Below are 57,671 nucleotides of genomic sequence, written 5' to 3' on the forward strand. Positions count from 1 at the left end.
CAGTTCTACAAGGAGTCCCGCTGTCCTGTCGATCTTGAACTTCACCCGCCTTGCCCCACCAGCAAAATCACTAACTACGCGGCATTGTCTCGGGGCTGGGTCGCGCAGGCGGACCTCTTGACACGTGCGGTTGGGCTTCGCCCAGGTCGGTCGGGAGAGAGAACACGCCAGCCACACCCATGCGCTAGGCGCGCCACACCCAAGCGATGCGCTAGCGCGCCCGGCCACACTCATGGCCCCTAACGCGCCGGGCACGCACTCATGCCCCTATCGCGCCGGACGCGCACTCCGCCCGCGCTCGACCCGCACTCCGCCCGCGCTCGGCTTGTGCTTGGCGCGCACCCAACCAACACCCCGCCACACCCCACCCACACTCCATCACCCCCGCCTACGTCCCACCTAAACATCCCGCCCACACTCCACCGCATTCCTCCTAGCATCCCGCCACCCCACCTACATCCCACCCGCACTCCATCACCCCCACCTACATCCCACCTAACATCCCGCCCACGCTCCACCGCATTCCGCACCGCATTCCGCACCGCATTCCGCACCGCATTCCGCACCGCATTCCGCCTACGCTCCACCGCACCCACCTGCATCCCGCCGCACCCCACCTCCGTCCCGCCTACACTCCACCGCGCCCCACCTACCCTCCGAGCCCGCCCGCACTTCGCTCCTTGGGCCCGCCCGCACTTCGCTCCTTCGGCCTGCCCGCCCCTCGGTCCGTCGGCCTGTGCTTGGCGGGTTGCTTTCCGCTCGGTGCCAGGTGTGGCGGGGCGGTGGGCTTTGGGGCTGGGGCTGGGTCAGGAGACTGTTGAGGATGTGATTGCCGGTTTTTCCGTTGTTCCCAGGTAGAAGATTCCGGGGATGGTTTCGAAGCCGTCGCTCTTGTTTCGGCGGAGGGTGGAGGAGTCTATTGTCATTGTGCCGGTTCGGTTGTTGCTGACGTAGAAGGCCGCTCCGCCGCCTTCGTTGGCGTGGTTGTCCTCGACGATCGAGCCGGCTATGCGCACTGTGTATTGGTCGCCGTCGGTGTAGATGGCTCCGCCGCTGCCGCCGCCGGGAGTGCCGGGGCGGGCTGGGTTGGCGCCGCGGCCGGTTGCGTTGTTGTGGGTTATCAGGCAGTTCAGGACCGTGAAGGAGACGTGGAGGCCGCTGAGGGCTCCGCCGTTGGCGCATGAGCCGCCGTCGAAGGTGCTGCTGACCACGAAGATGGGGCTCTTTGTGGCTTGGTTGACGCGGAGGGCGGCGCCGCCGAGGTCGGGGCCGTTGGGGTCGCAGTGGTTGCGGAGGAAACGGGAGTTCACGACCTTCACTCTGCCGCCGCGGACATACACTGCCCCGCCGCCGTCGTCGCCGGCCGAGTTGCCGTCGGCGAAGGTCAGGTTCTGCAGGGTGAGGGACGCCGATGGGCTGTTCATGGTGAGAATTCGGCGTTTCCCGCCGCCGCTGAGGGTCACCCGGCCGCCGCCGTCCAGGACGGTGTTCGCCTTCACCTTCGCGGTGTCCGTCAGGGTGACGGTCACTGGGTTTGGGCCACACGAAAAGGTGATCACGCCGCCTGCGGTGACCGCGGTCAGTACTGCCTGTGACGTGCAGCTGGTTGGTGTGCCGTCGCCGACGACGTGGGTTGGTTTCGATGTGTCCTCCGCGCGCGCCTCCGGTGGCACCGCCGCTTTCCCAGCTGGGTTACCCGCCGGTTGGATCGGAGGTGGTGGCGGCGCGCTCGGGGGTGCCGAGGCCGATACGGACGTGGAAGACGACGAGGTGGTGACCGCCGCGGACGATGGGGGCGTTGTCTCCACCGAAACCGAAACCGAGGTGGCCGGAGCGGGGACCACGACTCCGGCTGTGGTGGTGGCGCAGCCGGCAACCATGGCGAGGAGGGCCGCGGCCGGGAGCAGACGCATGCCGGAGACCTAACCAAACCCGCCTCCCCCCGACAAGAACCAGGCCAAGATCTAGACTCGTTGGGTGACCGCCGCCCTGGACGTCCTGAACCGAGTTTTCGGCTACGACGAGTTCCGCGGATTTCAAGGCGAAGTCGTCGACCACGTGGTGACCGGCGGCGACGCGCTGGTCCTGATGCCGACCGGCGGCGGGAAGTCGCTGTGCTACCAGATCCCGGCGCTCGTCCGGGACGGCGTCGGGATCATCATCTCGCCGCTCATCGCGCTGATGCAGGACCAGGTCGACAGCTTGAACAGTTTGGGGGTCCGGGCCGGATTCCTGAACTCCACCCAGGATTTCGAGGAACGGCGGCTGGTGGAGGCCTGCTACCAGGCCGGCGAGCTGGACCTGCTGTACCTCGCGCCGGAACGGCTGCGTGTCCCGGCCACGCTGGACCTGCTGGACCGCGGCCGGATATCGCTGTTCGCGATCGACGAGGCACACTGTGTCTCCCAGTGGGGACACGACTTCCGGCCCGACTACCTGGGCCTTTCCGACCTGCACGAGCGGTGGCCGGACGTGCCGCGGATCGCGTTGACCGCGACCGCCACCCAGACCACCCGCACCGAGATCGCGGCCCGCCTGAAACTCACTGACGCCAAGCAGTTCGTGGCGAGTTTCGACCGGCCGAACATCCAGTACCGGATCGTGGGCAAGGCCGACCCGAAACAGCAACTGCTTGAGCTGCTGCGGACCGAGCACAAAGGGGACGCGGGAATCGTCTACTGCCTGTCCCGCGCGTCCGTGGAGAAGACCGCGGAGTTCCTGTCCGCCAACGGGATTCCTGCCGTGCCGTACCATGCCGGGCTGGAGAACCGGGTCCGCGCCGAGAACCAGGCGCGGTTCCTGCGCGAGGACGGCCTGGTCGTGGTGGCGACCATCGCGTTCGGGATGGGCATCGACAAGCCGGACGTCCGGTTCGTCGCGCACCTGGACCTGCCGAAGTCGGTCGAGGGCTACTACCAGGAGACCGGCCGCGCCGGCCGGGACGGCCTGCCGTCCACCGCGTGGCTGGCATACGGGCTGCAAGACGTTGTGCAGCAACGGAAGTTGATCGACACCTCGGACGGCGACGACGCACACCGGCGGCGTCAGAGCCAGCACCTGGACGCGATGTTGGCGTTGTGCGAGACCGTGTCGTGCCGCCGGACGCAGCTGCTGGCGTACTTCGACGAGGACGCGGAACCCTGCGGCAACTGCGACACATGCCTGTCACCGCCGGAGTCGTGGGACGGCACGATCGCGGCCCAGAAGCTGCTGTCCGCGGTGTTCCGGCTGCAACGGGAACGGCGGCAGAAGTTCGGCGCCGGCCAGATCATCGACATTCTGCTGGGACGCAAGACCGCCAAGGTCATCCAGCACGACCACGACACGTTGAAGGTGTTCGGGATCGGCGAGGAGCTGACCGAGGCCGGCTGGCGCGGCGTAGTGCGGCAACTGCTGGCCCAGGGGCTCCTCGCGGTGGAAGGCGACTACGGCACGCTCGTGCTGACAGACGCGAGCTCGGCCGTGCTGCGCCGGGAACGTGAGGTCCCGATGCGCCGCGAAACCGCCCCTGCCAAAGCGGCCAAACCCAAGAAGACCGCCGCCGCGGCCGTCGACATGCCCGCCGAGGCCATGCCGCTGTTCGAACAGCTGCGCTCGTGGCGGGCCGCGGTGGCCAAGGAGCAGGGCGTGCCCGCGTACGTGATCTTCCACGACGCGACACTGCGGGAGATCGCCACGCGTGTCCCGGCGTCCCTGGCCGAGCTGGGCAAGATCAGCGGCGTCGGCGAGGCCAAGCTGGCCAAGTACGGCCAGGGCGTGCTCGACACGCTCGGTGCCGAGGAGGTTCCCGTCGAGCCGTGAGCCCCGGCTGACCTGTGCGATCATCGGCCGGTGTTCTTCGGGATCCTGGGCGAGGTGGAGGTGCGGCGGGACGACGGGACCCCGGTCGCGCTCGGTGGCCCGAAGGTCCGCGCCCTGCTGACCCTGCTGCTGGCCGACGCGCCGCACGTGGTCACCACGGACCGGCTGATCGACGGCGTCTACGGCGACGAACCACCCGAAGGCGCCGCGAACGCCCTGCAGTCCCAGGTGTCCCGGCTGCGCCGGAGCTTGGACGCGGACGTGGTCGAACGGACCCCGCTCGGCTACCGGCTGGCGATCGACCCCCAGGACATCGACAGCAACCGGTTCGCCACGCTCCTGGACGCCGGCCGGCCCGGCGAGGCGCTCGCGTTGTGGCGCGGCACGTTGCCCCCTGAGCTGGGCGAGGCGCAGATATCCCGGTTGGCGGAGCTGCGGCTACGGGCGCTGGAGGAGGACATCGAGGCGTCGCTGGGCCTGTCGAGCGTGCCGAGACTGCGGGAGCTGATCACGGAGTATCCGCTGCGGGAACGGTTCCGCGGACAGCTGATGCGCGCCCTGGCCGCCGGCGGCCGGCAAGCCGAGGCTCTAACAGTGTTCGAGGACGCCCGGCGGACACTCGCGGACGAACTGGGCGCGGACCCGTCGACCGAACTCGCCGACACGCACGTGGCGATCCTGCGGAGCGAACCGGTCGCCACCAACCCCGTGCCGGCGCAGCTCACCAGCTTCGTCGGCCGCGACGCGGACCTCGAACGGGTCGCCGCGCTCCTCACGCAGCACCGGCTGGTCACCCTGACCGGACCAGGTGGCACCGGAAAAACACGGCTGGCCGTTGAAGTCACCAAAGCCGAACCAGATGTCTGCCTCGCCGAGTTCGCCAACACCACCGACGTGCCCCAGGCCGTCCTGGACGCCTTCGGCCTGCGTGCACAGGCCCGCGCCACGCAACCGCCGGCGCCGCCCGCGGACCGGCTGGTCGCCGCCCTCGCCGACCGCCACCTCCTGCTCGTGTTCGACAACTGCGAGCACGTGATCGACGCGGCCGCACGGCTCGCCGGGCAGTTGCTCGCCCGGCTGCCGCTGCTGCGCATCCTCGCCACCAGCCGGGAACCCCTTGGTATCACCGGGGAAGCGCTCTATCCCGTACCACGGTTGCCGGACAGCCCGGCCGAACGGCTGTTCCTGGACCGAGCCACGGCGGTACGCGGCGCGGAGGCGTTCGATCCGGACCAGGTGCGGCACATCTGCGCGGCGCTGGACGGCCTGCCGTTGGCCATCGAGCTGGCCGCGGCCCGAGCCCGCTCGCTGAGCCTTGACGACATCGCGGCCCGCCTGGACGACCGGTTCGGCTTGCTGTCCAAGGGAAGTCGAACGGCCGACGCCCGGCACCGGACACTGCGGGCGGTGGTCGAGTGGAGCTGGGACCTGCTCGACGAGACCGAGCAAGCGCTTGCTGCGCGGCTGACGGTGTTCGCCGGCGGCGCCCTGATGGCGGACGTCGAGCAGGTCACCGGCCGGCCGGCGGACCTGCTCACCGAACTGGTCGACAAGTCCCTGGTGGAGGTGGTCGGCGGCCGGTACCGGATGCTGGAGACGATCCGCGCGTTCTGCGCGGAGAAACTGGGCGACGCGACCGAGCCCACCCGCCGCGCGCACGCCGAGCACTTCCTCGCGTTCGCGTCCGAGGCCACCGCGAATCTTCTTGGCGCGGACCAACTCCAGTGGCTGGACCGGACCGAGGCCGAGCACGACAACCTGCACAGCGCGTTGCGCTGGGCGGTGACCGCGGACTCGACGTTGGCGTTGCGGTTGGTCGGCGCGATGTCCACGTACTGGTGGATGCGCGGCCGTCGTCTCGAAGGCGCGCAGCTGTGCCTCGACCTGGCGTTGCGACTGGGCCCGCAGGCGCCCGACGGGCAGGCCGAGGAGTACGCGTTGTGCCTGGTGAACGCCATCTCCGCCGAGGGCCACGAGCCGCTGCGGGCGCACCTGAAGACCTTGCGGGACTGGGGCGAGAACCGGACCGCTCCCCCGTCGTACCCGTTCGTCACGATCGTGGTCGCCCCCACGGTCGGCCCGCCGACGGACGGCCGGGCCCCGGCGATCATCGGGTCGGACCCGTGGAGCCGGGCCCTCGAGCCGCTGGGCCGGTCGTTCCAGGAGGTCTTCGCGGGCGACGTGATGACCGGGCAGCAGAGCCTGACCGACGCGTTGGCCCGGTTCGAGGCGCTCGGCGAACGTTGGGGCGCGATGCAGAGCCTGACGGAGCTCGCGGTGATCGTGAGCTGGAAAGGCGAGCACGACCGGGCCATCGCCATGCTCGACAGGGCCATGCGCCTGGTCCGTGAACTCGGCTCCACCGAGGAACTCTGCGAGATGACCGTACGCAGGGCCGACTGCCGATTCCGAGCCGGCGACACGGCCGGCGCGCGGGGCGACTACGAGCGCGCGGAGGCCCTGGCCAACCGGCTGGCCACGCCCGGCCTGCTGGTGGGCGCCCATGTCGGGCTGGCCACGATCGCCCGGCGCGCGGGCGATCTCGCTGAGGCACGGCGCTTGTGCCGGCTCGCGTTGGAAGAGTGCGGCTCCGGCGGGTTCGGCCCGGACTGGGCCCGTTGGCAGGTACAGGTCGCCCTGGGCTGGCTCGCGTGCGCCGAGGGGAACCTCGAAGAGGCCACCGACTGGCTGAAACAGGCCCTCAACGGATCCGTCCGCCTGGGCAACAACGTCCAACGAGCCGCGGCGACCGCGGCCATGGCCAACGTCGCCCTGCTCGAAGGCGACCCGACACAGGCAGCACGTCTGCTCGGCACCGCGACCCGCCTGCGCGGTCTCGCGATAGCGGGCGACGCGGACGTGGCCGCGGTGTCCGCCGAGGCGACCCGGCTGATCGGCCCGGCCGCCTTCGGCGCCGCCTACCGCGCGGGCCTGAGCGACTGAGCACCCACGTGGATACTCGGGTGGCCGGAGCGCCGCCAGTTGTCCCGGCCACCCGAGTGCCTGCGGGCGGCGACCGTCACGACTTTGTTTAAGGTCTAAAATCAAGCATCGCGGCCCCGCTGTCAACCCCCGCCAGCCGTTACGGGGCGATCTTGAGGACCCAGGCGTACTGGCCGGCCGACTTGGCCGCTTCGGGGACCTGGATGGTGAGTTTGCCGTTCTGTTGGGTCCACTTCAGGTCGGGGCCCTGGTAGCCGAGCACGGTGACCCGGTCGCCCGGTCGGATCGGCACCGGCGCGTCCACCACGATCTGGTCGCCGGGACGCTCCAGGGACGTGATGTAGAACGCCTCGTTTGGCTTCACCGAGAACCGCAGTGCGCCCTGCCCGGCCATCCGGGACCAGTACGTCGTCCCGTAGACGGACTCGCCGTTGGCCTTCAGCCAGTCGCCGGTCTCGGTCAGCCGGGTCCGCATGATCTCGGGGATCGTGCCGTCCGCGCGCGGGCCGATGTCGAGCAGGAAGTTCCCGTTCTTGCTGGTGATGTCGACGAGGGTGTCGACCACCTGGTCGGCCGTCATGTACATGCTGTCTGGGGTGGCCTTGTTGTAGCCGTACGAACGTGGGTCGAGGCCTCGGCTGGCTTCCCATTTCTGCACGACCGTGTCCGGATACGTGGTGTACTCCGGAGTCGTGTAGTCGTGGGTGGGGATTCCGCAGCGGTCGTCGACCGTCACGTCCTTGGGGTTGGGCCGGTTCTTGGCGCGGTTGAAGTAGTCCGCCATGACCGTGCGGCTGTCGTTGGCGCCGCCGATGTCGCACCAGATCACGTCCGGGTCGTACTGGTTCACGATCTCGTGCATCTGCGGCGCCTGGTAGTCGTGCACGAAGTCACGGCCGGCCTGGTAGCCGGTGTACGGCTCGGCCGCGCCCGTGTACGGGTTCTTCGGCGCGTGCCCCATCCACGGGCTGTCCGGGTTGTACCACTCCGGCATCGAGAAGTAGAGGCCGTTGCGCAGGTCCGGGGTGTACTTGCGGGACGCGTCGAACAGCTCCTTCACCAGGTCGCGGTGTGGGCCGAGGTCCACCGAGTCCCGACCGGACACCTTGGAGTCGAACAACGCGAAGCCCTCGTGGTGTTTGGACGTGAGCACGTAGTACTTCGCGCCGGCCGCCTGGAAGAGCCGCACCCACGCCTTGGGGTCGAACTTGGCCGCGGTGAACTGCGGGATGAAGTCGTCGTACTTGAAGTCCTTGCCGTAGGTCTGCGCGTGGTAGCCGTACACGGCGTTGTTCGGGTCCTCCATCCAGCGCCAGTACCATTCGGCGTACTGCACGCCCGGCGGCGACCAGGCCGGCACGGAGTAGACACCCCAGTGGACGAAGATGCCGAACTTGGCGTCGTCGAACCAGTACGGCGACTCGTGGGTGCCCAGTGAGGCGTCCGTGGCCTGGTAGTCGACCACCCCGAGGGTGAACCGGACCGGCTGGCTGGCGCGCAGCCGTCTCCCTTGCGCCACAACCTGTCCGTTCACGATCGTGTCGACAGGGGCGCCGGCGCGGACGATCCCGATCCGGACCCGCGCCTCTTCGCCGGGCGCGAGCCGGCGGATGGCCGCGGGTTGTACTGTCCGGGCGCCGAACACGTCCGCGGACACCGACACCGCGTCCTGTTCGGTGATCCACGTGTCGCCCAGGTTCGTGACCGTCGCCTCGATGGCCTGCTGGTTGCCGGACAACAACTTCGTGGTCGACCGAGCGTTGCGAACGGACAGTGCCCTGCCCTTGGCCGCGGCCTGGACTGTCATCGCGAACACGTGCAGGCTGGTCTGCCCGGCCTGGGCGGGTTGGGTGACCGGCAGGGTGACCGAGACGGCCTCCCGGCCGGCGTCCAGCCAGATCTGGGCCGCGGCGATGGCGACCGGGTGCTGGTCGGTGCCGTTGTTCGGGGCGTACCGGTAGGACGCTGAGATGGGACCGGACGAGTTGTACCAGTCCGGCCCGGCGAGGGACGCGGTCGTCGTGCCGCCATCGGCGTAGTGGACGGTCGCGGTGCCGGACGCCATGCCGTAGCTGCCGGCCACGAGGAAGTGGCCCGCGTGGTACTTGCCGCGCGGGATGTCGAGGGTCTGGCCCATGGCGACGATGTTGTTCTTCACGCCCTTCGCCGCCGACGGGAAGGTGAACGGGACGCCGTCGACCGTGATCCCGCCGGTGGGCAGGGCTTCGGCGGGGTACGTGTAGCCGGAGCCGTCGAAGTTCCCGTCCCGGGCGGACGCCGAGTCGATACCGTTGTTGTCGAAGTACTGGGTCAGCGACACGGTCACCGGGGTCGGCGCGGCCGCGGTGACGAACGGTTCGTCGGCGAGCGCCGGCCCGGTCCCCGCGACGAGGGCGGACAAGGCTACGGCGGCGGTCAGACGTCTGGGTCGTGTCTGCACTGGCACGCTCCCTCAAGTACCGGAAGCCGCCGCAACCATCCGATGTTTCTGTCCAAAAACAGCGACAGAGTACCTCGGAGTGCCACGATGCGGCGGGCTACCCGTGATTCATCCGATGACTTTGATGCTGGGGGCAGACGGGCCAGCCGTCAAGACTCCAACCGTCGGCTTTTGGCAGTCAGCCCGATGTCCAGCAGGTCGCCGACGTAGGCCCGCAGCGCGTCCGGCGAGTCCGTGTTCAGCGTGCCCGGTGTGGTGATCAGCGACAGCACCAGGCGGCTGCACCACTCGATCACCACACGCGGGTTGACGTCCGGGAAGTCGCCGTCCGCGATGGCCTGCTTGACGTACGGCTCGACGAACGCGACACCCTGCTCGATGATCGGCCCGGCGTACACGGTCAGCCACGGCACGATCGACTCTGGACTCTCCCGCAGCCCCTTCTGCAGCAACGCGTGCCGGCGGGCGTATCCGACGACGAAGACGATCGTCTCGACGAAGTTGTCCCGCAACGAACCGCGCTGGTGCAGCACCGGCTTGGCCGCCGCGTGCATCCGCGCGATGTCGCGGTACAGCAGGGCTTGGACGATCGCGTCCTGGTCGCCGATGTGCTTGTAGACAGTCGGCCGGGAGACCCCGGCCCGCTGGGCGATCCGCGCGTGCAGCCGGGCGCCGACGCCGGCTTCGAGGATGCACTGTTCGGCGGCGGCCAGGATCCGGTCCCTGATGACCGTCGCGCCGCCCGTCATGCCGGGGAGTTTACAACGTGGGTGAAAACGTCAACGGATGCTGTTGACCACGCCCCGTATCCGGGTTTACGTTTCAGGTGACTCCGTAAAGGGGGGTGCCATGACGGACATCGAGCGGGAACTGACAGCCGAACGGCTGCTCAACGGCTCGGTCCGGCGCTCGTACGACTCGTCGGTGGACATCGACTGGGACGCGCCGCTGGTGCCGGGCAAGTACTTCCTGCCGCCGGAGATCTCCCCGCTGTACGGCACGCCCATGTGGAACGCCCTCACCCCGACGCAGCGGATCGAACTGTCCCGCCAGGAGCTGGCGAACCTGCTGAGCGTCGGCCACTGGTTCGAGAACATCCTCAACCAGGCGCTGCTGCGGATGATCTTCGCCGCCGACCCGACGTCGAAGTACACCCACTACGCGCTGACCGAGATCGGCGACGAGTGCCGGCACATGCTGATGTTCGGCCGGCTGATCGAGAAGATCGGCGCCCGGCCGTTCCGCCAGCACCCGGTGCAGCTGGCATTCACCAAGCTCGCCCCGCTGCGCATGCACGGCCTGCAGCTGTGGGTGTGGGCGCTGATCGGCGAGGAGATCTTCGACGTCTGGCAGCGCCGGATGATGGACGAGGACGGCCTGCAGCCGGTCGTCCGCCGGATGATGCGGATCCACGTGGTCGAGGAGGCCCGGCACATCCAGTGGGCACGCGACGGCGTCGCCCGTCGGATGCGGCACGCCTCGCGGCTGGAGCGGGAGCTCGTCGGGCGCGCGATCGGCATCGGCGGCCCGTTCATGCGCGACCAGCTCGTCCATCCGGGCATCTACCGGCGGGCGGGCCTGGACGGCGACGAGGCGTACCGGCAGGCGATGGCGAACCCGCACCACAAACGGGTCAAAGTGGAGGGTTTCGACCGGCTGCGCCGCTTCCTGGAGGACCAGGACGTGTTCCGCGGCAAGGCAAGGGAACGTTGGCGCGCGGCGGGATTCATCGAATGAGGTATGCCGCATGAGATACGACGTGGTCGTGATCGGCGCGGGCTTCGCCGGCCTGTGCATGGCGGTGAAACTCAAAGAGGCGGGGCTGCACGACTTCGTGGTGCTGGAGAAGGCCGGCCGGGTCGGCGGGACCTGGCGCGACAACACGTATCCCGGCGCCGGCTGTGACGTGATGTCGCTGATGTACTCGTTCTCGTTCGCGCCCAACCGGTCGTGGACGCGGCTGTACGCGGGCCAGCGGGAGATCCTGGACTACGTCGACCGGATCGTCGCCGACAACGAGCTGGCGCCGTACATCCGGTTGAACACCGAGGCGGTCGGCTTCACGTTCGACGAGGCGACCGACCACTGGACCATCCGGACCGGCTCGGGCGAGGAGATCACCGCTCGGATGGTGGTCGTCGGGCAGGGTCCGTTGCACCACCCGAAGATCCCGGACATCCCCGGGCTGGCCGAGTTCACCGGCCCGATGTTCCACTCGGCCCGCTGGGACCACTCGTTCGACGTGACGGGCAAACGGATCGCGGTGATCGGCAGCGGCGCCAGCGCGATCCAGTTCGTTCCGAAGATCGCCGGTTCCGCCGGCAACGTCACGGTGTTCCAACGAAGTCCACAGTGGATCATCCCGAAGCCGGACCGTCGGCTGTCCACCTTGGAGCGTGGCCTGTTCCGGTTCGTGCCTGGCGTGCAACGGGCCTACCGGTACGGCGTCTACTGGTTCCTGGAGTCCACCACACCGGGCTTCCTCAACCCGCGGTACATGAAGGCGCTCCAGGCGCTCGCCCGTGGCCACCTCACCCGCCAGGTGCGCGACCCGTCGCTGCGCGCGAAGCTCACGCCGGACTATGTCGTCGGCTGCAAGCGGGTCCTGGTGTCCAGCGACTACTACCCCACGCTGGCCAGGGCCAATGTGGACCTGGTGACCTCGCCGATCACGGCCGTCTCGGCAGATGCCGTGGTCACCGCGGACGGCACCCGCCACGAGGTCGACGCGATCGTCTTCGCGACCGGCTTCCACGTCACCGACATCGTGTCCAAGATGGACATCACCGGGCCGGGTGGGCTGACCCTGCGGGCGGCATGGCGGGACGGGATGACGGCGTACCTCGGCGTGGCCGTCGCCGGCTTCCCGAACCTCTTCATGTTGATGGGGCCCAATTCCGGCGGCGGCAACCAGTCCATCATCTTCATGATCGAGGCCCAGGTCCGGTACGTGATGCGCTGCCTGCGGCTGATGGGCCGGTCGGACGCCGGCCGGATCGCGGTGAAACCACACGTCCAGGACCGCTTCAACCGCTGGGTGCACCGCCGCCTGCGCGGGTCGGTGTGGAACGCGGGCGGCTGCACGAGCTGGTACCTGGACGAGACCGGTGTGAACCGGGCGGCGTGGCCGGGATCCAGCGCGTCCTACTGGTGGCGGACGCGCGCGCCCAAGGAACACCACTACGTGCTGACCCCGTTGGCGGGCGAACTCGACGAGACCCACCGCGGCCCGGCGTTCCTCGGCACCGACGGCTCGGAGATCGCGGTGGACGTCCACCTCACCGGCCACATGCAACCCATCGACGGCAGCTACCAGTGGTACGGCCGGATCGCTGTGAACCCGGCGGTCACCGCGCTGCACCAGGCCGGCCGCAACGACGTGACCGTCCGTCTGCCCGGCGGCGTGGCCACCCGCGCCCGACTGACCGAAGTGGACCCCTGGGGGAACGTCCGGGTCACCGGGACCGGTCGGCCGCCGTTCCCCGAGCAGTGATCCAGGCGCTGATGGCGGTGATCGTGCGGGCTTGGAGGTCGGCCGGCGCGGCGGACGCCTCGATCGAGTGCCGGGCGATCGCGGCCAGCTCGGTGTCGTCGAGACCGATGGCGTCCCGGGCGATCACGTACTGGTCCGTGACGCCCGCGCCGAACAGCAGCGGGTCGTCGGAGCCGAGCGTGACCGGGACACCGGCGTCGAGCAGCTCCCTGAGCGGCAGTTCGTGGAAGTCAAGGACGCCCAGGGGCGGGTAGGACGTGGGGCAGACCTCCAACGCCACACCGCGGTCGGCGAGGAACGCCACGGTTTCCTTGTCGCGCATGGCCGTGATCCCATGACCGATGCGGTTCGCGCCGAGCTTCTCCACGCATTCCCTGACGTGCCAAGGGCCTTCGTAGAAGCCACCGTGCGGCACTCGCAGCTTGTCCGCCGCGATCCTGGCCGCGTCAACGAAATCGTCGACCTTGCCGCGGCGTTCGTCGTTGGACAGCCCGAAACCCACGACATCCGCGTAGTTATTGGCCAGCAAGGCGAGTTGCGACGCGTGCTCGCCCGAGCGGGCCCAACTGGAGGCGATGATCAGGCCGCAGGGCGCTGCTCGCATCCCGTCCAGCGCGGCTTCGACGACCGGTTCGAACCCGCCCAGCAGGGGCGCGTACGACGTCGGGTCGAGCTGGATCTCCAGCCACGCGCAGCCGTCGGCGACGTTGTCCTCGATCGCTTCGGTGACAACCCTTCGCAAGTCCTCGGTGGTTCTGATGGCTTCTCGCGCGGCGTCGTACCGGGTCTGGAACTCCTCCCACGCGCGCGCTCCCGGCGGGATCGGCGACGGCACGGTCAACCCGTACCGGTCAGCCAGTTCGGCCAACGTGCCCGGCCGCATCGCACCCGTGAGGTGGAGGTGCAGATTCGCTTTGGGCAGTGTCCGGAGATCGCTCATGGGCGAAACCTATCGGCCGCGCTCCCCAGACACTCAGCGTGATCGCTCCCCGCTCAGGAATCACCCGTTTGTGACGGGCTATTTGCCCCACGCAAAGGATAGGTTCAGAGGCGTAGCGATAGGTAGCGCTCAGGAAAGAGGTGTAGTTCGTGTCCCAACGGTCCAAACGCGCCCGGCGGCTGGCCACCCTGCTGTCCACCGCCAGCCGGGTGCACGTGGAACTCCGCTATCGCCGCGAAACCGGTGCCTACCAAGTGATCTGGACGGCCGGTCCGACCCCGGCGGCGATGTACGACCTCGCCGCCCGGCACGCGACCGAAGCACACCCCCTGGACGTCGACGACCTCGCGTGGGAAAGGCGGGCATCATGACTCTGACCGGCGACAAGGCCCCTGTGCCAGCAGTTCCGCGGAACGCGTGGGCGGTGAGCGTCGAAGACCCACCGGTCCTGCACACCGTGCCGTTCCCCGACCGCACCGACCGGACCGCCCGCCTCGCCCTGTGCGGCACCCAGGCCGTTCCCGTCCGAATCGTCGACGGGCTCGTGGATCTCTGCGCCGACTGCCGTGAACATCTGCGAATCATGCACGAACGCGCACGCAAAGAACTGTCACACGCGTCGTAGCTGGGCAGATCGCGTTGTCATCCAACAATCAATTTTGCTGTCCACCGAACAGCATCCCGCAAATATACGGGAACGATTGTTGTTGCCCGATTACCCCTTCCGATCACCAACACTTCTTGGATACGCTAATTCGTGTCAAATATGACACAACAACAGGGGTGACAACAGGATGCCGCTGCGACCCGATGAGGGTTACTCTGAGCCGCCACAGCCCGCGTCACCGACTCCACCGCCACCACCCGTTCGGTCGATCCCACTCGGCACCACACCGGGCCTCACGGAGATCCATCCGGAACAGGTGGAAGCAGCGGCCAAACTCTTCGAAGACTCGGCAGACGCCGTGAACGACCTTATCCGCGGCGGTCGGGAACATCTCCGCATGCAGCCGATGGCCGACGACGACGTCAGTAAGCGAGCCGCCCGGTCGTTCACCGACGCCGGAGTGGAAGGACCCGAGTCGCACGTAGCCGCGTTGACGGGTTATCAGAAGTGGCTGCTCCTGATCGCCTTCAATATCCGGGCCAGCGCCGCACAATACTGGCGCACCGACAACGACACAGCCCGCACAGCCCACGTGAGCGGATTGGGCGGGCTCGCACGTGACTGACCGGCGTCTCGGAGAGGCTGTTGGTGTGGTCGCTTTGGTCCTACTCGGAGTCGCGGCGTGCGATGTGAGTACCCCCGGCATCGCCCAGACGGGATCATCGGTATCCCAGTCCACATCGCCCACACCGACCCAAAGCACGACTCACCAACCGTCACCAAGGCCCCGACCGGTGAGAATGGACGGTTTGAATCCCTGCGAGCTGTTGTCTCAGCAACAACTGCGACAGTTCGCGATCGACTCACCTGCTCGACCTGGGCGAAGCACCGCGTACAAGGCACCGACCTGTGACTATTCCTCCCACGCGACCATGACCGGTGTGCGCGTGACACCTGTTCCCGCCATGGGAATCGATCTGTTCGCACCCGGCCGGACCCAGGGGGACGTCGAACCGCGAACTGTTCAGGGTTTTCCAGCCTTCCAGGACCACATCAACGGTTCCCCGGTCGGAAACGACTTCTGCAACGTGACTGTCGATGTGGCCGACGGTCAGGTGCTGGACGTGGGTTTCTTCGAAGTGAGCATCGAGCGACCGTTGGGTTCGGAAGTAGTGTGCCAGAAGGCCAATGACGTGGCCAACGCGGCCATGACGACATTGTTGTCGCGGTAAGGGGAGTATGCGCGATGAGTTGGCTCAGCGACGCCATCGGCGGGCTCAACTGGATGGCTCTGTCGCATCAGCGGATGTACCACGATATCCACAGTGGACCCGGTGTGGACGGCGGGATGAGCACGATCGAGCACTACGACGGCGCCGACAGCGCCCTCCAGGGTGTTCAGGCTCGGATCGCCAAGGGCATCCAGGACCTGTCCGCCAACTGGTCCGGGGCGGCGGCGGACAGTGCGGCGGCGCTCACCAAAGCGTCCGCTGACTGGGCGAACACCGCGGCGGTCGCTACGATCACGGCAAGGGCGCAGAGTCTGCACCAGGCGAACGCCTACCTCGACGCGCGGAACAAGATGCCCGAGCCGGTCAAAGTGCCCGACATCGTCCCCGACGGCGGGTTCCCCTCGCTGAAACTGCTCAGCGATGTCGCACAAGCACAGCAACGGGCCGACGCGGCGCATCAGGAAGCCGCGCGCGTCATGGCCGCCTATGACTCGTCCACCGCCGAACACGTCAACGCCATGCCGCAGTATCCGCCCGTGGCCACCATGGTCGTTTCGGAGGTCCTGCCGCCTGTCCCGCCGTCACCAGGCGGAGGTGGCGTCGGCGGTGTGCCTGGTGGGCCTGGTGGCGGCGGTTCGGTGTCGGGCGGATCCAGACCTGAAGCACACCCGAGACAAGAAGGAAACGGCCCAGGGCCGGCCCAGGGCGGGGTGCCAGTCGCGCCAAGCGGGCCGGGAGGCAGCGTCTTACCGAACGAGCACACCTCGCTCAACGACTTCCAGCGCATCGACGGACCCGGCGACGACGGCCCTGGACCGAACTACGGCGGGCCCAGGGCCGGCCGTGGCTGGTCCAGCGATGTCGAAGTACCTGGAACTGGACGAGGCGCCGGCGGCCTCAACGAGGAACCCGGCGGACCGGGCCAGGGCCTGCGGCAAGGACCCGGCGGACCGGGGCAGGGGCCAGGTGGACCGGGACGGGGTCTGGGCCAGGGACCGGGGCGGGGCATGGGGCAGGGGCCCGGTGAACCCGGGCGAGGCCTGCGGGAAGGGCCTGGTGGATCGGCGCAGGGACCCGGGCGAGGACCCGGCAGTGTGGGCGACATCGAATCCGTGCGTAGCGCGGGAGCGCGTGGTGCGGCGGGTGCCCGGGGCGCTGGTGGGGTGCCTGGGATGGCGCCGGGTGCGGGTAGGTCGGGCCAGGCGGAGGATGTGGAGCACCAACGCAAGTACGTCGTTCTCGACGACGAGATCCCGGGGGACGACAGCCCGCCGACCACGCCGCCGGTCATCGGCGAGCCGCCGTACTGAAGGTGGCCACGGTACGACTGTCCGCTTCGGCGTTTCGCGTGCTGACCGATCACCTGCGGGTCGCCGTCCCGGCGGTGATTCGGTTGCCGCCCGCGGGTTTTCGCCCGGAGGACCGGCGGGCCGAGCTGGACGACGCGATGACGGAGCTGCGTGGTCTGGTGGACGCGCGCGGTGACGTCGACGGGATCCTCGCGGGCCGGCTGCGGATACTCGACCAGGCGAAGTGGATCATCGATGTCGTCGCCCACGTCGACGGGCCGGCGAACGCCGTCCTCGCGGCCACCGACCGGCGCGCGGTCCAGGTCATCCAAAGTGGACAGTTGGTGACCGTGCGGCCGGCTCGGCCGACCGCGCTCGGCGACCAGGTGGTGCGGCTTCTCCCGGCTGTTTCGGCGGGGTACGGCCGTTCGGTCTCACTGCCGACCGAGGCTCTGCGGAAAGCCGCCGCTGAAGCCGGAACGGATCCCCGCAAGCTGGAAACGGCCCTGCAGCGGCACGGAATCGGCCGGGACAACGCGCACCTGATCGTGGTGATGAACCAGGATCCGCTGCACACCGCGCAGTTCGGTGTGACACTCACCGACGACAACGGCCGGCGGCACCGCGGCGAACACGTCATCGGGTGGTGGTGCAACGACTCCGGCGGCTACCTGATCGAGGAACACACGAGTACGTCAGGCGAGCCATGGACGACCATCTCCCCCACCGACGCCGCGCGGCTGGCGCGGCAGATCGACAGGTTGGTGAGCCGTCCCAGGCCCGCGAACGAGCCTGGGACGGCCTGACGGGTCACGTCACGCGACCGGCACCTGGCCTTCCGCGCAGGACGAGGGCGACAGCTCCGATGGCCAGCAGGAGCGCCACACCGGCGACTCCCACCGCCCACCAGACCAGCGGTGTCGTCGCACTGGGCGTCGGTACCGCCGCGGCGGCCCTGCTGGTCGCCGCGAGCGTCAGTACCGGGGCTGGGTGCTCCGGTTCCTCGGCCGTGGGCAGGTCGATCCAGCGGGACACCTCACCGTTGTCGTACGTCTGCACTGCCTTGAACACCAGTGTGTCCGTGTCGGGCAGCGGACCGGCGGAGATCCGGAACTCGTCGTACTCACCCGGTTTGATGCCCACCCCGGGGCCTGCCGTCCACTCGATCTCATTGATCGTCTGCGACGACGCGACCCCGTGACCGGCGTGTTGCGCGACCGGCTGGATCGGCGCGGTCGTGACCGTGTAGGTCCACCCGGCATGGGGCAGCACCCTTACGGACTCGACCAGGTGGTCGGCTGGAAAGGCCACCTTGAGTTTGACGGTGCTCGCGGTGGTGCTTTCCGTCGGAACCCGGAACGCGATCTCCGCGGAGGCACCCTGCACTGCCTCGTCGGAGTGCACGGTGACGTGCGCCGCGGCGGGCGGAGCACCTACCGCGAGCACCGCGACACCGGTCACCACCAGAAAAGCGATGCGGCGCATGGCGTCTCACCTTCCTTTACTGGATCGCGGCCAGTGCCGTCGTTCCGCCCGGGAGCACTCGGAGAACGCCCCACAGGCCGGCTTCGGTGAACGGCTGCCGGGCGTCGCCGTACAGGTAGTCGCCGCAGTACGGGCCGGCGCCACCGACGAGCTCGACATCCAGGGACTCAGCCGCGGTCAGCGACTTCGACGTCAACAGCTGGGACCGTTTGTCCGTCGTGCCGTTCCACAGGTTCGGGTCCTGCGGGAACATGTGCCCGCTGACGGTGAACGTGTGGAACTGGTCGGACGCGCCGATCCCGACCCGGAACACCACCGGGTCGCCCGCGAACGTCTCGAGCACGGGAGTGGCCGGCTCGCCGTACTTCGCTGAGCTGAACGCCTTGCCGTAGTCCGGGGACGTCCCGGACAGCCTGGTGGTCAGCGGTGCGCTGGTGTAGTTGATCTGGTTGTACCCGAGCGTCGCCACGGGTGGGTCACCGGGGAACTGGCTGTTCACCCCGGTACCCGCGACCACGTCCTGGTACGGGAAGATGCTCCGGGCGTACTGCTGGTCGGTCGTGCCCATGGTGAGCGCGAACTCCCGGAAGTTGCCCGACGACGCGCGGATGATCGCCTGGGTGGACGTGTTGGTCGCGGTCAACGGCCTACCGTCGAGGCTGTTGAACCAACTCGACCCGTTCGGCTCGACGACCACCAGGCCGTAGGCGCCATGGCGCATCGACGCCATGCTGCCCAGGTTCTGGAAGATCGCCGTGCCCAGGTTCTTGTCCGCGGTGAAGCGATACTGGATCGTCTGCCCGGCGGCCACCGTGGTGTCCGGGTTGAGGCCGACCGCACCGCCGCCTTGGGTCTGCGGGTTGTAAGGCAGCTTCCCGAGGTCGAACCCGGCTCTGGCACCGCCGTACTTCGACCCCGCCGCGATCTGGTTGCGGACCGTGACGCGCAGACAGTCGCCCTGGTTCGCCCGCAGTACCAACGGTTCCACGGCCTTGGCGCCGGACTTGATGGCGGACACGTCCGATGTGAGGGCGTAGACGATGCCGTCCTGGTCCGCGTTCGGAGCCGTGGGCAGCGCCTTGTTGAACACCGTCACGTCGTAGTCACGCGTCGGTGCGTTCACCGCGCAGGGACTGCCCGAATTGGACACCACGCCGGCCTGGCTGGCCGGTGGCGGGGTGCCGGAGTTCGGTCGGACGATCGGGAATCCCGTGCCGCTGGCCGGGGACGTGCGGTCGGGCAACGGCTTCAGGTCCGACTGCAGCCTGTCGTGCACCCGGAAGATGCCCCACGCCCCGGACTCGAAGGCGAAGTTGCGGGTGCTGTAGTACAGGTAGTCGCCGGGGAAGTGGCCCGGTCCGCCCGCGCCGCCGTCCAGAACGTAGTCGAACCGTTCGGAGATGCCGGTGGTGCTGGCGTCCATCAGCTCGGCGTCCGCGTTGAACCGTTCCTTGGCGAACCTGTGCCCTTGGAGGCGCAGGCCCTCGACGCGGTCGTTGACACCGATCGTCCGGATCACAACGGGGTCACCGGCGTACGCGCGCAACAACGGCGTGCCCGGATCACCGTACTTGGCCGACGAGAACACGTACGGGTCCACTGTGGTCACAGTGGCCGCGGCCGTGTTGTTGCCGTTCGGGTCCTGTGCGCTGCTTGTCGCGTTGCGACACAGGGTTCCGTTGAACTCCTGTCTCTGGTCGGTGGCCGAACTTCGTTCGCCGAGCGGTGCCGCTCTGAGGTTGATCGCGCCCTCTTCGCACTCCTGGCCGGCGTTGCGGTCCAGACGCCCGAGAGCCGGGTTGGCCAGCTCGGGCCGCCCTCGTCGACCGTTCCCGAGGAACACCATGTACTCGCGGAAGTCGCTGCTGACATTGGCGCCCACCGGCGAGGTGGTGTAGATGTCGGCCATCGTTCCACTTTGGATGAGCGCGCCGGTCTTCGGGTCGTGGTACGTCGACCCCTTCGGCTCGATGATGTGCGCGGCGAACAGGCCGTGACCCCAGGACTGGATGCCCTGGACGTGGTCGTGCCAGAACACCGTGCCACTGTCCACATCGGAGTACCAGCGGTACTGGACGTACTCGACCGACACCGGCTCGCTGGCGGCGTGCGACTGGCCGAGTGCGCTGTCCAGGGTCAGCGTGGTACCCGAGATCGCGGTGATCTTGCGGATCTCGATGTTCGCCCGCCCGGCACCCACCGCGACCGAGATGCCCGGACGCAGCCCCGCGGCACTCGACACGGTGATCTTGTTGCCGCTCACCGAACTGAGCGTGCTCGGCGTGCGCTGGTTGGCGTAGACCGACGTCTCGTAGTTGAACCCGGTGATGACGCCGTCCGAGCCTTGCGGGTCGAACTGCACGAAGTGCGTGTGCATGTTGACCTTCTGCTGGACGGCCGGGTTCAGCTCGCTGGAGAACGTGATGGCCACACAGTCACCGACGTTCGACCGGATCACCAGCGGGTCGGCGGCCTTCTGGCCGGACAGCACGGCGTTCTTGTCCTGGTTGAGGACGTAGATCTCGCCGTTCTGGTCGGTCTCCCGCTGGGTTTCCCTGATCGGCGTGCTGATCGCGGTGATGTTGTACGTCTTCACCGGCGCGTTCGCCGGGCACAGCCCGTCCGGTCTGGTGGGCGACGCCGTGTTGCCCAGATAGGGCGCGCCGGAGTGGCCGTTCGGCGCGAACGGTGGCCGGGCACCCAGATGTGGTTGCAGCATCGGGTACGCGGGTCTGCCGTTCAGCGGGTTGAACTTGATCGGATTTCGCTGCCCCGGCGTCGGCGACGCGTAGTTCACCCATGCCGCGGTGTCGTCCGGTTCGTTCAGGTACAGCGGGGATGCCGCGGTACCTCCCTTGGTCCAGTCCAGCACAGTCGCGTCGGTCTTGTCGGCCGGCACGCCCGGTGGCGGGATCTCGCTCTCCACCAGGTCCTCGAGCGCGACCTGGGTGGATGGGTTGGTGAGATTGGCCTTGGCCACCACCGTCTTGCCCTCGACGGTCTTGCCGATCAGACCCTGGGAGGTCACGGCGGTCGGCGGGGCGGTCCGGCCCGGAATCACGGCCAGGTCGCTCTGCCTGGTGTCGAAGACCCGCCAGATGCCCCACATCCCGGCGATGTAGTGATGCGCGATGTGGCAGTGGTACAGGAAGTCCCCTGGAGCCTGCTGGCAACCGCCCGCGCTGCACTCGTGTTGCAGCGTGTAGGACTCCGACGGGCCGACCGTCTGCGAGTCCAGGTTGATCGACTGCGGGTTGACCGGCGGGTTCTTCTGCAGGCCGGTCCCGAAGTTGCCGGGAGCCGCGGCCGGGTTCATCGGCCACCGGTCGCCGCCGCCGTGCAGGTGGTGCACGTGCAACTGCTCCCACCCGGCGTGCACCAACCGTGTCTTGGTCGGCTCACCCAGGTACGACCTGGGAATCGGCGTGGCCGGGTCACCGTTCATGTAGGAGCCGTAGATCAGCGACTCGCTCGCCGGCAGGGTCGTGTCGTCCGCGCCTTGGGTCTGCACAAGCAGTTCCTGGCGACGGAAGAACGGCTCGCTGCGGTAGTTCAGGGCACGCGAGCCGGGTCGGTAGCTCTCGGTGTCCGTACCGCAGTTGTTGACGCCGCCTTCGTCCCGCATGGGCAACGGTGAGCCGAGGCCGTCCGGGTCGTCGAAACAGTTCGTGTCGCCGCCGTCCTCACGGGCCGGTCGCCGCACGGCGAACTGCTCGTCGCCGATCTCGTGGTACATGATCACGAACTCACGGAAGGTCACGCCGCTGCCCGGCTTGATGATCGCCGAGAAGCTGTTGAACTTCGAGTCGTTCGTCCGGTCCGCGCCGGTTTCGGGGTCCAGCCAGGTGGATCCGGACGGCTCGGCCACCAGCGTGCCGAACAGGCCGTGCGCGGTCAGCTGGTTGGAGTCGCCGCCACTGTGGAACACGTGCGCGCCCTCGCCCAGCAACGGGTCGAGGTAGTACTGGTAGGTGTGCGTGCCACCTGGCGGAACCATCACACCTGTCGGGTTGTTGCCGACCGCCTGCCCACCGGCGGCCGGGTCGTAGGTCACGCCTGCCATGTCGACCGACACGGACGGCACGCCCCCGGGTTGCGTGGAGATGGGAACGTCCCCGAAACCGGGGCCGCCATGCGGGGGGTCGGTCAACTTGTTCGCCAGGTTGACCACCACGCACTCACCGAGCCGGCCACGCAGGACGAGCGGCTGGATCGGGTCCTGGCGCAGGCCGCTGGACACCTTGGCACCGCTGCCGTCCGAGCCGGCCGCGGCGTTGGCCTTCAACGCCGCTTCCTGCGCGCGGATCTCGGCGACCTTGTCCGTCAACGCGTACATGAATCCGAACGGATCGTGGTCGCCGAACCGGTTGATCGTGATGTCGAGGTTGATGGCCTGCACGTTGTACGTGCGTTTCGGTGCCGTCGCACAGCCGCCCGTGGCGTCCGTCCCGCCGGTGTCCGCCGCTGCCTGCGGCAGGGCGTTGACCTGCATCGTGGCCAGCAGCGTGACAGCGACCAGGGTCAGCAGCCGGGCGAACAGGCCACGTGCGGGCTGCCCGGCCGCGGGGAGGGCGAAACTCATCACCAGCAAGGTCGTGACCAGCACGACCGGCTGCGCGACGAGCACGCTGCTGCCCGTGGGGAAAAGCAACTCGAGGGGAACGAGCAACAAGGTCAGTGCCAGCGAGACGATCGCGGCGGTCACCAGTTTCGACGTGACCCCAAGGATCTGTCTGGCACGCGCTGCCAGCCACACCGCTGCGGCGGCGGCTGGCACCGTCATGATGGCGTCCCTCGCCACTGGGACCAAGTCCGACAGGGCGGTGACGTGCCTGAACAGCGTCACTGTGATGGCCAGCAATACTGTGAGCACGACACCGCGTTCTAATCCCCATGAGACGCTGGACCGGTCGTTTTCAGACCAGTGCATGACGTCTGCTCCTTTCAGCCGTGGTTCGAATGCGGGGGTGCCACGCCTATCGCAAGACGAGCCGTCATGCCTTCGTGAGTCCATTCGAGCCACGATGGTGAATGGGGCGGAAGGTCGAAATAGAGCACACCGCTCACCGCACTGCCTGGCGCGAGCCTGGGGAGCTCGCCGAACGTGTCGGAATGAGGAGCGAGCGGCGGATCGCTCGACTCGGTTCGCAACTGGAATTCCTTGCCCGGCCTGAGCGGGCGGGTGTCACTCGTCGTGTTGACCACCGTGACGAGCACTTCGAGACGCTGCTCGCCGGCAGCAGGCATACCGGGCATCATCGCCGGCGGCATCTGGTAACCCGGTGCCGTGCTTGACATGTCGTGATCCATCATGACCCAGTCGGCCGAGCCGACCGACGCGGTGAGGCCACTCAGGGTAGCCGAGACACGGGTCTCGGCCGCCGGTTTGTCAATTGTGCCGGTGAAGTACGAGCGCACGCCGAAGAAGGCGACCGCGCTGGCCACCAAAAGCACAACTGTGATACCGACTTTTCGCAACATGCAGGGTGGTCTTTCAGGTATTATATCGACGGAATGAAAGTTTTTCACGGCTCGTTGGTTTCACGGAATGGCCGGAACCCCCTAGGAGGGGTAACTCCCCTAAGTAGGGCCATATGGACCTTTATCTCACGGCGTTCGCGCGCGCGATATCGACGCTGGGCAACGAGATCGCCCTGGTAGCGCTGATGTTGCGGTTGCACGACCACGGCGGCTGGGCGGTGGCGGCCCTGCTCGCCGCCGGCACCATGCCCATGGTGCTGCTCGCCCCACTCATCGGAACACTGGTGGACCGCTACGACAGCCGGACACTGATCGTGACAAGCAGTGTCGGTCAGGCAGTCACATGCGCGACCCTGGCCTTCGCGTCCCACCCAGCCACAGTCCTGGCCCTGGTGACGGTGAACGCGATCGGCTCAGCCATCACCGGCCCCACCTTCGGCGCCCTGATCCGGCACATGTCGGACAAAGTAGCCCGAGCCAACAGCCTGCAACAAAGCGCGAACACAGCAGCCGTCCTGTCCGGCCCAGCCCTCGGCGGCCTACTGGCGGGTGTGGACACCCAACTGCCGTTGCTTGTGGACGCGGCGACCTTCCTCGCCCTGGCCCTGACCGGCCTGACCATCAAAGCCCGCCGCCGCCCCCACCCCCAAAACCACTCAAGGGACAGCGTCTCAATCCTGTTCACCGACCGCCCCCTAGCCGCCAGCACGGGCCTGCAACTGCTGCTGATACTCGTCGGCGAAACCGTGAACGTGGCCGAAGTCTTCCTGGTCCGTGACACCTTCCAAGCCTCGGCAACGGCCTACGGCCTACTCTCCACAACCTTCGTGGCAGGAAGCCTCCTCGGCATGCTCCTCGCCGCCAAACTGGACACAACCAGCAGAATCCTGAGAACCCTCCCCCTGGCCTCGGTAGCCATGACAACGGCCATCGCGGCAGCAGGCCTGAGCCCCTCACTGGCGGGAGTCTTCGCCCTGTTCGTCCTCGCCGGAGCCGCAGCGGGAGTCATGGGCGTGACAGCCGCCACCCTGGTCATCCTCAGAACCCCAGACCACCTGATGGGCCGAGTACAGGCAATGCTGAACGGAATGACGAGAACAGCGGGCATAGCATCCCTGGGCCTAGGAGCACTTCTCACCGGCCTCTTCACCCCCAGCACAGTCTTCGTCCTAGCCGGCACAGCAGGCCTGGTAGCAACAGCAGCGACCATCCCCCTCTTCAAAACAGCCCGAGCCCACACCGAAACCGGTTGATGAGCGGGAAGCGCGCAGCGCACTATAGGGCCGGCAAAGTGTTCCCTCCCGTATGACAGCCAGCCAAATCACGGGTGTCAAGGGACCTGAAATCAGGGGCCAGCCCCGAGATCAACACGATCCCTTGACGCCCGTGATTTCCTTTGGCAGGTCATGCGGGAGGGAACACGCCCCAACCACCAACAAAACCCAACCCGGGCCCCCTCTTGGTGATCTGCCGCCCGGCGAGGGCAAACAGCGCGAAGCAGGAAGCAAACCCAGCGCGAAGAACCCATCCGGCAGCGCGAACCAGCCCCTCCAACGGAAAGCACCCATCCCGCAGCGCGAACCATCCCCTCCAGCGGAAAGCACCCATCCCGCAGCGCGAACCATCCCCTCCAGCGGAAAGCACCCAAGGCAACCAGGCGAAAGCCCAAGTCAAGTCCGCCGGGCCCACACCAACCGGCTCCATTCCCGAGCCGGCCCTGGTTGTCCACCTCCCACCGGAGCGGAGTCGATCATCTCGAACCCGGCCAACTCCAGAATCAAGTCCAGTTCCCGAGGCAGGAAGAACCGCAGTGAGTGGGTCTCCGCATCCTCCTCCACCAACCGGTCCCCCGAGATGAGCCACAACTTCACGCCCATCTCATAGATCTGCTCCTCTGTGTGCACACGCCCCGTTGTCGCCCGCAGCAGGGTCTGCGGCCCGTCGGTCATAGCGGTGAACCCACCCATGGGCCCGTTCGACAGCACCGCGCTGCCGTCCAATATGTCCACCACGAGCAGTCCGCCCGGCCGCAGGTGTCTGCGCGCGGTTCCCAAGGCGCCCAACAGTTCTCCCGTGGTTCCCAGGTAGCCGAGGACCGAGAACATCATGATGACCGCGTCGAACTCGCGGTTCAGCCGGACGTCCATCAGGTCGGCCTGCACCACCGACGGGATCCGGTCGCGGGCCAGCGCCACCATGGCCGGGGAACGGTCCACTCCGGTCACCGCGTAGCCGAGGGTGGCCAGCAGGGCCAGGTGTCGGGCGGTGCCGCAGCCCAGGTCGAGGACCGAGGCGACCGGGCCGTACTGGCTGAAGACCTCGTCCAGTTGGTCCACTTCGGACTGGTAGTCTTTTCGCGCGTGCCAGCGGTCGTACCATCTGGCGTGCAGTGAGCCGAAGATCTCCGTCTGCATCTCAGGCCCTCCGCGCCCACACCAGGCGGGACCAGGCCGGCCCGGTGTTCTGGGCCGCGAGGGGGGCCGAGCCGATCATCTCCAGGCCGGCCACCTGCAGCAACAGGGACACTTCGCGGGGTTGGAAGTACCGGATGATGTGCTTCTCGTCGACTTGGTCGACTACTTCGTCGCCGGCGATCTCCCACATCCGCAGTCCGAGTTCGATCACCTGCTCCACCGGGTTGACCACTGTGGAGTGGGCGACGAGCATCTGTTTGTCGCCGTCCATGAACCGGCCGATCCCGCTCTCCTGTTTGGAGTCGGCCAGGACCGCCGCCGCGTCCATCACGTCGAACAGCACCAGGCCGCCCGGCCGGACCTGGCGGCGCAGTGCGTCCAATGTGGACCTTACACGCTGGTTGGTGACCTGGTAGCCGATCAGTGAGAACATCATGATCACCGCGTCGAACGTCCGGTCCATGGCGAGTTCGAACAGGTCGGCTTCGACCACCGCGGCCTTCGCGGGAAAGTCCGCGAGACGGGAACGGGCGAGCGCGGCCATCGCGGGTGAACGGTCCACTCCCACCACGTCGTAGCCCGACGCGGCGAGCGCCTCCATGTGCCGGCCGGTGCCGCAGCCCAGGTCCAGTACGGACGCGACCGGCCCTTCCCGGCGGAACACGCCCCGCATCTGGTCCACTTCGGCCCGGTAGTTCTTTCCTTGGTGGAACTGGTCGTAGTAGGTCGCGTGCAACGGCCCGAACAGGCTGGCATGCAACGGTTCGAACACCGAGGTGCGGTACTTCATGCGACGGCCTCCAGGGCAGGGACGACGTCAGCCGGGGTGGGCTGTTGTTCGATCTGGTGGCGCAGGCGGCGGGCCGCCTGCCGGTGCCGGCCCGCGGACAGGAGTTTGTCCGCCGCGGACCTGATCACGTCCTGGCGGGCCCGGTCGTCCCGCAGGTCTTGGTAACGCAGGTGCAGGCCGGCGCCGACGGCGGCGAGCCGGTCGGACGTGAGCGCCTGGTCCGGCTTGTTAGTGATCGCTAACTGGGGAACCCCCAACGCGGCCGCGGTCAGCGCCGTGCCGTCACCGGCCTGATGGACGATCAGGTCGCAGTACGGCAGAAGGTACTGCAGCGGCACGGAAACCGCGCGGCGGATGTTCGGCGGCAGCTCGCCGAGCAGGTCGAGCTGCTCCCGTGTGGTCGCCAGGACGATGTCCAGGTCCATGCCGCCCAACGCGTCGAGCGTGTCCCGCAACGGGTCCAGCGCGGCGGGACCCAACGCCAGCAAGGTCCGGACCACGCCGTACCCCCAGGTCACGCACACCCGCCGGTGCGACATCCGAAGCCACTCCGGCAGCCAGGCGGGGACTTCGCCGGGGCCGTTGTACGGCACGTACCGCATTTCCCGCCACGGTTCCGGCACCGCGATCCGCAGGCTCGGCGGGGACGGGTCGATGGTGAGCGCCGGCGCGACGACCGGCACGCCGAAGCGCCGGAACAGGTCCGCGTACTCGGGCAGCGGTTCGGGTGACGGCGACGGGAGTGGCCGGTTCTCCATCGGACGCAGGCCGTACCCGGTGAGGTGCCGTACGCCGGGTACGCCCAAGGCGGCGGCGGTGACCGCGCCCGCGAAGCCGGCCACGTCGTACACCACGATGTCCGGACGCCATTCCCGCGCGTACGCCACCAGGTCGTCGACGATCGCCCTGGCGCCGCGGGCCGCGTTACGCCCCAGGTGTTCCAGGAGGTCTCGTTGGTCGTCGGTGAGCAGGTGCATGACCATCGGCCAGTCGGCCGGGAACCGCGCGTGGCTGTGGAACCGCGCGGTGAGGCCTTTGACTGTCACGGCCGGTGGCGGCACGTCCTTCCCGACGACGACCGCTGGCAGTCCGACCTCCCGCATGGCGCCGGCCATCCCCGGGGCCGCGGCCACCTGCACCGAGTGGCCGGCGGCGCGACAGGCCCAGGCCAGCGGGACCATCGGGTAGAGGTGTTGCCGGGCGTTGTTGGACGTCACCAGGACGCGCATGTCACACCAACGCTTCCAGCCCGGCCACGACCTCGGCGGGCGACGGTTGGGCGCTGATCTCGGCACGCAGCCGGGCGGCCGCGTCGCGGTAGGAGGAGTCCTCACACAGCTTCACCATGGCTTCGCGGACGACCGCGCGGCTGTCCGGGTCGTCGCGGAGGTTCTGGTACTTGAGGTGGATCCCGGCGCCCACCGCGGCGAGCCGTGCGGGCGCCAGCTCGGCGTCGGGTTTCCTGGAGATCATCAGCTGGGGCACGCCGAAGGTGGCGGCGGTCAACGTGGTGCCGTCGCCGCCTTGTTGCACGATGAGGTCGCAGTGCGGCAGCACGTACTGCAACGGCGTGTCCGTCAGGACGACGACTTCCATGCCGAGTTCGGCGGCGACTTCCATGGTGTCGGAGAACGGGTCGGCGGCGGCGCCCCCCAGTGACTCGGCGTTCGTGTGCCCCCAAGTGACGAGGACGCGCGGCCGTTCCTGGGGCGCGTGCGCCCAGTCCGGCACGGCACCGGCGCCGTTGTACGGGATGTAGCGCATGTCCAGCCGCGGCGACTCAGCCGTCTGCCGCATGCTCGGCGGTGTCGGGTCGACGATCATCGCGGCCGACGTCGTCGGCGGCACACCGAACCGGGTGAACAGCTGGACGTACTCGGGCAACGGGTCAGGCGGCGTCAGTTCGAGGCGAGGGTACGACGCCGACCCGAACAGATGCCGTACCGCGGGCACATCGACGACCGCGGCGGCGACGGCGCCCGCGTACGTCACGGCGTCGTGCACGACCAAGTCCGGCCGCCACACCTTGGTGAACTCGACCAGGCCGTCGGCGAGCGACTCGGACGCCTCGATCATGTACCGGCCCAGCCAGGTCAGCAGCCCGCGCTGGTCGGAGTCGAGCAGGTGCCGGTTGACGCCGTAGTCCCGTGGCCACGGTGGCTGCGAGTACACCGACCGCACCAGCGCGTCCCGTTCCTCGGCGCTGAACACCGGGCTGCTGCGGATCTTGGTCGCCGGCAGCCCGGTCTGCGTGACCACCGCCGACACCGAGCCGGCGGTCACGAACCGGACCTCGTGCCCGGCCAGCCGGCAGGCCCACGCGAGCGGCACGAGCGGGTACACGTGCGGCGGGGTCGCCACGGCGATGAACAGGATCCGCATCACGACACTCCCAACCGGACTCTCGGCAGGATCTCCGCACCGAAGAACGTCATCTGCTCCAGATCGGGGTATCCCATGAACAGCACCTGGGTCACCCCGATGGCCGCGTACTGCGCCAACGCGGCGACGATCTCCTCGGGCGACCCCACCAGGGCGATGCTCGGCGCGCCCAGGTACGGGACGGCGCCGGTCCACAGGTACGGGGTCGGCCAGTGGGACTCCCGGATCGCCGCGTCGTACATGCCGCCGAACCCCACCGAGTCCGTGCGGCGCCGCGCTGACTCGTGCACCGCTGTCGCGCTTTCGCCGGCCACATGGATGAGCCGGTACGCGGCGGCCACCGCCTCGTCGTGGGTCGGCCGGCAGATCAACGACACGAGCAGCCCGACCTCGGTGCCGCCGGCCAGCAGCGGCTGGATCCGGGACGCCAGCCGGGACGGCGTGTCCGGCAGCGTGAACATGCAGTCCGCGTGCTTGACGGCCAACGCGACCGCCTGGTCGGAGCTGCCGCCCAGATAGATCTCGGGCCGGTCGCGGGACACGAACGGAGTCCGCAGAAGGGCGTCCTCGACCTGGTAGTACCGGCCGGTGAAGGTCACCGGGCCGTCGTCGCGCCACAGCGCGTGGCAGATCGTCCAGAACTCGTCGGTCCGCTCGTACCGCTGGTCGTGCGGGAGGTGATCGCCGTAGAACCGCTGTTCCTCCGGTGCCCGGCCGGCGACCGCGTTCACGCACACCCGGCCGTCGGTCAACGCGGACAACGTGTTCACCTGCTGCACGAAGTACGTCGGCGACATGATCCCGGACCGGACCGCGACCAGGAACTTCACCGTGCTCGTCACCGCGCCCAACGCGGCCGCCCACGTGATCGGATCCGGCCTGGAGAAGCCGAACGCCACCAACAGCGACTCGATCCCGCACTCCTCGGCACGGCACGCGAACTCCTTGTGCGCCGAGAGGTCCGGCAGGCCGCTGGTGGTGGCGGCGGCGTTCGCCCGGCGCATCGGGTCGCCGACCGAAGACAGGCTCCAGTGGAATCGCACGGCTACACCAGCTCAAGCTCGTGTTCCCGGGCCCGGACCCGGGGCAGCACCTCCTGGCAGAAGTACGGCAGGGTCTCCAGGTCCGGCCGGCCGTGGAAGAGGAACTGGGTGACCCCGATCCGCCGGTACGCCATCAGCCCGGCCACGATGTCGTCCGGCGTCCCGGTCAACGCCAGGCCCAACGGCCCCATGTACGGGATGAGGCCGGTCCACAGGAACGGTTCCGGCCAGTCGGACTTGTCGTACCCCAACGAGTACGTCGACGCGAACCCGACGGACTCCTTGCTCTGCTCGCGGAACCTGTCCTGCACGGCCCGGCCTTCCTCGCCGGCCCGTTCGATCATCGCGTGGCCCCACTCGATCGCCTCGGCCCTGGTGGGCCGCACGATCACCGAGAACAGCAGCCCAGCTTCCTTGCCGGCGGCCAGCACCCGCTGGATGCCGGGCGCGATCTTCGCCGGGGTGTCGCCCAGCCGCAGCAGGCAGTCGCCGTGCTTGACCGCCATGTCCGCGGCCAGTTCCGAGCTTCCGCCGAAGTACAGCTCCGGCCGGGTGCGCCCGTGCTCGCCGAGGAACGGCGTGTTCACCCGGGCGCCTTCGACCTGCAGCAGGCTGCCGGTGAAGTCGACGGGTCCGTCGGCCCGCCACAGCGCGTGGCAGATCGTCCAGAACTCGTCGCTGCGCTGGAACCGTTCGTCGTGCGACAGGAAGTCGCCGTAGTACCGCATCTCGGTGGAGTTGTGGCCGGCGACCACGTTGACACTGACCCGGCCGCCGGTCACCGCCGCGACCGTGTTGACCTGGGTGACCAGCAGGGTCGGCGAGATCGTGCCCGGCCGGATCGCGGCCATGAAGCGCACCCGCTTGGTCGCGCCACCGAAGTACGTGGCCAGCGCGATCGGGTCGGCCCGCTGGAACCCGGTGGGCAGCAGCAGCGAGTCGATCCCGCCCTCGTCGGCGAGCCGGCACAGGTCGAGTTGCGCGTCGATGTCCTCGACCGGGTTGACGAGCGTGCGGTCCTTAGCGCCGCGCAACGGGTCCCGAACCCCACTACCCGGGATACTCCAGTGAAAGCGCATGGGACTCATGGCAGCGACCTCCTCCGATCCGGTCGATCGCGTCGACCACCCGCATGACGTCCGACTCGGTCAGCCCGCCCCAGAACGGCAGGCACACGATCCGCTTCCCCAGTTCGTCCGCGACCGGCGTCGGTCCGGCCGTGCCGATCGGGCGCGGCCGGTAGCGGCCGGTGAAGTACGCCCTGGCGTGCACGCCGTCCCGCTTCAGCTCGTCGCACAGTGTCGGCGCGTCGACGGGCGCGTCCGGCCGGAGCCGCACGGCCATCGCGGCGACATTCGGCCAGGCACCGGGCCGGAACGGCACCGGCCGCAGCCACTCGGTGTGGCGCAACGCGTCCATATACCACTCACGCACCTGGATCCGGCGGACGATCTCCGCGTCCGCCTCGCCGAGCACGACGGCACCGACGGCCGCGTGCAGTTCGCTCATCCGCGCGTTCGTCCCGGCCGGCAGCGCGCCCTCGGCACCGATGCCGAAGTTCCGCAACCGCCGAACCTTGTCCGCGATCGGGTGCACTGTGCTCATCACCGCACCGCCTTCGACAGAGTGGGTGAGCTTCATCGCGTGCAGACTCAGTGTGGACACATCGCCGTACGCCAGCAACGGCCGGTCGCGGTACGTTATGCCCCAACACGTCGCCGCGTCGAAGATCAGTGGTATACCGGCACTTCGGGCGATGGCCGCCAAGGCGTCCACATCCGCCGGGCATCCAAAGGTCTGGACCGCCACGATCCCCTCGGTCCGCGGCGTGATGGCGGCGGCGACCGCGTCCGGGTCAAGGGTCAGAAACGTTCGTTCGGCATCGACTGCCACCGGAGTGCAACTGCCACGACGGACGCCCTGGGCCACCGCGGGGAACGCGGCCGCCGGCACGATCACCTCGCCGGACAGGCCCAACGCGCCGCACGCCAGCTGGATCGCGGTCGTCCCGCTCCCGCACACCGCCAGGTCGGCGATGCCCAGCCGGGCGGACAGCAATGCCTCGAAGGCGTGGACGCGGGAGCCGTCGTTGGTGAGGACGCCACTGCGTAACACCTCGTGCAGTGCGGCACCGAGCTTGTCCAGCGCGGGCAGCACAGGTTTCACGAGAACTATCGGCGAATCGGTCACGCTGTCTCCTCCAGAACCGGCACAAGCTCCGCCGGGGTGGGCTGGCCCTCGATCTCCGCGCGCAGCCGGCCGGCCGCGTCCCGGTACGCCTGGTCGGCCAGGAGCTTCTCCACCGCGGTCCGGACCAGGTCCCACCCGGAGCGGTTATGCCGAAGTTCCTGGTACCGCAAGTGGATCCCGGCGCCGGACATGGCCAGCCGGCCAGCTGGCACCTCGGCGTCCGGCTTGCGGGTGATGGCCAACTGCGGCAGGCCCTGCGCGGCGGCCGTCAACGTCGTGCCGTCGCCGCCCTGGTGCATGATCAGGTCGCAGTACGGCAGGACCAGGCTCAACGGTGTGGACTCGCTCGTACGAACGCGTTTCGGCAGTTCGCCGAGCTGGGCCAACTGCTCCCCGCTCGCCACGACCACGATGTCCACATCGAGCGTCGCGATCGCGTCGATCGCCTGCCGGTACGGACCCGCGGCCGCGCCGCCGAGCGCGCGGACCATGGTGTGCCCCCAGGTGACACACACACGGGGCCGGGAGCGCGGGCCAGCGAGCCACCGCGGAACGTCGCCGGACCCGTTGTAGGGCACGTACCGCATCGCCCGCCACGGCTGTTCCGCGTCGGCCAAGCGCATGCTCGGTGGTGTCGGGTCGACGGTCATCGCCGCGGACGTCGTCACGTCGACGCCGAACCGCCGGAACATCTGCACGTAAGCGGACAGCGGTCGGCCGTCGCGCAACTCCAGGCATGGCAAGGAAGCCGAGCCGAACAGATGTCGAACCCCCGGTATACCAAGTACCGCGGCTGTCACCGCGCCCGCGTAGCAGACCGCCTCGTACACCACGATGTCCGGCCGCCACCACTGCGCGAACCCGACGAAGTCCGCCACCATCGCCGCCGAGCCCGCGATCACCGCGTTCGCCAGGCGTTCCAGGTGCTCCCGCTGCCGGTCGTTGAGCAGGTGCGGGTTCACCGGCCACTCGTGCGGCCAGGGCTCCTGCGAGTAGATGGACGCGACGAACTCCGCCCGGCCCTTCGCCGGATGCACCGGAACGCCGCCGGACAGCACCGCCGGCAGTCCGGTGTGGACGATGTCGGCCGCGATCTTCACGCCGCTGGCGACCCGGACCTCGTGCCCGGCCGCGCGGCATGCCCACGCCAGCGGCACGACCGGGAACAGATGCGGTCGGGCCGCTGACGAAGTGAACAGCACACGCATGACGTCTCCGCGAAGCGCCAGGCGGGCCTCACCGCAGATACAAGTGGTCCCGCTGGAAGCAGTTACTGCGGCCATCGGTGAACGTCGTGTACGCGTCCACCACGAGCAGCCGTTTGTTCAGGTACGCGGCGAGCAGCACGGACCGGTCGGCGAGCCGGTAGTGCGCGGTGAAACCACATGCTTCAGTCGGGTCCGCCCGCGAGCCGAACGCGGCGCCGAGGGTGACGTCCCAGTCCTTGACCTGGACGGTGAGCACACCCCGGCGTTCGCCGATCTCGACCGCGAGGATCCCGGTGGTCTGCTCGTCGTAGCTGGTCCAGGCGCCGAGCAGCGGTGACGTGTCCATCACCGGTGGAAGAACTCGCGGCTGAAGTAGTCAGCCCGGCCGCTGTCGTCCTTGACCGTCGGTTCCTTGAACACAGTGAAGGTGTCCAGCACCAGGATGCCCTGTTTGGCGTACGCGGCAAGCAAAGCCGTCATGGCCCCGAAGTCGTACAGGGCGCTGAACGCCATCGCCTGGGTCGCGGTCGTCGAGCTCCCGTAGAGGGTGGCACGGACCTCGCCCCAGTCGTACGGGCGGCCGTCGGAGTCACCGAACGCGCGTACAACAACGCCGTCATCGTTCTCAGACAACTCCAGGCGGACCACCACCGCCGCTTCCTTGTCGGTCGCGTACCAGGTGCCGGTCATCAGGGCAGGTTCGAGCTTCACCATGGGTTCCTCCGTGCAGGGCAACCGAAGTGTAGGTGGGTTCGGCAAAAACCAAACATGGTCGGTGTCCCCTAGGGCTGAGCGGATCCCCTAGGTAACACAAAGACGTTCTTGTCTCACCACGTGAACAGGCGCACACTTTGCGCCACAACTTCATACTCCGCGAGTGCGTGACAGGGTGAGCACGTGCCGCGCGTTACCACTCCCCGTTACCCTGCGACTGGAGGAGCGCACTTTGACGCGCGCATATCTTGCCGGATCAGCCTTCGTGCCAGCGGACGTATTCGGGCAACTCGGCCCGGCCCGGCGTGAAGCCGTTGACCGGCGCCGTCTCGTCCGGATATCCCACGGCCAGCCCGCAGACCACGATGCGGCCTGGCGCGAGGCCGAGCTCGGACCTGATCACATCCGGGTATCCGGCGACACTGAACTGCGGGCAGCTGCCGAGTCCACATGCGACCAGACCGACCATGACGTTCTGGAGGAACAGACCCATCTCCAGGAACAGACCTGGCGGGGCGGCCGGCGGCAGATGCATGATCATCTCGACCGGGGCACCGTAGAACCGGAGGTTGTCCCGCAGGTGCGCCTGCCGGGCGGCCTGGTCGGCCCGCTCGATCCCCTTGGCCAGCAACACACCTGTGCCCGCCACGCGGGCGCGTTCCTCGGTGGCCGGGTCCGGGTCAGGCAGCCGGTTGGCGTAGTCCGGATGCTGCCCGACACCGCGGTCGAACTCGGCGCACAGCTTGTCCGCAAGCGCTTGCCTGGCCGGTCCGCGCAGTACAGACACCTGCCACGGTTGACCGTTGCGGGTCGACGGCGCCGCCGACGCGGCGGTCAGCACCCGCTCGAGCACGTCCCTGGGCACTGGTTTGTCCACAAAGGAGCGCTTGCAGTGCCGTCGGCCGAGTACCCCGGCCACAGTGTCCCAAACTGCGGGGTCCCAAGTGCTGTCCATGCCTGGAGATTGTGGTCATGACGACCGCGTTGTCCAGACCGACGTGCACGGTCATGGCGACCCTGCTGGCCGCGCCATGGCGGGTGGCCGACGAACTGCGCGTGTTGGGACGCGCGGGCGGTGGGCTGGAGGTCCGTGCCGACGTCATCGGCGACATCGACCCGTCCACGCTGCGTGAGTACGTCCGCGGCGACCTTGTCTACAGTCTGCGCAGCACAGCCGCCGGCGGCGTGTTCGTCGGCGGCAACGACCAGCGGAGACGCCGAATCCTCAACGCACTGCGCCGGTACGACCTGGTGGAACTGGAGGACGGCCGCGACACGTCACCGGAGATGCTCGCCGCGGTCCCGCCACACCGGCGCGTGATCTCCTGGCACGGCAGGGGTGTCGACCTGCCGGCACTGGTGGCCAGGTTCACCCGGATGGCCGCCGCGCCCGCCCGACACTACTTGTTGGTGCCGCACGCGCTCACCGCGCAGCACGCGATGGCGCCATTGCGGTTGCTGCGGTTGCTCAACCGGTCGAACGTGACCGCGTTCAGTACCGGCGAGACGGGTGTGTGCGGCCGGATCCTCGGGCCGTGGCTCGGCGCGCCGATGGTCTTCGGCCAGATCGGCGGCACGTCGGACGAAGTCCCGTCGGTGGAACGGCTGCTGCGTGACTACCCGTTCCCTACCCTGCCGAAGGTGGACCGGCTGTACGGCATCATCGGCCGGTCCATCACCGGGTCGCTGTCGCCCCGCATGCACAACGACGCCTACCGGGTGCTCGACCATCCCGCGTTGTTCCTGCCGATCACAGCACGGGAGTTCCTGCCGGCGTGGGAGGCCATCGTCACCGGGCTCGGCCTCCCGTTCGGCGGCGCGACGGTCGTGGCGCCATTCAAGGAGGCGGCGCTGCGGATGGCCGACGTCACCACCGGGCCGGCGGCCATGGCCGGCGCGGCGAACGTGCTCGTGCGGACCGAGAACGGCTGGCGGGCGCACACCACCGACCCGATCGGGGTGGTGGGCGCGCTCGGCCGGGCAGGCGTCAAGCTGACCGGGCGGAAGGCCGCGATCGTGGGCTGCGGCGGCGCCGGCCGGGGCGCGGCGGCCGGGCTGAAACGGTTCGGGGTCACCACGGTTCTGGTGAACCGCACCGTGGACCGCGGCATCCGGGCGGCCCGGATGCTCGGGCTGGACTTCGTGCCGCTCGACCGGTTCGTGCCGGCGGACTACTCGTTGATCGTGCACGCCACCCCGGTCAAGGACGACCTGTTGTTCCCTGTGGGGAACCTGGCCGGCGACACGACCGTCGTCGACCTGACCTACGGCAGGCGACCCACCGCCCTCGTCACCGCGGCACGACGGCGGCACCTGCAGGTCGTCGACGGCTGGGAGGTGCTGCGGATCGAGGTCGCGCGGCAGTTCCGGCTGATGACCGGCCGCTCGATGCCGCACGCACACTCGCTGGAGCACGTGACATGATCACCGAACTTCCTCCGCTGGTCGACCAGTTCGCGCGCCGGGCGGACAAGTACGACCGGACAGCCACGTTCCCCGGCGAGAACTTCGACGACCTGTTCGCGGCCGGCCTGCACGCACCCACCATCCCGCGGGCCTTTGGCGGCCTCGGTCTCGGGCCGGCGCAGCGCGACACGTATCCGTTGTGGGAGATGACCAAACGGATAGCGTCGGCCGACCTGTCGTTCGCGCGCTGCTGGGAGGGACACGTCAACTCCATGGTGCTGATCGACGCGTTGGGCAGCGAGGACCAGAAGGCGTTGTGGTTCAACCGGGTCATCCGGCACGGGGACCGCTGGGTGGCGTGGAGCGGCGAGCCGCAGGCGCCGAAACCGGGTGAGAAACGCCGGTTCGGCACGACCGTGCGCCGGCAGGGCGCCGGCTGGATCGTCAACGGCAGCAAGGCGTTCGCGACCAGCGCGACCGGCGCGGACTGGGCGATCCTGCTCGTCAACGTGGACGGGCCGGGCGGCGCGCGGCACGGGTCGCACACCGGTGTGCTGATGCTCGCGTGCGACCTGGCCGACCCGTCGATCTCGGTGGACCCGTCGTGGTGGGACCCGATCGGCATGCGCGCCACGGTCAGCCACGTGGTCCGCTTCGACGACACGTACATCCCGGACCGCCACCAGATCGGCGAACCAGGCGACTACCTGCGCGAAGGCTGGCAGTCGGCGTTCGTCCCGCACTACGCGGCCAGCTTCCTCGGCGCCGCCGAGGCCTCGTACAGCTATGCCATCGACTACGTGCTGAAACAGGACAAGGCCACGGATCCCTATGTGCAGCACCGGATCGGGAAGATGGTGGTCGCGATCGAGACCGGCGACCTGCTGCTTCGGCACGTGGCTTCGTTGTGGGACACCGACCAGCGCGCCGAGGCGGGTCTCGCCGGTTCCCGGGCCAGGCACCTGATGGAGCATCTCGCGTTGGACACCGTGGACCACTGTGTCCGGGTGTGCGGCGCGCGCAGCCTGATCCGGCCCAGCCCGGTGGAGCGGATCTTCCGCGATCTGTCGTGTTATGTCAGGCATGACAACGATGACCACATCCTGGCGACGATCGGTCGCGCCGCACTGGACCAGCCCCATGATCTCTCGTTCTACAAACCATAAGCGACATCCGTCCCACCTAAGACATTCTCGTCATTTCGACCGATCATCCCCCATGAGATGTTTAGTTGCGGGATGCATAATTTTCCACAGGCGGCGGGCGGGGGCTCACCGGGCCGTCCTGGGTCTTCCGAGCGGTTCGCGGCTCGGCTCACCCCAAGGCCCTCGGACATCCAGTCCGGTCGTGTCCTTCCGTCGTGCAACCCCGGCGGTGCCGCCGCGGCCCGACGAGGAGTGGACAACGCTGGGGAGCGGGTCCCGGGCGGTCACGCCCGGGACCCGCGGCACACTCAGCTCACCGGCACGTCGGCGTCGACAGATGTGGCGTCCAGATCGGTGGTCCGCACCCGGACCGAAAGCCGCCACGTTCCACGACTCGGAACCGTGAAGCGCGCGGCGACATACTGACCCCGCCCGGTTTTGCTGAGCGGAACAGGCAACGGGCCGATTCCGCCGGACGGCAATGTCAGCGTCACGGACACTTCTGGGACGTCCCGATTGATACCGCGTTCGTCCCGGACGTTCACAACAATCTCGTTATCCCCCGGACTCGCGGGCGAAACCCAGACCTGAACGTCACCGCCGGGCAATGCGAGCGCGCTGAGGAAAGGGCCGCTCACAACGGCCGCCTCGGCCTGGTTGGAATACAGCTCGGCCGGCGGGGTCGCCACCAGAGCCGCGGTCAGGCCCAGAACGACCACGGCAATCCCGGCCTCGGACCAAACCGAGCGGCGCAGCCGGACAATTGCTTCGGTCCGTTCTTTTCTCGCCGGCCGGGCCAGTTGGCGCTGCACCGAAGTCCGGGACATGGCCGCGAGCCACAGCACCAGGCCGAGCGCGCCGGCCTTGAACACCACCAAAGTGACGTATCGCGACCCGGACAGCAGACCGGCCAGACCGACCTCGCGCAACGCCATCAGCACACCGGTTCCGGCGAGCACCGCCACGGCGATCAACGCCACGCGGGAGAACCGGCCGAGGGCAACGGTGTCCGGCGACTTGCGGCCGCGCCACAGCACGCACGCGACCAGCACCACCAATCCGCCCAGCCACACTGACATCGCTGACAGGTGCGCGATGTCCATGGCCAACGCGAACGGGACAAGATCGCCGGCGACCGCGTGGCCGCTCGCGCTCCACGTCACTACCAGCGCGAGTCCGACCAGTGTGACAACCACCGGCCGGATCTCCCGGCGCGTCAACAAGATCGCGCCGAGCACCAGGAGCGCCAACCGGAGCACGACCAGGATCCCGAAGTTCGTGCCCACGGTGTCCAGCACCTGGCCGGGGTCGACCGCCGAAAGGATCGACGATCCGGAACTGTTGGCGCCCTGGAGCAACAACACCCCCACGGTCGCCGCCGTCGCCGTCCACCACGAGACCTTCATGATCCGGCGCAACCGCGGGTCGGTCTGGCCGGCCGGCCAGCAGACCAGCGCGAAGAACACGCCGCCGAGCAACAACGCGACCGCGCCGAAACCGAGCAGGCGGAACAGCCAGAACACCCCGCCCACAACGGGATCCGAGCCGGCCTCGGCGCCGGACCCGGCGAGCGGGGCGGCCTGGGCGGTGCCGACGCTGAACACGAACGCGCCGTGCACCGGATGCGAGTCGGCGGAGACCACGCGCCAGGTCACCGAGTACACGCCGTCCGGCAACCGCTCCGGTATCGGCAGCCGAATCCGGGTCGAGTCGCCGGCGACGAGTTCTCCTTGCGCGTCAACCGCCTTCTTGCCCTGGCCGGACAGCACGCTGAACCCGTCGCGGACCGGGGTGACCTTCTCGCTGAACCGGAGCACGATCTCGCTCGGCGAACTCGCCAGGTGTTCGCCGTTGGACGGGCTGGTGCCAAGCAGTTCGGCGTGTGCCGAAGCGGCCGGCGCCAACCCGATCAACGCGGCAGCGGCCACCAATCCGATGACGAGCGTTCGCACACGTGCTCACTCCTCCAACAAGCCGAGCTCGTGGGCGACCACCAGCGCGGCGGCCTTGCGGTGCACCCTGAGCTTGCGGAACAGGTTGCCTTGCAGGTTCTCCACCGTGCGCACCGATATACCAAGGAGCCGCGCGGTCTGTTTGGTGGTGTGCCCCTGCGCGATCGCGGACAGGATCTCCTGTTCGCGCGGGGTGAGCGCGAGCTGCCAGCGCCGCCACTCGCCGCCGGGCGGGCCGAGCACCGAGCGCGAGTACCCGGCGCTGATCAGGACGTATCCCGCGTTCGCGGCCTCGACCGCCGGCACCAGCAGATCGTCCACAAGGGACGCGGGCAGGATGGTGACGCCACCGGCCACCGCCTGGGCCATCAGGTGCTGCTTTGGCTCCTCGCTGGTGACCACCACGAGCCGCCCGGAGTGGGTGCGCCAGCCGGCCGGCGGCGGGTCGATCAACACCGTCACCGGGTGCACCATGTCGGAATTATCGTGATTGTCGCCATTATCGTCTTCATGATCGCGCTGGTGCGGGACGGTGTCCCGTTCGATGATGACGATGTGCTGCCGTTCGAGCGCTTTCCTGGCCCGAGCGGAAAGTTGACCATCCAGTTTGCCCAGCACAACCCGTAGACCAGGTCTTCTTTCCGGAACTACGCCGTTCGACCGTACCGGTTGAGCCTGCGAGAGCAGGCCTAACCGTACTGCACTTGCCGCGGCGTGCGCCTGGTTGTGCACCCCGAGCTTGTTGAAGATCCTTTGTTTGTGGTTCTCCACGGTGTGCGGGCTGATGCCGAGTTCCAGCCCGATCTGTCTAGGCGGGTAACCTGCGCAAACGAGGTACAGAACCTCAAGTTCGCGTTGGGTCAGCGCGTCCCCGCCACCGCGTTTGGCCCGTGCCGTCTCGATCGCCGACGATGGTGCCCGGATCGCCGCCAACAATGGCTCAAGGCCGCCGGAGTACGGCACCAACGCGCTCACTCCGGCCTCATAAGCCCTGATCACATGCGCTGTGGTCAGCGACTGGTGCAAGCCGATCATGCGCATCAGGCGGCCGGGCGGCAACAGCAAAGAGACCAGTCGCTCATTACTCCACCTGGGCGCATCCGCCTCAAACAAAGCGACGGTCGGCCGCCGCAGGTCACACAGCTGGATCAGTTCGGGACCGGACGCCGCCGTCCCCAACATCGTGATATCAGGCTCGCGAGCCAGGTGTGCTGCAAGCATTTCCCGGAACAACCGGTTGTGATGCTGCAGGACAACACTGAGAACAGTATCCACCATGCGCCGTACCCCCGGCTCCGTTCCCCCCGGAGCGAATTGTCGCATACTGAAACGATTAACCTGCACACGCAATGCGAACGTTCGCAGAGATTGTTGCATTGCACAAACCGAATCATGACAGCTATCACGTGAGGCCTTGACAGGCGGTCACCCGTCTGGTTCGGATATGTCTTGGTTCAAGCTCCAAACCAACGGTGCGGAGAAAGACTTCATGAAGCGATGGGCGACCACGTGGGCGTTGACCACCACGATCACGCTGGCCGCCACGGCACCGCCAGCCCTGGCCACGGGGGAACTAGAGCTTTCATACCTGTCTGAACAACATCAGACTGTGGCACGGCCAGAGCCCGACGCACGCACCGGTGATCAGCAAGGTCGAGCCAGAACGGCTACGACTGCGCCTGCGGCTTCTGCCCGGTGGGTCGAGGCCGCAGTACGTGACCTTCGACTGTGACGCGGCGGGCTGGCACAAGGACCCAGCTCTCTCGTTCTCGGGCTGGGAAAAGACTGTTCGCTCGCCGCGAGGGCAGGCCGCCAAGAAGGAGTCTGTTTGTTGGGTGGTGCTGCATTGGTTTGGTTGTCTTTTGGTGGGGTCGTGGTGTCTCCTTCCCGTGTGGCCTGCCCAAGGGAATCACATCTGGCCCGTGGTGTCCGGCTTGGGTTTCGGTCCGTATCGCTCTCGCTGTGTGTCGGGTTGCGTGGGCGGACCGGACGGCTTTCGTGGGTTCGGACACCACGGGCCAGATGTGATTGGCTGCGCCCAGGCCACACGGGAAGGAGACACCACTCCAGCCACAGGTGTGCTGCGCGGGCACGCGCTTCACACCTTGCTGGCCGTGTCTTCTCGGGTCGCTCACCGGGTCCTGGGCGGTGTGGGCGGGGACTCCTTTTCTCGGCGGGGTTTCTTGTTCGCTGATGGCGAAAAGGCTTATACTCCAAGGTATTTACGCTTCTCGCCAGGTAGAATTGCGGTATGGACACCACAGCGACACTATGGCAGACCAGCGACACTGAGCTGGTCGATGCCTACACCGCTGTGGAACAACGCTACCGGCAACTATACGCCGAAGGCCTCCGCCTACTGTCCGAAATGGAAAGTCGCAGGATCGCCACCACACTCGGCTACGCCAACCTCCCCGCACTGTTGATGCACACCGCACGACTCAGCCGCACCGAAGCCCGACACCGCCTCGCCCAAGCCGCCGACCTGCACGCCACCACCACACCGACCGGGTCGGTGATCGAGGCGGTGTTGCCCCAGACCGCCGAGGCGCTGGCGCGTGGCGAGGTCGGCTCGGAACACGTGGATGCGATTCGCCGAACCTTGGCTGATCTGCCGCATCTGGATGCTGAGCAGCGGGCCACCGCCGAGCAAGTGATGCTGGACCGGGCCGCCGAGGATGACCCGAAAGCGCTGATCCGGTTCGGTGCCCGAGTCCGCGACATCGTCGACCCGGATGGGCCACCACCACCAGAGGAAGAGCCGCCCCGGCCAGCTCGGATGCTGCGCAGGCACATCCGGCGGGACGGCAGCATGGAGTTCAAAGGTCACCTCGACCTCGAATCGGCCCAACTATTCGAAAACCTGCTCAAGCCCTTCGAGAAGCCCCACCCCGAAGGCAACGACACCCGAGGGTACGCCGAACGAGCCGGGGACGCCTTCGCCGATGTGCTGCGGATGGCCGCCAACTGCCCGGACGTGCCCACCCACAACGGAGTCCGCACCGAAGTAGCCGTCACCATCTCCTTCGAACAACTACAACAGTCCCTGGACGACGTGCTGCTCTCCAGCGACCCACGGATGACCGCCCGCGAAGCCCGCCGCCTCGCCTGCGATGCGCACATCCTGCCCGCCGTCCTCGACGGCGATTCGAAACCATTGGATGTGGCCGTCCCCGCCTATGCCGCCCCAGCCCACATCCGACGCGGACTCTACCTACGAGACAAAGGATGCGCCTTCCCCGGATGCGAACGACCAGGCAGCGTCTGCGACGCCCACCATGTCGCGCACTGGGCACAAGGTGGACCGACCACAATGGACAACATGGCGCTACTCTGCCCCCACCATCACCGGCTGGTGCACAACAGCGACTGGGCGGTGAAGATGATCGACGAGAGACCGTGGTTCATCCCGCCAACCTATGTGGACGCGTCGCGAACCCCGAGACGCAACCATCTCCACACCCCCATACCGAGCGCGGCATGACTGGCCGCGCCGGGGAAGTGCGCCCTGCAAGCCGAAGCGCGTGCCCGCGCAGCACACCTGTGGCTGGAGTGGTGTCTCCTTCCCGTGTGGCCTGGGCGCAGCCAATCACATCTGGCCCGTGGTGTCCGAACCCACGAAAGCCGTCCGGTCCGCCCACGCAACCCGACACACAGCGAGAGCGATACGGACCGAAACCCAAGCCGGACACCACGGGCCAGATGTGATTCCCTTGGGCAGGCCACACGGGAAGGAGACACCACGACCCCACCAAAAGACAACCAAACCAATGCAGCACCACCCAACAAACAGACTCCTTCTTGGCGGCCTGCCCTCGCGGCGAGCGAACAGTCTTTTCCAGCCTTGCAAACAAAGACCGGCACGGGCCCCCGCCTCGTGCCGGCTTTGCCGTTCAGCTCTCAGTGACCGCGAACTCGTCGGATTGTGTCACGGTACCAGAGGGCGCTTTGCTTAGGGATGCGTTCCTGGGTCTCGTAGTCGACCCGAACGATTCCGAAACGCTTCTCGTACCCGTACGACCACTCGAAATTGTCCATCAGGGACCAGGCGAAGTATCCTCGAATGTCAGCGCCCGCACTGCGGGCCATGGCGACGGCGCTGATGTGGTTCTGGAAGTACGCTACCCGGTCGTGATCCCGGACGAAGCCGGCGGTGTCCGGCTCGTCCACAAAGGCCGAACCGTTCTCGGTGATCACCATGGGCAGTCCGGGGTAGTCCTGGGACAGCCGGACCAGCAGACGGGTGAAGGCTGTGGGTACGATCTCCCAGCCCATATCCGTCACCGGGTGGCCCTGGAGAACCATTCGCTCTACTGGATTTCCTTCGGTGTCCTCCTTGTTTCCGTTCTCGTCCGTGCCGGCGAAGACGTGTCCGCTGTAGAAGTTGACGCCGAGGACGTCTATCGGCGCGGAGATCACACCCAGGTCGCCCGGCCGGATCGGGATCCGGATCCCACGGGCCGCCAAGTCCTCCACGACGTCCGCCGGGTAACGGCCGTGCACCAATGGATCCAGGTAGATCCGGACACCCAGGCCGTCTGCTCGGCGGGCCGCGGCGCGGTCCGCGTCCGAATCGGACGCTGGGTCTGACGTGCCCATGTTCAATGTGATGCCCAGTTCGAGCGGACGTGCAGCGGCTGCTCGCATCCGTTGGGTTGCCAGGCCGTGGCCGAGCAGCAGGTGGTGCACTGCTGAGATCGCCGCCGGCATGTCCTGGCGGCCGGGGGCTTGGCGGCCGGTCGCGTAGCCGAGCATGGCCGAGCACCATGGTTCGTTCAGTGTCGTCCAGGTTTGGACCCGGTCTTTCAGCTGGTCGAACACGAGCATCGCGTAGTCCGCGAAGCGGTACGCTGTGTCCCGCACCGGCCAGCCGCCCTCGTCCTCCAGTTCCTGCGGCAGATCCCAGTGGTACAGGGTCACCCACGGGTCGACGCCCTTGCCCAGCAGCTCGTCCACCAGACGGTCGTAGAAGCCCAGTCCGGCCGGGTTGGCCGGGCCTCGGCCGCCTGGTTGGACCCGGGGCCACGCCACCGAGAAGCGGTAGGTGTCCACCCCGAGCGAACGGATCAGCTCGACGTCCTCAGGCATCCGATGGTAGTGGTCGCACGCCACGTCACCGTTGTCCATGTTGTGCACCATGCCGGGTGTCCGGCAGTAGGTGTCCCAGATGGACAGGGTCCGGCCGTCCTCGTTGTGGGCGCCTTCGATCTGGTACGCCGACGTCGCCACACCCCACCGAAAGGAGGCCGGCAGGGTGTCGATCGGGTCCAGATCCTCGCCGGTACCGGTTTCGGCACCGACAGTTGGCGCGGTGATCTCCATATATCTCCTCAAAGAATCCTCAGTGGGTCGGGTGCAGCCAGCAGGCCACCGTCCGGCCGGCCGGCGCGGTGACGTCCCGGGGGACGCCGAGCACCGGCAGGTCGGTCGCACATGGTTCGAACACCTTCGGACACCGTGGATGGAATGCGCAGCCAGTGGGCATGGCGCGCAGATCCGGCGGCGACCCAGGGATCCCGGTCAGCTCACGGCGAGGCCCATGCAACGCCGGGAACGAGTGCAGCAACCCGTCGCTGTACGGGTGCAGCGAGGAGCGGTACAGGTCCACGGCGGGCGCCTCCTCGACGATCCGGCCGCCGTACATGATCGCGATCCGGTCCGAGAACTCCACCAGCAACGAAAGGTCGTGCGTGATGAACAGCACCGAGAAGCCCAGCCGCTCACGCAACGCGATGATCTGGCCGAGGATCTGCCGTTGGATCACGACGTCCAAAGCGGTCGTCGGCTCGTCCATGATCACGACCCGCGGGTCCAGGGCGAGCGCCATCCCGATCATCACCCGCTGCCGCATCCCGCCCGACAGCTGGTGCGGATAGCTGTCCAGCCGGTCCGCCGAGATCCCGACAAGCGCGAGCATCTCCCTGGCACGGTCCAAACGCGACCGTGCGGTACTGCCCGGATCGTGCGCCTTGATCGCGTCCGTCATCTGCGTCGCGATCTTGTGCACCGGGTTCAGCGAGTTCATCGCGCCCTGGAACACGATCGCGGTCTCCGCCCACCGGAACGCACGCAGCTCACGGTCGGTCATCCGCATGACGTCGGCCGTCTCGCCGTTCTCCGCGTGATAGATCACCTCACCACCGGCGATCACCCCAGGCGGCGGCAACAACCGTGTCAGGCCGTACGCGAGCGTCGACTTGCCGCTCCCGCTCTCCCCCGCCAACCCGAGGACTTCGCCACGGTGTAACGTCAAACTGACGTCGTGAACAGCGTTCACAGCCTCGTCGCCGATGCCGTAGTTCACATCAAGGTTACGAACCTCCAGGACGGCGTCGCTCATGGTGTGTCCCTCCGCCCAAAGCCGAGTACGGGAGTGAACCCGACGCGCATCCGGACTGTGTCACCGTCCACCGTCTTCACCTTGGTCCTCCCGTTGCCCCGCAGGCGCGGGCTGACGAACTCGTCGATCCCGAAGTTCAGCAGCGCCAACGCGGTCCCCAACAAGGCGATCGCCAGGCCGGCCGGCACGAACCACCACCAAGCACCTTGAGCAAGCGCTTGCTGCCCCTGTGCCCAGAACAGGATGGTGCCCCAGTTCCAGCTGTCCCCGCTGGTGTTCACCCCGATGAACGCCAAGGTGATCTCGGACGTCACCGCGAAGATGACCGTGCCGATGAAGTTGGACGCGATCACGGCGGTCAGGTTCGGCATGATCTCAAAGAGGAGAATCCGCCACGTCTTCTCACCGGTCGCCCGCGCGGCTTCGACATAGTCCCTGTTGCGCAACGAGAGCGTCTGCGCGCGCAACACCCGCGCGCCCCACGCCCACGACGTCAGCCCGATCACCATGGCGATGGTGAAGTCGCCGGTCTCCGGCAGGATCGACGTGATGATGATGATCAACGGCAGCGCCGGGATCACCAGGAACACATTGGACAGCGCGGACAACGTCTCCGCGCCACCACCGGACAGATACCCTGATGTCACACCGACCAGCAGCGCCAGGATCGACGCCACCACGCCAGCGAGCAGACCGACCTCGATGACACTGCGCGTCCCGGACAGGAGCTGGCTGAGGATGTCCTGGCCCAGGTGCGTCGTGCCGAGCCAGTGCGCGGCCGACGGCGGCGCGACCAGGTCGTTGGAGCGGGTCGACGGGTCGTACGGCGAGATCCACGGCCCGATGACGGCCATCAGGACGAAGATCCCCATCAACGTCAGGCCGATCGCGGCCTTCGGGTTCGCGACGAACCTCATCCTAGCCCTCCCTCCGGGTGCGCGGATCCAGCAGCATGTACGCCAGGTCAGCCACGAAGTTAGCAAGCAGCACCGACAACGTGATGATCAGGAAGATGCCCTGCATCAACGGGTAGTCCTTGGTGCCGACCGCCTGGAACAGCTGGTAGCCGAGTCCCGGATACGAGAACACGATCTCGACCAGCAACGTCCCGCCGACGATGAAGCCCAGCGACAGCGCGAATCCGGACACGTTGGGCAGCAACGCGTTACGGGCCGCGTACCGAACCATGACCCGTCTCTCCGGCAACCCCTTCGCGTGCGCGACGGTCACATAGTCCTCGGACGCGACGGTCACCATCATGTTGCGCATGCTGAGGATCCACCCGCTCATACACGAGATCAGAATCGTCACCGCGGGCAGAATCCCGTGCAACAGCGCGCTTCCGATGAAGCCGCCAGTCCAGCTCGGCACCACGCCTGGGTCAAATCCGCCGGCCGCCGGCAGCACGCTGTCCGGCCCGGTGAACAGCGCGATCGCGATCAGACCCAGCCAGAAGTACGGAATGGACGACAGGAACGTCGTCACCGGGATGACCGCGTCCATCCACGACCCACGCCGCCACCCGGCAAGAGTGCCCAGCGCGGTCCCGATCAGGAACCCGATCACCGTGGTCAGCCCGACCAGGGCGAGGGTCCACGGCAGGCTCTGCCCGATCACCTCACCCACCTGGCTCGGGAAGAACGTGAACGACACGCCAAGGTCGCCGCGCAGCAACTGGCCCCAGTACTTGACGTACTGCGAAACGAGACTGTCGCCCTTGTTCAGTCCGAACAGGACGTAGAGGGACTGGACCGCGTCCGAGGTGATCTGCCCACGCATGCGGGTGATCAGCGACTGCACCGGGTCGCCGGGGATGAGCCGGGGGATGAAGAAGTTGATCGTGATCGCGGCCCACGCCGTGAACAGGTAGAACGCGATCCGCTTGAGGAGGTAGCTCACGGCGCCGCCCGATCGTAGAGCCAGCACGCGGCGAAGTGGTCCGCGCCGATGTCGAACCGCGGCGGCAGTTCGGTCCGGCAGCGGTCCATCACGTGCGGGCACCGGGGATGGAACCGGCAGCCCGCGGGCGGGTTGATCAGGCTCGGCGGCTCGCCCGTGCCCCGGTCCTTCTCGCTCAGGCGATATCCGGCGATCTGGTCGGGATCCGGCGCCGACTCGATCAGCAACTGGGTGTACGGATGCGCGGGGCGCTGCGTGACCGTCTCACTGTCGCCGCCCTCGACCACCCGCCCGGCGTACATCACGAGCGTCTCGTCCGCGAAGTACCGGGCCGAGGCGATGTCGTGCGTGATGTACAGGATCGCCAGATGCAGCCGTTCCTTCAAGTCACGCAACAGGTTCAGCACACCGAGCCGGATGGAGACGTCCAACATGGACACCGGCTCGTCGGCCAGCAGCACCTCGGGGTCGGCGCCGAGCGCCCGCGCGATCGCCACCCGCTGGCGCTGGCCCCCGGACAGCTCGTGCGGGAACTTGTCGACGTACCGCTCCGGCGGGGTCAATTGCACCCTGGTGAGCAGGTCGGCGAGGGCCTTCTCCAGGTCGTCCCCGGCGTTCCCGTGGATCCGCAACGCCCTGGTGAGGTGGTAGCGCACGGTGTGCACCGGATTCAGGGACGCGAACGGGTCCTGGAAGATCATCTGGACCTGCCGGCAGTACGCCCGGAACCGCCTGCCCCCGCGAACCGTGGTGGACTCGCCGTGCAACCGGACGTCGCCCGCGGTCCGCGGATACAGCTGCGCCAACAGCCTGGCCACGGTCGACTTGCCCGAGCCCGACTCGCCGACCAGGGCGGTGACCCGGCCGCGCCGCAAGGTCAGGCTGACGTCGTCGACCGCCCGCACCTTGCGAACCACGTTGGACAGCAGCTCCCGGCCGCGCTTGCGGACCGGGAAGTGCTTGGTCAGGCCGTCGGCCTCCAGCACCACGCCGGTGCTGGAGGCCGACCCCGATGGATCGCTCATGAGGCCGGCTTGAGCCGCATGACGACGTCCAGCGCGTTCTCCAGCGTGGGCTGCGCCGGGGCGTACTGGTTCTGATCGTCCGGCCAGCCGATCCAGTTCTTGGTCGAGTACTCGCCGCCGACGTTGGCGGCGGACGTGACGACCACCGGCATCTGCTCGACGAAGACCTTCTGCAACGTGTTCATGGCCCGGGTGCGGGTGGCGTCGTCGGCGGCACCGGCGAAGTCCGCGAGCGCCTGGGTCGCTTCGGCGTTCTCGTACCGGCCGTAGTTGCCGTTGATGCCGCCGGTGCCGACCGGCTTGAACAGCGCGCCGTCCATGATGCCCTGGTAGATGTCGTACGGCGTCGGCCCGTTGTTGGTCCAGTGCATCGCGCCCTGGTAGTCACCGGTGTCCAGGGCCTTGGTCCAGGCGTCCTGGTTGGCTTTGTCCACAGTGGCCGCGATGCCGATCTTGGCCATGTTGTCCTTGATGATCTCCAGGTCGGTCACGTAGTCCGACCAGCCGGACGGCACGGTCAGGGTGATCGTCACCGGCTTCCCGCTCGGGTCCTTCAACGTGGTGCCGTCGTAGCTGTAGCCCTTGCCGGTCAACAACTGCCTGGCGCCGTCGACGTCGACCGTCACCTTCTTGTCCTGGTACGCCGAGTCCAGGAACGGGGTGCCGACCGGGGTCGGGATCCCGGTGATGTTGTCCACCTTCGGGTAGAAGTACCCGGCCTCGCCCTGGGTGAAGATGTCGTCCCGGTTGACCGCCATGTTCACCGCCTTGCGCAGGGTCGGGTCGTCCCACGGCTTGGTCTTGGTGTTGAACCACAGGCCGTGGATGCCCAGCACCGGCGGGAACCAGATCTTGTAGTGCGCGGGGTCCTTGCTGGTGTAGACCGCCTGGTAGTTCGGGATGAACACGAAGCTCCACTCGGCCTGGCCGTTGGCCAGCGCGGTGGTCTGGGCCTGGTTGTCCGCATAGGACGTGTACCGGATCTCCTTGACCGCGGGCGCGTCCTGCCAGTAGCCGGCCCGTGCGGCCACCGTCACCGTCTGCGGGGTGAACGTCTTGAGGGTGTACGGGCCGCTGCCGACCGGGTCGCGTACCGTCTCGGTCGCCGGGTTGGCGTAGGTCGACCAGATGTGCTTGGGGACCACGAACTGTTCCAGGATCTTCTTCTGGAAGACGTACTGCGAGCTGTCGAAGCCGAGGGTGACCTGGTTGCCCGCGGCCGACACGTCCTTGTACTTCACGCCGTCGATGTTCAGGCCGGGGTTGTCGCGCACCAGCTGGAACGTGTAGGCGACGTCGTCGGCGGTGAGCGCCTGGCCGTCGGACCACTTCACGTTGTCCCGGATGGTGAACGTGATCTTCTTGTAGTCGCTCGACCAGTCCCACTTGGTGGCCAGCCACGGCTTCGTGTTGTCGGTCGCCTTGACCTCGTTGAACATCACCAGCGGCTCGTAGATCACCCGGGCGTAGCCGAGCGACCGGGCCGCCGAGGTGTTCAGGAACGGGTTGTTGTTCTGGGTCTGCGGGCCGTTGGGCATGCCGACGTTCAACACGGTGTTCGACGCATGGGGAGTGGTGGCCTGCCCGCCGCTGCCACAGGCGGCGAGGCCGGCCATCGACAGGATGCCAGCGAGGGCTAAGGCGGCGATGCGCGTAGCTCGCATGGATCCTCCTTCGTGGGTCGTTGGTGACGGTCGTGAGAGCGCTCACACGGTCGCCCGAGTCAACCGTGTGGCCGAGGTCACGTCAATAACGAACAGGTCACGAAGAGTATTAAATTTAAGTCATAAAATACTTGCTTAATCGATCCAGAACCATGGCCGGTTTGTGTCATGCCGTGGCCGGTGGCGGGCCCAGCGTGGTCGACTGCGGGCTGGGGTGCGATGTACCAGGGGGAAGGACGAGAGATGGCAGAAGAGCCGGGCGGTCACTCGCGGCCGATCAACAGGCCCGCCGCGGTCATGTACGCCGCGGTGGCGGGGGTCACCCAGGCCGCCATCATGCTGATCGTCGCCGCGATACTCGCCGTCGCTCTGATCGGGCAGCACATCGATGAAGTCCTGGCCTGGCTGCTCGTACTCGCCTTTCTGGCCGAAGTCGTGTTGTTGACCGTCGGCACGGCGCAGCTGCTGGCCGGCACGTCCCGCACCCTGTTCGTCGTCGCGGTCGTTCTCCCCCTTGGGTTCGACGTCTACCGACATGTTCGGTCCGCCGTAGACGCCGACGAGGGCCGCCTGGGCACCGTGTTCACCATCGCACTCGGGCTCATGCCGGTGATCGGCCTGATCCTTGCCCTGAACGTCAGGACCACCCGCTACCTCGACGAAAACCGTCGGTCGAAGGACCCGCGATCACTCGGCGGCGAGTAGCTCCCGGACCCGCGGGATGACCTTGGTGCCGTACAGCTCGATCGCGTGCATCGCGTGCTCGTGCGGCAACGTGCCGCTCGAGTACTTCAGGGTGAACCGCTGCACGCCCAAGGTCCGTACGGTGTCCGCGATCTTGCGCGCGACCGTCTCCGGGGAGCCGGTGTGGTGCGCGCCCTGCGAGACCTCGGCCTCATAGCGCTCACGGGTGATCGGCGGCCAGCCGCGCTCCTTGCCGATCCGGTTCATCATCACCCGGATATGCGGCCAGACCACGTCAACGGCCTCCTCGTCGGTGTCCGCGACGAACCCGGGCGAGTGCGCCGCCACCGGCAGCCGCTCCAGGCCGAGCTGGTCCAGCGCCCGGTGGTAGAGGTCCACGTACGGTACGAACCGGGCCGGTTCGCCGCCGATGATGGCCAGCACCAACGGCATGCCGTAGCTGGCCGCGCGCACCACCGACTCCGGGCTGCCGCCGACCCCGATCCACGTCGGGATCCGGCCCCGCTCGGTCTTCGGGTACACGCTCTGCTCTCGCAACGGCGGCCGGATCGTCCCCTCCCACGTCACCGGCTGCTCGGTGAGCAGGTGCGCCATCAGGTCCAGCTTCTCGGTGAAGAGCTTCTCGTAGTCGTCCAGGTCGTAGCCGAACAACGGGAAGGACTCGGTGAACGAGCCGCGGCCCAGGATGATCTCGGCCCGGCCCTGGGACACCGCGTCCAACGTGGCGAACCGTTCGAACACCCGCACCGGCTCGTCCGAACTGAGCACGGTGACCGCGGTGGTCAGCTTGATCCGTTCGGTCCTCCCGGCGATCGCGGCCAGCACCACCTCGGGCGCGGACACCGAGAAGTCGTCGCGGTGGTGCTCACCGACGCCGAACATGTCCACCCCGAGCCGGTCGGCGAGCACTGCCTCGTCCACCACGTTCCTGATCACCTGCGCGTACGGCAGACGGTTGCCGTCCGTGTCGGTCGTCACGTCGCCGAAGGTGTCCAACCCCAGCTCAACAGCTGTTCCCATGCCCCACGAAACGGTCGGACGCGGACAGCTATTCCGACCGGGCGCCCGTTGCGAGCAGTCGCACAACGGGCAGCGTGGCCGCGCCCAACGCGACCTCCTCGCTGCCGAGCTTGCCGAGGTGGATCTCCGCCTGCGTGTACAGGTACGGCAGGGTGTGTCGCCGCGCCGCGTCACGTACGGCCGGCAGGATCGACGGGCCGAGCACCGCGCTGACCCACCCGGACAGCACCACGCGGTCCGGGCTGAGCAGGTTGATCAGGTTGGCGACGCCGATGCCGAGGTACTCCGCGGTCTCCGCCAACGCCGCACGAGCCGCCTTCTGGGTCGCGGACTTCGCGACCAGCTCCGCCATCCTGGACTCGGTGTCTTTCGTGTGGAACTTCTTGCCGTACCGCTCAAGGATCGCCTCGGCGCCGATGTACGCCTCCAGGCACCCGCGCGACCCGCAGCGGCAGCGCTCCCCGCCGACCTGGACGACGGTGTGCCCCCATTCGCTCGTCGTACTCGTCGCGCCCCGGTACGACTCGACCCCGGTCGCGACCGCCGCGCCCACACCGACCCCCAGCAGCGCGATGACCGCACGCTGGGCGCCACGGCCAGCGCCGCGCCACATCTCAGCCTGGCCAAGGGTTCGCGCGCAGTTGTCGACGTACAGCGGCGCCTGGACGGACGGCCGCACCATGGCGCCCAACGGCACACCCGTCCAGCCGAAGGTCGGCGCGTACACCAGATCGCCCCGGACGGCGCCGGGCACACCGACCCCGATACCCAGCAGCCGCGCGGGATCCACGCCGGCGGTGACCTCCGTGACCCCGGCGGTCACCAGGCCGGCCACTGCCTCCGGGTCGAGCGACCCGATCGGGTACGTGGCCAGGGTCACCGTGGTCAGCGTGCAGTCGAAGAGCCCGACCTGCACGTGCGTCTCGCCGATGTCGACGCCGACCACCTGGGCGTAGTCCGGCCGGACCCGCAGCAGCGTCCGGGGCCGGCCGCCGTCCGAGTCGACCGAGCCCGCCTCGGTGACCATGCCGTCGTTGATCAGGTCGGAGATGACGTTCGACACCGTGGCCGAACTGAGGCCGGACGCGCGCATCAGGTCGAGGCGGCTGCCCGGACCGGTCAGATACAGTCGCGACAGCAAGGCGGACCTGTTGTGCCGACGCAGGTCCCGCGTTGTCTGCTGTACCGGCCTGACCACGGTGGGGATTCTGCCATGTCGGGACCGTCACCAGCCCATACCCTTGATTGCGGCATTTAATTTATGGCGGATATTTAGGCTGGTACGGCATGCTGTCTCGAGCGAAAGGGGTGGTCATGGCGGCGAAGCGCACCACAGTCCGTGACCTGCGCCGGCACAACCGGTCCATGTTGCTGGCCAAGCTTTTCTTCGACGGCCCGCTGTCGCGCCACGAACTGAGCCAGCAGACCGGCCTGAGCGCCGCCACGGTCTCGAACGTCACCGGCGAACTCGTGGCGGACCGGCTGATCGTCGAGGCCGGGCTGGTCGAGTCGGACGGCGGCCGGCCGCGCGTGCTGCTGCGGGTCGACCCGGCGTTCGGCAACGTGATCGGCATCGACGTCGGCGAGACCGGCGTCAAGGTGGAACTGTTCGACCTGGCGATGAACCGGCTGGCCGCGGTGGACCACCCGATGCCCGCCGGTCCGGACCCGGCCGCCGTGGTCGAGCAGATCACCGCCGGCGTGGCCGAGGTGCTGGACTCCACCCAGGTCGACGAGGGCTCGATCCTCGGCGTCGGCGTCGGCGTCCCCGGCACGGTCGAGCGTTCGCCCGCGGTGGTGCACGCGCAGACCATCGGCTGGGAAGGCGTGGCGCTGGAACAGATGCTGCGGGACAACGGGATCACCCTGCCGCTGTTCTTCGACAACGGCGCGAAAACCCTGGGCCAGGCCGAGATGTGGTTCGGCGCCGGCCGGGGCTCGCGGCACGCGGTGATCGCGCTGATCGGCTCGGGCGTCGGCGCGGCCGTGATCACCGACGGGACCACGTACCGCGGCTCGACCAGCAGCGCCGGCGAGTGGGGCCACACCACGATCGTCTACAACGGACGGGAGTGCCGCTGCGGGTCGCACGGCTGCCTTGAGGCGTACGCCGGCGCCGAGGGAATCCTGGACCGGTACCGAAAGGCCCGTGGTGGCAAGGACATCCCGGGCGCCGACGAACAGTCCCAACTGGACGCCCTGGTGGCCGCCGCGGCGAAGTCGAAGACCGCCGCGCGGGTGCTGGAGGAGACCGCCGGCTATCTGGGCGCGGGCATCGCGAACCTGATCAACCTGTTCAACCCGGAGCGGATCGTCCTGGGCGGCTGGGCCGGCCTGGCGATCGGCGGCCGAATGCTGCCCGCGATCCGCCGAGCGGCCCAGGCGCACGCGCTGCGCCACCCGTACGGCGTGGCCTCGATCGAGCTGTGCCAACTGGGCCAGGACGCGGTCGCGGTCGGCGCGGCGACACTCCCCGTGGCGGCGATGCTCGAAGAGGGCGCGGACCCCAGGGAGTCAACGGCCGCCGCGTGACGATGTCGAGCCCAGGTGGACCGGACCGGGGTACCGGTCCACTCGGGCCTCCCCTGCCGGAGGTCGGTCGGCGACACAATCCAGTGTGGACACACAAGGACAGGCCAATCAGCCGTGCGCGGCCGATTGGCATGTGTCGCGCGTCACAGGCAGCAAACACCCGGCTGCCGCCGCCGTCAAGGCCCCTGTCGTCGGGAACTGGGCATTCCGGGCGGAACATTCCCCTGCTCAGAGCCTTGTTCACGTCTTTTTTTGAGGCTAAAATAATGTACTCGACGGCCGGTCCGCCGCGCCGGATCCCCTGCACGAGAGGTGACAACGATGTCGATCCGCCATTTCCGGCGGCCTCGGGCCCGAGCCGTGCTGTCGGCCGCTCTGCTGTTCGGTTCCCTGCTCGCCGGCGCGGCCATCGCCGACGCCGGCCAGGCGGGCATCCAGGCCACCACGTTCGACGACGAGTTCAACGGCCCCGCGGGCAGCGGGGTCGACGGCGGCAGGTGGACCATGGAAGTCGGCGACAACGTCAACAACCATGAGCGGGAGTTCTACACCAACAGCACCAGCAACGCCGCCATGGACGGCCAGGGCCACCTGGTGATCACCGCCCGCCGGGAGAACCCGGGCAACTTCAACTGCTGGTACGGCCGTTGCCAGTACACGTCGGCGCGGCTCAACACCGCCGGCAAGTTCAGCCAGACGTACGGCCACTTCGAGACCAGGATGAAGATGTCGCAGGGCCAGGGCATGTGGCCGGCGTTCTGGATGCTCGGCGGCGGCAACTGGCCGACCGACGGCGAGATCGACATCATGGAGAACATCGGCCGCGAGCCCAACACCGTGCACGGCACCATTCACGGCCCCGGCTACTCCGGCGCGAACGGGATCGGCGCGGCCTTCAGCGGGCCACGCTTCGCCGACGACTTCCATGTCTTCGCTATCGACTGGTCGCCGAACCAGATCGTCTGGTCGGTCGACGGCAACGTCTACGAGACGCGCACCCCGGCCGACCTGCACGGCAACCGATGGGTGTACGACCACCCGTTCTTCGTCATCCTCAACCTCGCGGTCGGCGGTGACTGGCCGGGCGACCCGGACGGCAACACACCGATGCCGAACACGTTGACCGTCGACTACGTCCGCGTCACCTCCGGCGGCGGTGGCGGCAGCGCGATCACCGGCCTGGCGGGCAAGTGCGTCGACGTGGCGGGTGCCAACTCCGCCAACGGAACCGCGGTGCAGCTGTACGACTGCAACGGGACCGGCGCCCAGCAGTGGTCCCACAACGGCAGCGCTTTCCAGGCGTTGGGCAAGTGCCTGGACGTCTCCGGCGGCGGCACCGCGAACGGCACCCCGGTCCAGTTGTGGGACTGCAACGGGACCGGCGCGCAACAGTGGACGTACACGGCAGCGCACGACCTCGTCAACGTCCAGGCCAACAAGTGCCTTGACGTGACGGGCAACAACGCCGCCAACGGGACCAGGCTCCAGATCTGGGACTGCACAGGCGGCGCGAACCAGAAGTGGAACGCACCGGCCTGATCACAGTCCAAAGGAGACGGCCGCAACGATCAAGTCGACTACACCATCGAGTACATTCAGCAAGAATGTAACCATATTACGCAATTTTGAGACAGAAGCAACCATTCCGGCGGCTCGGACATCATGAACACCATGACGGCTGAACGGCACCAGGACTGGGAAGGCTGCTACAACGCACGCGACCTCGGCGGGCTCAAACGCCGAGGCGGCGGCGAAACACGGTGGGGCACAACGTTTCGCTCCGACAACCCGGAGCGGCTGACCGAGGCCGCCTGGGCCAGGGTGCACGGTCTCGGCATCCGCACGGTCATCGACCTGCGCGGGGCGTACGAGGTCAAGCCGGACGGCCGGGCCGAGGACATCACGTCGCTGAACATCGTTATGGACGACGAGACCGACCGGGAGTTCTGGGACCACTGGAACGGCACCATGTTGTCCGGCACACCCCTGTACTACCAGGCGTTTCTGGACCGCTTCCCGGAGCGGATCGGCGAGATCTGCACGGCTGTCGCCCGCGCCGAGCCGGGCGGCGTGCTGTTCCACTGTGCCGCCGGGCGGGACCGCACCGGGCTGATCGCATTGATCCTGCTCGCACTGGTGGACGTCGAACCCGAGGAGATCGCGGCCGACCACGGGTTGAGCGCCGACCGGCTGCGGCCGGCGTGGGCTGAACTGAACCTCGACGACCAGACCGCGACGATCGAACGCTTGATCGCCGCCGAGAATACCACTGCCCGCGAGTCGATTCTGTCCGCCGTGGCCGGACTCGATCCCGTGAAATACCTCCGCAACGCGGGTTTGACCAGCGAGGACATCGACTCTCTGCGTGCGCGACTGATCTGATCTTCCCCTATCGGGCTACTCCGTTCGTATGAGCCGGGTTCCGGTCGTCCGCCCGCTGGGTAACGGCCATCTGCCCAACCCCTATCTAGGGATGGCGTGGGGTGCTCGCCCAGGGGCGCCCGAGGGAGGGAAGAATGTCGGCAGGGCCG

General features: G+C 67.9%; 48 protein-coding genes (1 of these 48 running past the window's edge). 20 read left to right on the forward strand and 28 right to left on the reverse strand.

Annotation, left to right across the window (positions count from 1 at the left end):
* Positions 1 to 806 precede the first annotated feature (806 nt).
* Positions 807 to 1,424, reverse strand: a complete 618-nt coding sequence (locus EV192_RS56560) for a hypothetical protein (RefSeq protein ID WP_132125736.1) — start codon at positions 1,422 to 1,424, stop codon at positions 807 to 809.
* Between EV192_RS56560 and EV192_RS56565 the strand changes: the two genes are divergently transcribed.
* Genes EV192_RS56565 through EV192_RS49295 form a run of 3 tightly spaced genes read left to right on the forward strand, consistent with a single transcriptional unit; the run spans position 1,399 to position 6,744 of the window.
* Complete coding sequence (locus EV192_RS56565) at positions 1,399 to 1,926, forward strand: hypothetical protein (protein ID WP_132125737.1); 528 nt, start codon at positions 1,399 to 1,401, stop codon at positions 1,924 to 1,926. The genes EV192_RS56560 and EV192_RS56565 overlap by 26 nt on opposite strands.
* Before the next feature lie 51 nt (positions 1,927 to 1,977).
* Complete coding sequence (recQ, locus tag EV192_RS49290; protein WP_132125738.1) at positions 1,978 to 3,801, forward strand: DNA helicase RecQ; 1,824 nt, start codon at positions 1,978 to 1,980, stop codon at positions 3,799 to 3,801.
* 30 nt (positions 3,802 to 3,831) lie between these two features.
* Positions 3,832 to 6,744 (forward strand): AfsR/SARP family transcriptional regulator, encoded by a 2,913-nt coding sequence (locus EV192_RS49295; RefSeq protein WP_132125739.1) that lies wholly within the window; start codon positions 3,832 to 3,834, stop codon positions 6,742 to 6,744.
* Positions 6,745 to 6,883: 139 nt separating this feature from the next.
* On the opposite strand, the gene EV192_RS49300 is transcribed toward EV192_RS49295, so the two are convergent.
* Together EV192_RS49300 and EV192_RS49305 are read right to left on the reverse strand one after the other, a co-directional pair.
* Positions 6,884 to 9,184 (reverse strand): alpha-L-fucosidase, encoded by a 2,301-nt coding sequence (locus tag EV192_RS49300; RefSeq protein WP_132125740.1) that lies wholly within the window; start codon positions 9,182 to 9,184, stop codon positions 6,884 to 6,886.
* A gap of 149 nt (positions 9,185 to 9,333) precedes the next feature.
* A complete protein-coding gene (locus EV192_RS49305) occupies positions 9,334 to 9,933 on the reverse strand; it encodes a TetR/AcrR family transcriptional regulator (protein ID WP_132125741.1) in 600 nt (199 codons plus the stop codon).
* A gap of 100 nt (positions 9,934 to 10,033) precedes the next feature.
* On the opposite strand from EV192_RS49305, the gene EV192_RS49310 reads away from it, so the two are divergent.
* Both EV192_RS49310 and EV192_RS49315 read left to right on the forward strand, forming a co-directional pair.
* On the forward strand, positions 10,034 to 10,921 hold the full coding sequence (locus EV192_RS49310) for an AurF N-oxygenase family protein (RefSeq protein ID WP_132125742.1): 888 nt from the start codon (positions 10,034 to 10,036) through the stop codon (positions 10,919 to 10,921).
* 10 nt (positions 10,922 to 10,931) lie between these two features.
* Positions 10,932 to 12,677: a DUF4873 domain-containing protein gene (locus EV192_RS49315; protein WP_132125743.1), complete on the forward strand. Its 1,746-nt coding sequence runs from the start codon at positions 10,932 to 10,934 to the stop codon at positions 12,675 to 12,677.
* Here EV192_RS49315 and add read toward each other — a convergent pair.
* Positions 12,640 to 13,617 carry an adenosine deaminase gene (gene add, locus EV192_RS49320; protein WP_132125744.1) on the reverse strand — a complete coding sequence of 326 codons (978 nt, stop codon included), beginning with the start codon at positions 13,615 to 13,617 and terminating at the stop codon, positions 12,640 to 12,642. The two genes, EV192_RS49315 and add, sit on opposite strands and share 38 nt — an antisense overlap.
* Positions 13,618 to 13,766: 149 nt before the next feature.
* Here add and EV192_RS49325 point away from each other — a divergent pair, with 149 nt between their 5' ends.
* From EV192_RS49325 to EV192_RS49350, 6 genes are all read left to right on the forward strand, one after another.
* A complete protein-coding gene (locus EV192_RS49325) occupies positions 13,767 to 13,988 on the forward strand; it encodes a hypothetical protein (RefSeq protein WP_132125745.1) in 222 nt (73 codons plus the stop codon).
* Positions 13,985 to 14,242: a hypothetical protein gene (locus EV192_RS49330; RefSeq protein WP_132125746.1), complete on the forward strand. Its 258-nt coding sequence runs from the start codon at positions 13,985 to 13,987 to the stop codon at positions 14,240 to 14,242. Before EV192_RS49325 ends, EV192_RS49330 begins: the two co-directional genes overlap by 4 nt.
* A gap of 298 nt (positions 14,243 to 14,540) precedes the next feature.
* Positions 14,541 to 14,849, forward strand: coding sequence for a hypothetical protein (locus EV192_RS49335; RefSeq protein WP_132125747.1), 309 nt, complete (start codon positions 14,541 to 14,543; stop codon positions 14,847 to 14,849).
* Between the two features lie 25 nt (positions 14,850 to 14,874).
* Positions 14,875 to 15,456, forward strand: coding sequence for a DUF3558 domain-containing protein (locus tag EV192_RS49340; RefSeq protein ID WP_165961003.1), 582 nt, complete (start codon positions 14,875 to 14,877; stop codon positions 15,454 to 15,456).
* 14 nt (positions 15,457 to 15,470) lie between these two features.
* Positions 15,471 to 16,766 carry a PPE domain-containing protein gene (locus tag EV192_RS49345; protein ID WP_132125749.1) on the forward strand — a complete coding sequence of 432 codons (1,296 nt, stop codon included), beginning with the start codon at positions 15,471 to 15,473 and terminating at the stop codon, positions 16,764 to 16,766.
* Between the two features lie 2 nt (positions 16,767 to 16,768).
* Positions 16,769 to 17,551, forward strand: coding sequence for an ESX secretion-associated protein EspG (locus tag EV192_RS49350; RefSeq protein ID WP_165961004.1), 783 nt, complete (start codon positions 16,769 to 16,771; stop codon positions 17,549 to 17,551).
* Positions 17,552 to 17,555: 4 nt separating this feature from the next.
* On the opposite strand, the gene EV192_RS49355 is transcribed toward EV192_RS49350, so the two are convergent.
* The 3 genes from EV192_RS49355 to EV192_RS49365 are packed head-to-tail and all read right to left on the reverse strand — an operon-like array spanning position 17,556 to position 23,711.
* Positions 17,556 to 18,230 carry a YcnI family protein gene (locus tag EV192_RS49355; protein WP_132125751.1) on the reverse strand — a complete coding sequence of 225 codons (675 nt, stop codon included), beginning with the start codon at positions 18,228 to 18,230 and terminating at the stop codon, positions 17,556 to 17,558.
* 16 nt (positions 18,231 to 18,246) lie between these two features.
* A complete protein-coding gene (locus EV192_RS49360; protein ID WP_132125752.1) occupies positions 18,247 to 23,160 on the reverse strand; it encodes a cupredoxin domain-containing protein in 4,914 nt (1,637 codons plus the stop codon).
* Between the two features lie 14 nt (positions 23,161 to 23,174).
* Positions 23,175 to 23,711: a DUF4352 domain-containing protein gene (locus EV192_RS49365; protein ID WP_132125753.1), complete on the reverse strand. Its 537-nt coding sequence runs from the start codon at positions 23,709 to 23,711 to the stop codon at positions 23,175 to 23,177.
* A 113-nt stretch (positions 23,712 to 23,824) separates the two neighbouring features.
* Between EV192_RS49365 and EV192_RS49370 the strand changes: the two genes are divergently transcribed.
* The gene (locus EV192_RS49370) at positions 23,825 to 24,964 is read left to right on the forward strand and encodes an MFS transporter (protein ID WP_132125754.1); all 1,140 of its coding nucleotides are present in this window, start codon (positions 23,825 to 23,827) and stop codon (positions 24,962 to 24,964) included.
* Between the two features lie 417 nt (positions 24,965 to 25,381).
* Here EV192_RS49370 and EV192_RS49375 read toward each other — a convergent pair whose 3' ends face one another.
* The 11 genes from EV192_RS49375 to EV192_RS49425 all read right to left on the reverse strand — a co-directional run bounded on the left by EV192_RS49375 (position 25,382) and on the right by EV192_RS49425 (position 35,407).
* Positions 25,382 to 26,125, reverse strand: coding sequence for a class I SAM-dependent DNA methyltransferase (locus EV192_RS49375; protein WP_132125755.1), 744 nt, complete (start codon positions 26,123 to 26,125; stop codon positions 25,382 to 25,384).
* A 1-nt stretch (position 26,126) separates the two neighbouring features.
* On the reverse strand, positions 26,127 to 26,915 hold the full coding sequence (locus EV192_RS49380; protein WP_132125756.1) for a class I SAM-dependent methyltransferase: 789 nt from the start codon (positions 26,913 to 26,915) through the stop codon (positions 26,127 to 26,129).
* Positions 26,912 to 28,144: a nucleotide disphospho-sugar-binding domain-containing protein gene (locus EV192_RS49385; RefSeq protein WP_132125757.1), complete on the reverse strand. Its 1,233-nt coding sequence runs from the start codon at positions 28,142 to 28,144 to the stop codon at positions 26,912 to 26,914. Before EV192_RS49385 ends, EV192_RS49380 begins: the two co-directional genes overlap by 4 nt.
* Before the next feature lies 1 nt (position 28,145).
* Entirely contained in the window at positions 28,146 to 29,297 is a 1,152-nt protein-coding gene (locus tag EV192_RS49390) for a nucleotide disphospho-sugar-binding domain-containing protein (protein ID WP_132125758.1), read from the reverse strand.
* Positions 29,297 to 30,340 (reverse strand): LLM class flavin-dependent oxidoreductase, encoded by a 1,044-nt coding sequence (locus EV192_RS49395; protein WP_132125759.1) that lies wholly within the window; start codon positions 30,338 to 30,340, stop codon positions 29,297 to 29,299. Before EV192_RS49395 ends, EV192_RS49390 begins: the two co-directional genes overlap by 1 nt.
* A gap of 2 nt (positions 30,341 to 30,342) precedes the next feature.
* Positions 30,343 to 31,419 (reverse strand): LLM class flavin-dependent oxidoreductase, encoded by a 1,077-nt coding sequence (locus EV192_RS49400; protein WP_165961005.1) that lies wholly within the window; start codon positions 31,417 to 31,419, stop codon positions 30,343 to 30,345.
* Positions 31,391 to 32,530: a DegT/DnrJ/EryC1/StrS family aminotransferase gene (locus EV192_RS49405; protein ID WP_165961006.1), complete on the reverse strand. Its 1,140-nt coding sequence runs from the start codon at positions 32,528 to 32,530 to the stop codon at positions 31,391 to 31,393. The genes EV192_RS49400 and EV192_RS49405 overlap by 29 nt, the downstream gene beginning before the upstream one ends.
* On the reverse strand, positions 32,527 to 33,738 hold the full coding sequence (locus EV192_RS49410; protein WP_165961007.1) for a nucleotide disphospho-sugar-binding domain-containing protein: 1,212 nt from the start codon (positions 33,736 to 33,738) through the stop codon (positions 32,527 to 32,529). Before EV192_RS49410 ends, EV192_RS49405 begins: the two co-directional genes overlap by 4 nt.
* A 28-nt stretch (positions 33,739 to 33,766) precedes the next feature.
* Positions 33,767 to 34,084 (reverse strand): hypothetical protein, encoded by a 318-nt coding sequence (locus EV192_RS49415; RefSeq protein ID WP_132125763.1) that lies wholly within the window; start codon positions 34,082 to 34,084, stop codon positions 33,767 to 33,769.
* Positions 34,084 to 34,452 carry a hypothetical protein gene (locus tag EV192_RS49420; RefSeq protein WP_132125764.1) on the reverse strand — a complete coding sequence of 123 codons (369 nt, stop codon included), beginning with the start codon at positions 34,450 to 34,452 and terminating at the stop codon, positions 34,084 to 34,086. The genes EV192_RS49415 and EV192_RS49420 overlap by 1 nt, the downstream gene beginning before the upstream one ends.
* Positions 34,453 to 34,708: 256 nt before the next feature.
* On the reverse strand, positions 34,709 to 35,407 hold the full coding sequence (locus tag EV192_RS49425; protein ID WP_132125765.1) for a nitroreductase: 699 nt from the start codon (positions 35,405 to 35,407) through the stop codon (positions 34,709 to 34,711).
* Between the two features lie 17 nt (positions 35,408 to 35,424).
* Here EV192_RS49425 and EV192_RS49430 point away from each other — a divergent pair, with 17 nt between their 5' ends.
* Both EV192_RS49430 and EV192_RS49435 read left to right on the forward strand, forming a co-directional pair.
* Positions 35,425 to 36,876 (forward strand): type I 3-dehydroquinate dehydratase, encoded by a 1,452-nt coding sequence (locus tag EV192_RS49430; protein ID WP_132125766.1) that lies wholly within the window; start codon positions 35,425 to 35,427, stop codon positions 36,874 to 36,876.
* Complete coding sequence (locus EV192_RS49435; protein WP_207926899.1) at positions 36,873 to 38,024, forward strand: acyl-CoA dehydrogenase family protein; 1,152 nt, start codon at positions 36,873 to 36,875, stop codon at positions 38,022 to 38,024. Before EV192_RS49430 ends, EV192_RS49435 begins: the two co-directional genes overlap by 4 nt.
* A gap of 287 nt (positions 38,025 to 38,311) precedes the next feature.
* Here EV192_RS49435 and EV192_RS49440 read toward each other — a convergent pair whose 3' ends face one another.
* Both EV192_RS49440 and EV192_RS49445 read right to left on the reverse strand, forming a co-directional pair.
* The gene (locus EV192_RS49440; protein ID WP_132125767.1) at positions 38,312 to 39,955 is read right to left on the reverse strand and encodes a copper resistance CopC/CopD family protein; all 1,644 of its coding nucleotides are present in this window, start codon (positions 39,953 to 39,955) and stop codon (positions 38,312 to 38,314) included.
* A 6-nt stretch (positions 39,956 to 39,961) separates the two neighbouring features.
* Positions 39,962 to 41,332 carry a LuxR C-terminal-related transcriptional regulator gene (locus EV192_RS49445; protein WP_132125768.1) on the reverse strand — a complete coding sequence of 457 codons (1,371 nt, stop codon included), beginning with the start codon at positions 41,330 to 41,332 and terminating at the stop codon, positions 39,962 to 39,964.
* Between the two features lie 874 nt (positions 41,333 to 42,206).
* On the opposite strand from EV192_RS49445, the gene EV192_RS49450 reads away from it, so the two are divergent.
* The gene (locus EV192_RS49450) at positions 42,207 to 43,439 is read left to right on the forward strand and encodes an HNH endonuclease signature motif containing protein (RefSeq protein WP_132125769.1); all 1,233 of its coding nucleotides are present in this window, start codon (positions 42,207 to 42,209) and stop codon (positions 43,437 to 43,439) included.
* 416 nt (positions 43,440 to 43,855) lie between these two features.
* On the opposite strand, the gene EV192_RS49455 is transcribed toward EV192_RS49450, so the two are convergent.
* Genes EV192_RS49455 through EV192_RS49480 form a run of 6 tightly spaced genes read right to left on the reverse strand, consistent with a single transcriptional unit; the run spans position 43,856 to position 50,883 of the window.
* On the reverse strand, positions 43,856 to 45,277 hold the full coding sequence (locus EV192_RS49455; protein ID WP_132125770.1) for a GH1 family beta-glucosidase: 1,422 nt from the start codon (positions 45,275 to 45,277) through the stop codon (positions 43,856 to 43,858).
* A 19-nt stretch (positions 45,278 to 45,296) separates the two neighbouring features.
* Positions 45,297 to 46,295 carry an ABC transporter ATP-binding protein gene (locus EV192_RS49460; RefSeq protein WP_132125771.1) on the reverse strand — a complete coding sequence of 333 codons (999 nt, stop codon included), beginning with the start codon at positions 46,293 to 46,295 and terminating at the stop codon, positions 45,297 to 45,299.
* Positions 46,292 to 47,212, reverse strand: a complete 921-nt coding sequence (locus tag EV192_RS49465; RefSeq protein ID WP_132125772.1) for an ABC transporter permease — start codon at positions 47,210 to 47,212, stop codon at positions 46,292 to 46,294. The genes EV192_RS49460 and EV192_RS49465 overlap by 4 nt, the downstream gene beginning before the upstream one ends.
* A 1-nt stretch (position 47,213) precedes the next feature.
* Complete coding sequence (locus tag EV192_RS49470) at positions 47,214 to 48,194, reverse strand: ABC transporter permease (protein WP_132125773.1); 981 nt, start codon at positions 48,192 to 48,194, stop codon at positions 47,214 to 47,216.
* On the reverse strand, positions 48,191 to 49,219 hold the full coding sequence (locus EV192_RS57610; RefSeq protein WP_132125774.1) for an ABC transporter ATP-binding protein: 1,029 nt from the start codon (positions 49,217 to 49,219) through the stop codon (positions 48,191 to 48,193). Before EV192_RS57610 ends, EV192_RS49470 begins: the two co-directional genes overlap by 4 nt.
* Complete coding sequence (locus tag EV192_RS49480; RefSeq protein WP_132125775.1) at positions 49,216 to 50,883, reverse strand: ABC transporter substrate-binding protein; 1,668 nt, start codon at positions 50,881 to 50,883, stop codon at positions 49,216 to 49,218. Before EV192_RS49480 ends, EV192_RS57610 begins: the two co-directional genes overlap by 4 nt.
* Before the next feature lie 243 nt (positions 50,884 to 51,126).
* Between EV192_RS49480 and EV192_RS49485 the strand changes: the two genes are divergently transcribed.
* On the forward strand, positions 51,127 to 51,588 hold the full coding sequence (locus EV192_RS49485) for a hypothetical protein (RefSeq protein WP_132125776.1): 462 nt from the start codon (positions 51,127 to 51,129) through the stop codon (positions 51,586 to 51,588).
* Here EV192_RS49485 and EV192_RS49490 read toward each other — a convergent pair.
* Positions 51,571 to 52,608, reverse strand: a complete 1,038-nt coding sequence (locus tag EV192_RS49490) for an LLM class flavin-dependent oxidoreductase (RefSeq protein WP_132125777.1) — start codon at positions 52,606 to 52,608, stop codon at positions 51,571 to 51,573. The two genes, EV192_RS49485 and EV192_RS49490, sit on opposite strands and share 18 nt — an antisense overlap.
* Positions 52,609 to 52,636: 28 nt before the next feature.
* A complete protein-coding gene (locus EV192_RS49495) occupies positions 52,637 to 53,806 on the reverse strand; it encodes an ROK family transcriptional regulator (RefSeq protein WP_132125778.1) in 1,170 nt (389 codons plus the stop codon).
* Between the two features lie 116 nt (positions 53,807 to 53,922).
* On the opposite strand from EV192_RS49495, the gene EV192_RS49500 reads away from it, so the two are divergent.
* The 4 genes from EV192_RS49500 to EV192_RS55175 form a co-directional block, all read left to right on the forward strand.
* Positions 53,923 to 55,140 (forward strand): ROK family transcriptional regulator, encoded by a 1,218-nt coding sequence (locus tag EV192_RS49500; RefSeq protein ID WP_132125879.1) that lies wholly within the window; start codon positions 53,923 to 53,925, stop codon positions 55,138 to 55,140.
* A 321-nt stretch (positions 55,141 to 55,461) separates the two neighbouring features.
* A complete protein-coding gene (locus tag EV192_RS49505; protein WP_132125779.1) occupies positions 55,462 to 56,679 on the forward strand; it encodes a glycoside hydrolase family 16 protein in 1,218 nt (405 codons plus the stop codon).
* A 132-nt stretch (positions 56,680 to 56,811) separates the two neighbouring features.
* Positions 56,812 to 57,522, forward strand: a complete 711-nt coding sequence (locus EV192_RS49510; RefSeq protein ID WP_165961008.1) for a tyrosine-protein phosphatase — start codon at positions 56,812 to 56,814, stop codon at positions 57,520 to 57,522.
* A 134-nt stretch (positions 57,523 to 57,656) separates the two neighbouring features.
* A protein-coding gene (locus EV192_RS55175; RefSeq protein ID WP_132125781.1) for a LuxR C-terminal-related transcriptional regulator crosses the window boundary here: on the forward strand, positions 57,657 to 57,671 show its start. Its footprint extends 654 nt past the window's final position; 15 of the gene's 669 nt are visible here — the first part of the coding sequence; its start codon is at positions 57,657 to 57,659; the stop codon falls past the right edge of the window.

It is taken from the genome of Actinocrispum wychmicini, from assembly GCF_004345645.1.
In the GTDB taxonomy this organism is placed as follows: Bacteria; Actinomycetota; Actinomycetes; order Mycobacteriales; family Pseudonocardiaceae; genus Kibdelosporangium; species Kibdelosporangium wychmicini.

What these genes read in the sequence shown, in the direction of transcription:
- EV192_RS56560 (WP_132125736.1), bottom strand. Translation starts at nt 1,424, where the DNA reads ATGAACAGCCCATCGGCGTCCCTCACCCTGCAGAACCTGACCTTCGCC.
- EV192_RS49305 (WP_132125741.1), bottom strand. Translation starts at nt 9,933, where the DNA reads ATGACGGGCGGCGCGACGGTCATCAGGGACCGGATCCTGGCCGCCGCC.
- EV192_RS49310 (WP_132125742.1), top strand. Translation starts at nt 10,034, where the DNA reads ATGACGGACATCGAGCGGGAACTGACAGCCGAACGGCTGCTCAACGGC.
- EV192_RS49315 (WP_132125743.1), top strand. Translation starts at nt 10,932, where the DNA reads ATGAGATACGACGTGGTCGTGATCGGCGCGGGCTTCGCCGGCCTGTGC.
- add (WP_132125744.1), bottom strand. Translation starts at nt 13,617, where the DNA reads ATGAGCGATCTCCGGACACTGCCCAAAGCGAATCTGCACCTCCACCTC.
- EV192_RS49330 (WP_132125746.1), top strand. Translation starts at nt 13,985, where the DNA reads ATGACTCTGACCGGCGACAAGGCCCCTGTGCCAGCAGTTCCGCGGAAC.
- EV192_RS49345 (WP_132125749.1), top strand. Translation starts at nt 15,471, where the DNA reads ATGAGTTGGCTCAGCGACGCCATCGGCGGGCTCAACTGGATGGCTCTG.
- EV192_RS49355 (WP_132125751.1), bottom strand. Translation starts at nt 18,230, where the DNA reads ATGCGCCGCATCGCTTTTCTGGTGGTGACCGGTGTCGCGGTGCTCGCG.
- EV192_RS49360 (WP_132125752.1), bottom strand. Translation starts at nt 23,160, where the DNA reads ATGCACTGGTCTGAAAACGACCGGTCCAGCGTCTCATGGGGATTAGAA.
- EV192_RS49365 (WP_132125753.1), bottom strand. Translation starts at nt 23,711, where the DNA reads ATGTTGCGAAAAGTCGGTATCACAGTTGTGCTTTTGGTGGCCAGCGCG.
- EV192_RS49370 (WP_132125754.1), top strand. Translation starts at nt 23,825, where the DNA reads ATGGACCTTTATCTCACGGCGTTCGCGCGCGCGATATCGACGCTGGGC.
- EV192_RS49375 (WP_132125755.1), bottom strand. Translation starts at nt 26,125, where the DNA reads ATGCAGACGGAGATCTTCGGCTCACTGCACGCCAGATGGTACGACCGC.
- EV192_RS49380 (WP_132125756.1), bottom strand. Translation starts at nt 26,915, where the DNA reads ATGAAGTACCGCACCTCGGTGTTCGAACCGTTGCATGCCAGCCTGTTC.
- EV192_RS49385 (WP_132125757.1), bottom strand. Translation starts at nt 28,144, where the DNA reads ATGCGCGTCCTGGTGACGTCCAACAACGCCCGGCAACACCTCTACCCG.
- EV192_RS49390 (WP_132125758.1), bottom strand. Translation starts at nt 29,297, where the DNA reads ATGCGGATCCTGTTCATCGCCGTGGCGACCCCGCCGCACGTGTACCCG.
- EV192_RS49400 (WP_165961005.1), bottom strand. Translation starts at nt 31,419, where the DNA reads ATGCGCTTTCACTGGAGTATCCCGGGTAGTGGGGTTCGGGACCCGTTG.
- EV192_RS49410 (WP_165961007.1), bottom strand. Translation starts at nt 33,738, where the DNA reads ATGCGTGTGCTGTTCACTTCGTCAGCGGCCCGACCGCATCTGTTCCCG.
- EV192_RS49415 (WP_132125763.1), bottom strand. Translation starts at nt 34,084, where the DNA reads ATGGACACGTCACCGCTGCTCGGCGCCTGGACCAGCTACGACGAGCAG.
- EV192_RS49420 (WP_132125764.1), bottom strand. Translation starts at nt 34,452, where the DNA reads ATGGTGAAGCTCGAACCTGCCCTGATGACCGGCACCTGGTACGCGACC.
- EV192_RS49425 (WP_132125765.1), bottom strand. Translation starts at nt 35,407, where the DNA reads ATGGACAGCACTTGGGACCCCGCAGTTTGGGACACTGTGGCCGGGGTA.
- EV192_RS49430 (WP_132125766.1), top strand. Translation starts at nt 35,425, where the DNA reads ATGACGACCGCGTTGTCCAGACCGACGTGCACGGTCATGGCGACCCTG.
- EV192_RS49435 (WP_207926899.1), top strand. Translation starts at nt 36,873, where the DNA reads ATGATCACCGAACTTCCTCCGCTGGTCGACCAGTTCGCGCGCCGGGCG.
- EV192_RS49445 (WP_132125768.1), bottom strand. Translation starts at nt 41,332, where the DNA reads ATGCAACAATCTCTGCGAACGTTCGCATTGCGTGTGCAGGTTAATCGT.
- EV192_RS49450 (WP_132125769.1), top strand. Translation starts at nt 42,207, where the DNA reads ATGGACACCACAGCGACACTATGGCAGACCAGCGACACTGAGCTGGTC.
- EV192_RS49455 (WP_132125770.1), bottom strand. Translation starts at nt 45,277, where the DNA reads ATGGAGATCACCGCGCCAACTGTCGGTGCCGAAACCGGTACCGGCGAG.
- EV192_RS49460 (WP_132125771.1), bottom strand. Translation starts at nt 46,295, where the DNA reads ATGAGCGACGCCGTCCTGGAGGTTCGTAACCTTGATGTGAACTACGGC.
- EV192_RS49465 (WP_132125772.1), bottom strand. Translation starts at nt 47,212, where the DNA reads ATGAGGTTCGTCGCGAACCCGAAGGCCGCGATCGGCCTGACGTTGATG.
- EV192_RS57610 (WP_132125774.1), bottom strand. Translation starts at nt 49,219, where the DNA reads ATGAGCGATCCATCGGGGTCGGCCTCCAGCACCGGCGTGGTGCTGGAG.
- EV192_RS49480 (WP_132125775.1), bottom strand. Translation starts at nt 50,883, where the DNA reads ATGCGAGCTACGCGCATCGCCGCCTTAGCCCTCGCTGGCATCCTGTCG.
- EV192_RS49485 (WP_132125776.1), top strand. Translation starts at nt 51,127, where the DNA reads ATGGCAGAAGAGCCGGGCGGTCACTCGCGGCCGATCAACAGGCCCGCC.
- EV192_RS49490 (WP_132125777.1), bottom strand. Translation starts at nt 52,608, where the DNA reads ATGGGAACAGCTGTTGAGCTGGGGTTGGACACCTTCGGCGACGTGACG.
- EV192_RS49500 (WP_132125879.1), top strand. Translation starts at nt 53,923, where the DNA reads ATGGCGGCGAAGCGCACCACAGTCCGTGACCTGCGCCGGCACAACCGG.
- EV192_RS49505 (WP_132125779.1), top strand. Translation starts at nt 55,462, where the DNA reads ATGTCGATCCGCCATTTCCGGCGGCCTCGGGCCCGAGCCGTGCTGTCG.
- EV192_RS49510 (WP_165961008.1), top strand. Translation starts at nt 56,812, where the DNA reads ATGACGGCTGAACGGCACCAGGACTGGGAAGGCTGCTACAACGCACGC.